The sequence below is a fragment of the Streptomyces sp. NPDC093064 genome (assembly GCF_044754605.1).
Lineage (GTDB): Bacteria > Actinomycetota > Actinomycetes > Streptomycetales > Streptomycetaceae > Streptomyces.
Genome location: NZ_JBIVPK010000045.1, coordinates 1 through 54,452, shown reverse-complemented (window position 1 = coordinate 54,452; position 54,452 = coordinate 1). Strand labels below are relative to the sequence as shown.

Annotated in this window: 55 protein-coding genes and 4 tRNA genes (1 of these 59 running past the window's edge); 11 read left to right on the top strand and 48 right to left on the bottom strand. The window is 69.0% G+C overall.

Annotated elements, in window-relative coordinates:
• From rpsH to rpsJ, 16 genes are all read right to left on the bottom strand, one after another.
• Positions 1 to 282 carry the 5' portion of a 30S ribosomal protein S8 gene (gene rpsH / locus ACIQFZ_RS34410; protein WP_365420042.1) on the bottom strand. The gene continues 117 nt to the left of window position 1, outside the view, so 282 of the gene's 399 nt are visible here — the first part of the coding sequence; its start codon is at positions 280 to 282; the stop codon falls past the left edge of the window.
• A 212-nt stretch (positions 283 to 494) separates the two neighbouring features.
• Positions 495 to 680 (bottom strand): type Z 30S ribosomal protein S14, encoded by a 186-nt coding sequence (locus tag ACIQFZ_RS34405; protein WP_003948630.1) that lies wholly within the window; start codon positions 678 to 680, stop codon positions 495 to 497.
• A gap of 5 nt (positions 681 to 685) precedes the next feature.
• On the bottom strand, positions 686 to 1,243 hold the full coding sequence (gene rplE / locus ACIQFZ_RS34400) for a 50S ribosomal protein L5 (protein WP_365420044.1): 558 nt from the start codon (positions 1,241 to 1,243) through the stop codon (positions 686 to 688).
• Positions 1,243 to 1,566, bottom strand: a complete 324-nt coding sequence (gene rplX, locus ACIQFZ_RS34395) for a 50S ribosomal protein L24 (RefSeq protein WP_030967306.1) — start codon at positions 1,564 to 1,566, stop codon at positions 1,243 to 1,245. The genes rplE and rplX overlap by 1 nt, the downstream gene beginning before the upstream one ends.
• 2 nt (positions 1,567 to 1,568) lie before the next feature.
• Entirely contained in the window at positions 1,569 to 1,937 is a 369-nt protein-coding gene (gene rplN / locus ACIQFZ_RS34390; protein ID WP_003998823.1) for a 50S ribosomal protein L14, read from the bottom strand.
• A 214-nt stretch (positions 1,938 to 2,151) separates the two neighbouring features.
• Positions 2,152 to 2,436 carry a 30S ribosomal protein S17 gene (gene rpsQ / locus ACIQFZ_RS34385; RefSeq protein ID WP_100569747.1) on the bottom strand — a complete coding sequence of 95 codons (285 nt, stop codon included), beginning with the start codon at positions 2,434 to 2,436 and terminating at the stop codon, positions 2,152 to 2,154.
• Positions 2,436 to 2,660, bottom strand: coding sequence for a 50S ribosomal protein L29 (rpmC, locus tag ACIQFZ_RS34380; RefSeq protein ID WP_018564811.1), 225 nt, complete (start codon positions 2,658 to 2,660; stop codon positions 2,436 to 2,438). Before rpmC ends, rpsQ begins: the two co-directional genes overlap by 1 nt.
• Positions 2,660 to 3,079 carry a 50S ribosomal protein L16 gene (rplP, locus tag ACIQFZ_RS34375; RefSeq protein ID WP_009190136.1) on the bottom strand — a complete coding sequence of 140 codons (420 nt, stop codon included), beginning with the start codon at positions 3,077 to 3,079 and terminating at the stop codon, positions 2,660 to 2,662. Before rplP ends, rpmC begins: the two co-directional genes overlap by 1 nt.
• 5 nt (positions 3,080 to 3,084) lie before the next feature.
• Positions 3,085 to 3,915, bottom strand: a complete 831-nt coding sequence (gene rpsC, locus ACIQFZ_RS34370) for a 30S ribosomal protein S3 (protein WP_100569745.1) — start codon at positions 3,913 to 3,915, stop codon at positions 3,085 to 3,087.
• Positions 3,915 to 4,262 carry a 50S ribosomal protein L22 gene (rplV, locus tag ACIQFZ_RS34365; RefSeq protein ID WP_030936396.1) on the bottom strand — a complete coding sequence of 116 codons (348 nt, stop codon included), beginning with the start codon at positions 4,260 to 4,262 and terminating at the stop codon, positions 3,915 to 3,917. The genes rpsC and rplV overlap by 1 nt, the downstream gene beginning before the upstream one ends.
• A 51-nt stretch (positions 4,263 to 4,313) precedes the next feature.
• Positions 4,314 to 4,595, bottom strand: coding sequence for a 30S ribosomal protein S19 (gene rpsS / locus ACIQFZ_RS34360; protein WP_358733872.1), 282 nt, complete (start codon positions 4,593 to 4,595; stop codon positions 4,314 to 4,316).
• A 12-nt stretch (positions 4,596 to 4,607) separates the two neighbouring features.
• Complete coding sequence (rplB, locus tag ACIQFZ_RS34355) at positions 4,608 to 5,444, bottom strand: 50S ribosomal protein L2 (protein WP_361422405.1); 837 nt, start codon at positions 5,442 to 5,444, stop codon at positions 4,608 to 4,610.
• 51 nt (positions 5,445 to 5,495) lie between these two features.
• On the bottom strand, positions 5,496 to 5,915 hold the full coding sequence (gene rplW, locus ACIQFZ_RS34350) for a 50S ribosomal protein L23 (protein ID WP_361422402.1): 420 nt from the start codon (positions 5,913 to 5,915) through the stop codon (positions 5,496 to 5,498).
• On the bottom strand, positions 5,915 to 6,571 hold the full coding sequence (rplD, locus tag ACIQFZ_RS34345; RefSeq protein WP_225077992.1) for a 50S ribosomal protein L4: 657 nt from the start codon (positions 6,569 to 6,571) through the stop codon (positions 5,915 to 5,917). Before rplD ends, rplW begins: the two co-directional genes overlap by 1 nt.
• An 8-nt stretch (positions 6,572 to 6,579) precedes the next feature.
• Positions 6,580 to 7,221 carry a 50S ribosomal protein L3 gene (rplC, locus tag ACIQFZ_RS34340; protein WP_365420053.1) on the bottom strand — a complete coding sequence of 214 codons (642 nt, stop codon included), beginning with the start codon at positions 7,219 to 7,221 and terminating at the stop codon, positions 6,580 to 6,582.
• A gap of 17 nt (positions 7,222 to 7,238) precedes the next feature.
• Positions 7,239 to 7,547, bottom strand: coding sequence for a 30S ribosomal protein S10 (gene rpsJ / locus ACIQFZ_RS34335; protein WP_003948644.1), 309 nt, complete (start codon positions 7,545 to 7,547; stop codon positions 7,239 to 7,241).
• Positions 7,548 to 8,020: 473 nt separating this feature from the next.
• On the opposite strand from rpsJ, the gene ACIQFZ_RS34330 reads away from it, so the two are divergent.
• Positions 8,021 to 8,428 (top strand): hypothetical protein, encoded by a 408-nt coding sequence (locus ACIQFZ_RS34330; RefSeq protein WP_402693052.1) that lies wholly within the window; start codon positions 8,021 to 8,023, stop codon positions 8,426 to 8,428.
• Between the two features lie 31 nt (positions 8,429 to 8,459).
• Here ACIQFZ_RS34330 and ACIQFZ_RS34325 read toward each other — a convergent pair whose 3' ends face one another.
• Together ACIQFZ_RS34325 and ACIQFZ_RS34320 are read right to left on the bottom strand one after the other, a co-directional pair.
• The gene (locus tag ACIQFZ_RS34325) at positions 8,460 to 8,669 is read right to left on the bottom strand and encodes a DUF397 domain-containing protein (RefSeq protein WP_384085765.1); all 210 of its coding nucleotides are present in this window, start codon (positions 8,667 to 8,669) and stop codon (positions 8,460 to 8,462) included.
• A complete protein-coding gene (locus ACIQFZ_RS34320) occupies positions 8,666 to 9,541 on the bottom strand; it encodes a helix-turn-helix domain-containing protein (protein ID WP_402693051.1) in 876 nt (291 codons plus the stop codon). Before ACIQFZ_RS34320 ends, ACIQFZ_RS34325 begins: the two co-directional genes overlap by 4 nt.
• 153 nt (positions 9,542 to 9,694) lie before the next feature.
• Here ACIQFZ_RS34320 and ACIQFZ_RS34315 point away from each other — a divergent pair, with 153 nt between their 5' ends.
• The gene (locus ACIQFZ_RS34315; RefSeq protein WP_402693050.1) at positions 9,695 to 10,081 is read left to right on the top strand and encodes an ATP-binding protein; all 387 of its coding nucleotides are present in this window, start codon (positions 9,695 to 9,697) and stop codon (positions 10,079 to 10,081) included.
• A 99-nt stretch (positions 10,082 to 10,180) separates the two neighbouring features.
• Here the strand turns inward: ACIQFZ_RS34315 and ACIQFZ_RS34310 are convergent, their stop codons facing one another.
• A complete protein-coding gene (locus ACIQFZ_RS34310; RefSeq protein WP_402693049.1) occupies positions 10,181 to 11,539 on the bottom strand; it encodes a pyridoxal phosphate-dependent decarboxylase family protein in 1,359 nt (452 codons plus the stop codon).
• 117 nt (positions 11,540 to 11,656) lie between these two features.
• A complete protein-coding gene (locus ACIQFZ_RS34305) occupies positions 11,657 to 12,430 on the bottom strand; it encodes a FadR/GntR family transcriptional regulator (RefSeq protein WP_402693048.1) in 774 nt (257 codons plus the stop codon).
• A 209-nt stretch (positions 12,431 to 12,639) separates the two neighbouring features.
• On the opposite strand from ACIQFZ_RS34305, the gene ACIQFZ_RS34300 reads away from it, so the two are divergent.
• Complete coding sequence (locus ACIQFZ_RS34300; protein WP_376606569.1) at positions 12,640 to 14,001, top strand: MFS transporter; 1,362 nt, start codon at positions 12,640 to 12,642, stop codon at positions 13,999 to 14,001.
• On the top strand, positions 14,001 to 15,356 hold the full coding sequence (locus tag ACIQFZ_RS34295) for a M20 family metallopeptidase (RefSeq protein WP_402693047.1): 1,356 nt from the start codon (positions 14,001 to 14,003) through the stop codon (positions 15,354 to 15,356). The genes ACIQFZ_RS34300 and ACIQFZ_RS34295 overlap by 1 nt, the downstream gene beginning before the upstream one ends.
• 99 nt (positions 15,357 to 15,455) lie before the next feature.
• On the opposite strand, the gene gdhA is transcribed toward ACIQFZ_RS34295, so the two are convergent.
• From gdhA to ACIQFZ_RS34280, 3 genes are all read right to left on the bottom strand, one after another.
• A complete protein-coding gene (gene gdhA, locus ACIQFZ_RS34290; protein WP_384085746.1) occupies positions 15,456 to 16,814 on the bottom strand; it encodes an NADP-specific glutamate dehydrogenase in 1,359 nt (452 codons plus the stop codon).
• Between the two features lie 230 nt (positions 16,815 to 17,044).
• The gene (locus tag ACIQFZ_RS34285) at positions 17,045 to 17,683 is read right to left on the bottom strand and encodes a PH domain-containing protein (protein WP_402693046.1); all 639 of its coding nucleotides are present in this window, start codon (positions 17,681 to 17,683) and stop codon (positions 17,045 to 17,047) included.
• A 144-nt stretch (positions 17,684 to 17,827) separates the two neighbouring features.
• Entirely contained in the window at positions 17,828 to 20,902 is a 3,075-nt protein-coding gene (locus tag ACIQFZ_RS34280; RefSeq protein ID WP_402693045.1) for a glycosyl hydrolase 115 family protein, read from the bottom strand.
• Between the two features lie 282 nt (positions 20,903 to 21,184).
• Between ACIQFZ_RS34280 and ACIQFZ_RS34275 the strand changes: the two genes are divergently transcribed.
• Both ACIQFZ_RS34275 and ACIQFZ_RS34270 read left to right on the top strand, forming a co-directional pair.
• Positions 21,185 to 22,147, top strand: coding sequence for a LysR substrate-binding domain-containing protein (locus ACIQFZ_RS34275; RefSeq protein ID WP_402693044.1), 963 nt, complete (start codon positions 21,185 to 21,187; stop codon positions 22,145 to 22,147).
• Positions 22,148 to 22,302: 155 nt separating this feature from the next.
• Positions 22,303 to 23,676 carry a carbohydrate-binding protein gene (locus tag ACIQFZ_RS34270; RefSeq protein ID WP_402693043.1) on the top strand — a complete coding sequence of 458 codons (1,374 nt, stop codon included), beginning with the start codon at positions 22,303 to 22,305 and terminating at the stop codon, positions 23,674 to 23,676.
• 111 nt (positions 23,677 to 23,787) lie between these two features.
• On the opposite strand, the gene tuf is transcribed toward ACIQFZ_RS34270, so the two are convergent.
• From tuf to ACIQFZ_RS34195, 15 genes are all read right to left on the bottom strand, one after another.
• Complete coding sequence (tuf, locus tag ACIQFZ_RS34265) at positions 23,788 to 24,981, bottom strand: elongation factor Tu (RefSeq protein WP_365776552.1); 1,194 nt, start codon at positions 24,979 to 24,981, stop codon at positions 23,788 to 23,790.
• A gap of 173 nt (positions 24,982 to 25,154) precedes the next feature.
• On the bottom strand, positions 25,155 to 27,281 hold the full coding sequence (gene fusA, locus ACIQFZ_RS34260) for an elongation factor G (RefSeq protein ID WP_365426335.1): 2,127 nt from the start codon (positions 27,279 to 27,281) through the stop codon (positions 25,155 to 25,157).
• Positions 27,282 to 27,320: 39 nt separating this feature from the next.
• Positions 27,321 to 27,791, bottom strand: coding sequence for a 30S ribosomal protein S7 (gene rpsG, locus ACIQFZ_RS34255; RefSeq protein WP_003992340.1), 471 nt, complete (start codon positions 27,789 to 27,791; stop codon positions 27,321 to 27,323).
• Between the two features lie 2 nt (positions 27,792 to 27,793).
• Positions 27,794 to 28,165 (bottom strand): 30S ribosomal protein S12, encoded by a 372-nt coding sequence (gene rpsL / locus ACIQFZ_RS34250; protein WP_003948652.1) that lies wholly within the window; start codon positions 28,163 to 28,165, stop codon positions 27,794 to 27,796.
• 334 nt (positions 28,166 to 28,499) lie between these two features.
• On the bottom strand, positions 28,500 to 29,036 hold the full coding sequence (locus ACIQFZ_RS34245; protein ID WP_365426338.1) for a DUF1707 and DUF4190 domain-containing protein: 537 nt from the start codon (positions 29,034 to 29,036) through the stop codon (positions 28,500 to 28,502).
• 136 nt (positions 29,037 to 29,172) lie between these two features.
• On the bottom strand, positions 29,173 to 33,072 hold the full coding sequence (locus tag ACIQFZ_RS34240) for a DNA-directed RNA polymerase subunit beta' (protein WP_361422374.1): 3,900 nt from the start codon (positions 33,070 to 33,072) through the stop codon (positions 29,173 to 29,175).
• A 96-nt stretch (positions 33,073 to 33,168) separates the two neighbouring features.
• Positions 33,169 to 36,654 carry a DNA-directed RNA polymerase subunit beta gene (rpoB, locus tag ACIQFZ_RS34235; protein WP_365431721.1) on the bottom strand — a complete coding sequence of 1,162 codons (3,486 nt, stop codon included), beginning with the start codon at positions 36,652 to 36,654 and terminating at the stop codon, positions 33,169 to 33,171.
• A 608-nt stretch (positions 36,655 to 37,262) separates the two neighbouring features.
• The gene (gene rplL / locus ACIQFZ_RS34230) at positions 37,263 to 37,649 is read right to left on the bottom strand and encodes a 50S ribosomal protein L7/L12 (protein ID WP_365431724.1); all 387 of its coding nucleotides are present in this window, start codon (positions 37,647 to 37,649) and stop codon (positions 37,263 to 37,265) included.
• Positions 37,650 to 37,766: 117 nt separating this feature from the next.
• On the bottom strand, positions 37,767 to 38,297 hold the full coding sequence (rplJ, locus tag ACIQFZ_RS34225; protein ID WP_365431727.1) for a 50S ribosomal protein L10: 531 nt from the start codon (positions 38,295 to 38,297) through the stop codon (positions 37,767 to 37,769).
• A gap of 294 nt (positions 38,298 to 38,591) precedes the next feature.
• The gene (locus tag ACIQFZ_RS34220) at positions 38,592 to 39,527 is read right to left on the bottom strand and encodes a hypothetical protein (protein WP_402693042.1); all 936 of its coding nucleotides are present in this window, start codon (positions 39,525 to 39,527) and stop codon (positions 38,592 to 38,594) included.
• 218 nt (positions 39,528 to 39,745) lie between these two features.
• Entirely contained in the window at positions 39,746 to 40,471 is a 726-nt protein-coding gene (gene rplA / locus ACIQFZ_RS34215) for a 50S ribosomal protein L1 (RefSeq protein WP_365431733.1), read from the bottom strand.
• 95 nt (positions 40,472 to 40,566) lie between these two features.
• Positions 40,567 to 41,001 (bottom strand): 50S ribosomal protein L11, encoded by a 435-nt coding sequence (gene rplK / locus ACIQFZ_RS34210; protein WP_043442978.1) that lies wholly within the window; start codon positions 40,999 to 41,001, stop codon positions 40,567 to 40,569.
• A 179-nt stretch (positions 41,002 to 41,180) separates the two neighbouring features.
• Positions 41,181 to 41,999 (bottom strand): transcription termination/antitermination protein NusG, encoded by an 819-nt coding sequence (gene nusG, locus ACIQFZ_RS34205; protein WP_365436727.1) that lies wholly within the window; start codon positions 41,997 to 41,999, stop codon positions 41,181 to 41,183.
• An 81-nt stretch (positions 42,000 to 42,080) separates the two neighbouring features.
• Positions 42,081 to 42,365, bottom strand: coding sequence for a preprotein translocase subunit SecE (gene secE, locus ACIQFZ_RS34200; protein ID WP_365436724.1), 285 nt, complete (start codon positions 42,363 to 42,365; stop codon positions 42,081 to 42,083).
• A gap of 107 nt (positions 42,366 to 42,472) precedes the next feature.
• Positions 42,473 to 42,545: transfer RNA gene (locus tag ACIQFZ_RS34195), tRNA-Trp, on the bottom strand.
• Between the two features lie 261 nt (positions 42,546 to 42,806).
• On the opposite strand from ACIQFZ_RS34195, the gene ACIQFZ_RS34190 reads away from it, so the two are divergent.
• Together ACIQFZ_RS34190 and ACIQFZ_RS34185 are read left to right on the top strand one after the other, a co-directional pair.
• A complete protein-coding gene (locus ACIQFZ_RS34190) occupies positions 42,807 to 44,033 on the top strand; it encodes a pyridoxal phosphate-dependent aminotransferase (protein ID WP_402693041.1) in 1,227 nt (408 codons plus the stop codon).
• Positions 44,034 to 44,167: 134 nt separating this feature from the next.
• Positions 44,168 to 45,199 carry an adenosine deaminase gene (locus tag ACIQFZ_RS34185; RefSeq protein WP_365431108.1) on the top strand — a complete coding sequence of 344 codons (1,032 nt, stop codon included), beginning with the start codon at positions 44,168 to 44,170 and terminating at the stop codon, positions 45,197 to 45,199.
• A gap of 25 nt (positions 45,200 to 45,224) precedes the next feature.
• On the opposite strand, the gene ACIQFZ_RS34180 is transcribed toward ACIQFZ_RS34185, so the two are convergent.
• The 7 genes from ACIQFZ_RS34180 to ACIQFZ_RS34150 all read right to left on the bottom strand — a co-directional run bounded on the left by ACIQFZ_RS34180 (position 45,225) and on the right by ACIQFZ_RS34150 (position 48,568).
• Positions 45,225 to 45,911 (bottom strand): DsbA family protein, encoded by a 687-nt coding sequence (locus ACIQFZ_RS34180; RefSeq protein WP_402693040.1) that lies wholly within the window; start codon positions 45,909 to 45,911, stop codon positions 45,225 to 45,227.
• A gap of 55 nt (positions 45,912 to 45,966) precedes the next feature.
• A complete protein-coding gene (locus tag ACIQFZ_RS34175; protein ID WP_402693039.1) occupies positions 45,967 to 47,022 on the bottom strand; it encodes a UDP-N-acetylmuramate dehydrogenase in 1,056 nt (351 codons plus the stop codon).
• Positions 47,023 to 47,088: 66 nt separating this feature from the next.
• Positions 47,089 to 47,517, bottom strand: a complete 429-nt coding sequence (locus tag ACIQFZ_RS34170) for a MaoC family dehydratase (protein ID WP_365431114.1) — start codon at positions 47,515 to 47,517, stop codon at positions 47,089 to 47,091.
• Between the two features lie 8 nt (positions 47,518 to 47,525).
• Positions 47,526 to 47,978, bottom strand: a complete 453-nt coding sequence (locus ACIQFZ_RS34165; protein WP_361427345.1) for a MaoC family dehydratase N-terminal domain-containing protein — start codon at positions 47,976 to 47,978, stop codon at positions 47,526 to 47,528.
• Positions 47,979 to 48,122: 144 nt separating this feature from the next.
• A complete protein-coding gene (rpmG, locus tag ACIQFZ_RS34160; RefSeq protein ID WP_003948671.1) occupies positions 48,123 to 48,287 on the bottom strand; it encodes a 50S ribosomal protein L33 in 165 nt (54 codons plus the stop codon).
• A gap of 89 nt (positions 48,288 to 48,376) precedes the next feature.
• Positions 48,377 to 48,449, bottom strand: a tRNA-Met gene (locus ACIQFZ_RS34155).
• A 46-nt stretch (positions 48,450 to 48,495) separates the two neighbouring features.
• Positions 48,496 to 48,568 (bottom strand) — tRNA-Thr (locus tag ACIQFZ_RS34150).
• Between the two features lie 230 nt (positions 48,569 to 48,798).
• On the opposite strand from ACIQFZ_RS34150, the gene ACIQFZ_RS34145 reads away from it, so the two are divergent.
• Positions 48,799 to 50,061 (top strand): amidohydrolase family protein, encoded by a 1,263-nt coding sequence (locus tag ACIQFZ_RS34145; protein ID WP_402693038.1) that lies wholly within the window; start codon positions 48,799 to 48,801, stop codon positions 50,059 to 50,061.
• A 121-nt stretch (positions 50,062 to 50,182) separates the two neighbouring features.
• Complete coding sequence (locus ACIQFZ_RS34140) at positions 50,183 to 50,839, top strand: SDR family oxidoreductase (protein ID WP_365431119.1); 657 nt, start codon at positions 50,183 to 50,185, stop codon at positions 50,837 to 50,839.
• A 34-nt stretch (positions 50,840 to 50,873) separates the two neighbouring features.
• On the opposite strand, the gene ACIQFZ_RS34135 is transcribed toward ACIQFZ_RS34140, so the two are convergent.
• Positions 50,874 to 51,086, bottom strand: a complete 213-nt coding sequence (locus tag ACIQFZ_RS34135; RefSeq protein WP_383059646.1) for a hypothetical protein — start codon at positions 51,084 to 51,086, stop codon at positions 50,874 to 50,876.
• A 279-nt stretch (positions 51,087 to 51,365) separates the two neighbouring features.
• Positions 51,366 to 52,262: an META domain-containing protein gene (locus ACIQFZ_RS34130; protein ID WP_383059645.1), complete on the bottom strand. Its 897-nt coding sequence runs from the start codon at positions 52,260 to 52,262 to the stop codon at positions 51,366 to 51,368.
• A 1,453-nt stretch (positions 52,263 to 53,715) separates the two neighbouring features.
• Here ACIQFZ_RS34130 and ACIQFZ_RS34125 point away from each other — a divergent pair.
• On the top strand, positions 53,716 to 54,003 hold the full coding sequence (locus tag ACIQFZ_RS34125; RefSeq protein ID WP_365437888.1) for a hypothetical protein: 288 nt from the start codon (positions 53,716 to 53,718) through the stop codon (positions 54,001 to 54,003).
• A gap of 358 nt (positions 54,004 to 54,361) precedes the next feature.
• Here the strand turns inward: ACIQFZ_RS34125 and ACIQFZ_RS34120 are convergent.
• Positions 54,362 to 54,438 (bottom strand) — tRNA-Met (locus tag ACIQFZ_RS34120).
• Positions 54,439 to 54,452 lie beyond the last annotated feature (14 nt).

The following is a 54,452-nucleotide window of genomic DNA, read 5'->3' as shown; positions in this document are numbered from 1 at the left end:
CAGGTTGGTGGACTTCGCGTACACCCGGAGACCGGGCTTGGAGATCCGCTTGATGCCCGCGATGGAGCGCTCACGGCTGGGGCCGAACTTCAGCTCCAGGACGAGGTTCTTGCCGACCTCGGCGTCCTCGACCTTCCAGCCCGTGATGAAGCCCTCCTGCTGGAGGATCTCCGCGATGTGCGACTTGATCTTCGAGTGCGGCATCGACACGCTGTCGTGGTATGCCGAGTTCGCGTTCCGCAGACGCGTGAGCATGTCTGCGATCGGATCAGTCATGGTCATGAATTGGCCTTCGGCCTCTCTCGCCGGGGTTTCCTGGTGCGCCATCCCTCTCCCCGATCCGAGACGGGACGGGTGCGGCGCGGTGGACCTACGGCGTAGTAAGTCGTAAGGGCACGGCAGGCGCCCAACCCCACAAGCCTAAGGCATGTGAGGTGGGCCTCCTGCCGACCCCAGTTGCTTACCGAGAGTCCTGGTTCAACCCAAGTGGGTTGTTACCAGGAGCTCTTGGTCACGCCCGGCAGCTCGCCACGGTGAGCCATCTCACGAAGGCACACGCGGCACAGGCCGAACTTGCGGTACACGGAGTGCGGACGGCCGCAGCGCTGGCAGCGGGTGTAGCCACGCACACCGAACTTGGGCTTGCGAGCAGCCTTGGCAATCAGAGCCTTCTTCGCCATCTCGCTCACGCCTCCTTGAACGGGAAGCCGAGGTGACGAAGGAGCGCGCGGCCCTCAGCGTCGTTGGTCGCCGTGGTGACCACGGTGATGTCCATGCCCCGGGTACGGTCGATCTTGTCCTGGTCGATCTCGTGGAACATGACCTGCTCCGTGAGACCGAAGGTGTAGTTGCCACGGCCGTCGAACTGCTTGGGGGACAGACCGCGGAAGTCGCGGATGCGCGGCAGCGCGAGCGACAGGGTGCGGTCCAGGAACTCCCACATGCGGTCGCCACGGAGCGTGACGTGAGCACCGATCGGCTGGCCCTCACGCAGCTTGAACTGCGCGATGGACTTGCGGGCCTTGGTGACGGCCGGCTTCTGACCGGTGATGGTGGTCAGGTCGCGGATCGCGCCATCGATCAGCTTCGAGTCACGGGCGGCGTCGCCGACACCCATGTTGACCACGATCTTGACGAGACCGGGGACCTGCATGACGTTCTCGTACTTGAACTCGTCACGCAGCTTGCCCGCGATCTCCTCGCGGTACTTCTGCTTCAGACGCGGAGTGGTGGTGGTAGCCATCAGATGTCCTCACCCGTCCGCTTGGCAACGCGGATCTTGTTGCCTTCGTCGTCGAAGCGGTAACCGACACGCGTGACGACCTTGTTGCCGTCCTTCTCAACGACCAGCTGGACGTTGGAGACGTGGACGGGCGCCTCGGTCGTGACGATGCCGCCGGCCTGCGAACCGCGAGCGGTCGGGCCGGCCTTGGTGTGCTTCTTGACCCGGTTGACACCCTCGACCAGGACCCGGTCCTCGCGGGGGTAGGCCGCGATGACCTTGCCCTGCTTGCCCTTGTCCTTACCGGTGATGACCTGGACCAGGTCGCCCTTCTTGATCTTCATGCTTACAGCACCTCCGGCGCGAGCGAGATGATCTTCATGAACTTCTTCTCGCGCAGCTCACGGCCGACCGGGCCGAAGATGCGGGTGCCGCGAGGGTCGCCGTCGTTCTTCAGAATGACGGCGGCGTTCTCGTCGAAGCGGATGTACGAGCCGTCCGGACGGCGGCGCTCCTTGACGGTGCGAACGATGACCGCCTTGACGACGTCACCCTTCTTCACGTTGCCACCGGGGATCGCGTCCTTGACGGTGGCGACGATGACGTCACCGATGCCCGCGTAGCGGCGACCGGAGCCACCGAGCACACGGATGCAAAGGATCTCCTTCGCACCAGTGTTGTCGGCGACACGCAGTCGCGACTCCTGCTGGATCACGTCTATCTCCTGATTGTCTGCCGGTTCCCGGCGAGCTCCGTAAGTGACTTACGGAGCTCGGCCGAGCCTGGCGGAACCGTCCTGCGGGTAGCTCCCGCAGGAAATTACTGGTGTCTCGGGAGGCGGGAACCCACGCCGGGGACTTCGCCGGGTCCGGGCCGTGGCCCGGGGCGGAGACCCCAGCGGGGGTCAGCGGGGGCGGTGCCCCCGCTTCTTACTTCGCCTTCTCGAGGATCTCGACGACGCGCCAGCGCTTCGTCGCGGACAGCGGCCGGGTCTCCATCAGGAGGACGCGGTCGCCGACACCCGCGGCGTTCTGCTCGTCGTGCGCCTTGAGCTTCTCGGTACGGCGGATGACCTTGCCGTACAGCGCGTGCTTGACACGGTCCTCGACGGCGACGACGACGGTCTTGTCCATCTTGTCGCTGACGACGAGACCCTCACGGGTCTTGCGGAAGCCGCGCGCCTCTGCGTTCTCAGTCACGTTCTTCTCGCTCATCAGGCGTTCTCCACCGTTTCGATGCCCAGCTCACGCTCGCGCATCAGGGTGTAGATCCGCGCGATGTCCTTGCGGACCGCCTTGAGACGGCCGTGGTTCTCGAGCTGCCCGGTCGCCGCCTGGAAACGGAGGTTGAACAGCTCTTCCTTGGCCTCGCGGAGCTTGCCCAGAAGCTCCTCGTTGCCCAGCTCGCGCAGCTCGGACGCCTTGGTACCGGCCGACATCACGCTTCACCTGCCTCGCGCTTGACGATCCGGCACTTCATCGGCAGCTTGTGGGCCGCGCGGGTCAGCGCCTCACGGGCGATCTTCTCATTGGGGTACGACAGCTCGAACATCACGCGTCCGGGCTTGACGTTCGCGATCCACCACTCCGGCGAACCCTTACCGGAACCCATGCGGGTCTCGGCGGGCTTCTTGGTGAGGGGACGGTCCGGGTAGATGTTGATCCAGACCTTGCCGCCACGCTTGATGTGGCGGGTCATCGCGATACGAGCCGCCTCGATCTGGCGGTTCGTCACGTAGGCCGGGGTCAGCGCCTGGATGCCGTACTCGCCGAACGCAACCTGCGTTCCACCCTTGGACATACCGTTGCGCTTCGGGTGGTGCTGCTTGCGGTGCTTGACCCTACGGGGGATCAGCATGTCGGTCAGGCCTCCGTTCCGGTGCTCTCAGCCGGAGCGGCAGCGGCCGGAGCGTCGGCCTTGGGGGCCTCGGCGGCCGGAGCCGACTGCTGCTGCGGCTTGCGACCGCGCCGCTCGCCACCGCGGCCACCACGGGCCGGGCGGTCGGCGCCACCACGGGCCGGGCGGTTGCCCGCACGGGCGGCGGCGTTCTCGGCGCGGACCTCGGCGATGTTCTTGACGTCGCCCTTGTAGATCCAGACCTTCACACCGATGCGGCCGAAGGTCGTCTTGGCCTCGAAGAAGCCGTAGTCCACGTTCGCGCGGAGCGTGTGCAGGGGCACACGGCCCTCGCGGTAGAACTCCGAGCGGGACATCTCGGCGCCGCCGAGGCGGCCACCGCACTGGATCTTGATGCCCTTGGCGCCGGCCTTCATCGCCGACTGCATGCTCTTGCGCATGGCACGGCGGAAGGAGACGCGGGAGGAGAGCTGCTCGGCAACGGCCTGGGCCACCAGCTGAGCGTCCGTCTCGGGGTTCTTGACCTCGAGGATGTTCAGCTGGACCTGCTTGCCCGTGAGCTTCTCGAGGTCGCCGCGGATGCGGTCGGCCTCGGCGCCACGGCGGCCGATGACGATGCCCGGACGCGCGGTGTGGATGTCCACGCGGACACGGTCACGGGTGCGCTCGATCTCGACCTTGGAGATGCCGGCGCGCTCCATGCCGGACGTCATCATCCGACGGATGGCGACGTCTTCCTTGACGTAGTCCTTGTACAGCTTGTCGGCGTACCAACGCGACTTGAAGTCGGTCGTGACACCGAGCCGGAACCCGTGCGGGTTTACCTTCTGGCCCATTACCGGGTTCCTTCCTTGCTGCTGACGACCACGGTGATGTGGCTGGTCCGCTTGCGGATCCGGTAGGCACGGCCCTGGGCACGCGGACGGAACCGCTTCAGGGTCGGACCCTCGTCGACGTATGCCTCGGCGATGTAGAGGCTGTCGACGTCGGTGTGGTCGTAGTTGTGCGCGGCGTTGGCGATGGCGCTGTCCAGCACCTTGCCGACCGGCACGCTCGCGGCCTGCGGGGCGAAACGCAGGACCGCCTGAGCCTCCGTGGCATCCATGCCACGGATGAGGTCCACCACACGGCGGGCCTTCATGGGCGTGACGCGGATGTACCGCGCCTGGGCCCTGGCTTCCATGGTTGTCCCTTCAGTGTTTGACACGTTCGTCATGGTCTTTCACCCCGCTGACTAGCGGCGCTTCGACTTCCGATCGTCCTTGACGTGACCCCGGAAGGTGCGCGTCGGCGAGAACTCGCCGAGCTTGTGGCCGACCATCGACTCGGTGACGAACACCGGAATGTGGGTCTTGCCGTTGTGCACCGCGATCGTGTGGCCGAGCATGGCCGGGACGATCATCGAGCGGCGGGACCAGGTCTTGATGACGTTCTTGGTGCCGGCTTCGTTCTGCGAGTCCACCTTCTTGCTCAGGTGGTCGTCGACGAAGGGCCCCTTCTTCAAGCTACGCGGCATCTCAACCCGTCCTTAGCGCTTCTTGTTCGTCTTGCGGCGGCGGACGATGTACTTGTTCGACGCCTTCTTGGGCGAACGAGTACGGCCTTCCTTCTTGCCCCACGGGGACACCGGGTGACGGCCACCGGAGGTCCGGCCCTCACCACCACCGTGCGGGTGGTCCACCGGGTTCATGACCACACCACGGACGGTCGGGCGGACGCCCAGCCACCGCTTGCGGCCTGCCTTGCCCCAGTTGATGTTGCTCTGCTCGGCGTTGCCGACCTCGCCGACCGTGGCGCGGCAGCGCTGGTCGACCAGGCGGATCTCACCGGAGGGCATGCGGAGGTGGGCCATCGAGCCCTCCTTCGCGAGCAGCTGCACGGAGGCGCCGGCGGAGCGGGCGAACTTGGCGCCGCCACCGGGACGGAGCTCGATCGCGTGGATCGTGGTACCGACCGGGATGTTGCGCAGCGCCAGGTTGTTGCCCGGCTTGATGTCGGCCCCGGGGCCGTTCTCGACGCGGTCGCCCTGCTGCAGGTTGCGCGGAGCGAGGATGTAGCGCTTCTCGCCGTCGGCGTAGTGCAGCAGCGCGATACGCGCGGTGCGGTTGGGGTCGTACTCGATGTGCGCGACCTTCGCCGGCACGCCGTCCTTGTCGTGACGACGGAAGTCGATCACGCGGAAGGCGCGCTTGTGTCCGCCACCCTGGTGGCGAACGGTCACACGACCGGAATTGTTACGGCCGCCCTTGCTGTGCAGGGGACGGACCAGCGACTTCTCCGGCGTGGACCGCGTGACCTCGACGAAGTCGGCGACGCTGGCGCCACGACGGCCAGGAGTCGTCGGCTTGTACTTGCGGATACCCATTGTCTCTCAGTCCTCGGAAGATTCCGATTATCTGGACGTTCCGGACCGCCGTCAGGCGGTCGGACCGCCGAAGATGTCGATACGGTCGCCCTCGGCAAGGGTCACGATCGCCCGCTTGGTGGCGGCACGCTGGCCGAAACCGGTCTTGGTCCGCTTGCGCTTGCCCTGGCGGTTGATCGTGTTGACCCCGGTGACCTTGACCTCGAAGACCGCCTGCACGGCCTGCTTGATCTGGGTCTTGTTGGCGCTCGTGTCGACGATGAACGTGTACTTGTTCTCGTCGAGGAGCGCGTAGCTCTTCTCCGAGACGACCGGCTTGATCAGGACGTCACGGGGGTCCGTGTACGACTTGCTCAGCGGGGTCTCGACGGTGTTCTTGCCCTCGGTGGCGTGGCGACGCGCCTTGGCGACGCGCGCGGCCTTGGCGGCCTTGGCGGCCTTCGAGGCGATAGCGGGGTGACGGATGGCCATCAGACCTCGCTCCCTTCGGTGTCGTTGGCCTGCGGGCCGGCGACGAAGGACTCGAAAGCGGCCTTGGTGAAGACCACGTCGTCCGAGACGAGAACGTCGTACGTGTTCAGCTGGCCCGGCTCCAGGATGTGGACCTGGGGCAGGTTGCGGGCGGACAGCCACGCGGCCTCGTCGGCGCGGTCGACGACCAGGAGCAGGTTCTTGCGCTCCGAGATCTTGCCGAACAGCGTCCGGGCGGCCTTGGTGGAGGCGGTCTCACCCTCGACCACGCCGGAGACGACGTGGATGCGGTTGTGGCGGGCCCGGTCGGTGAGGGCGTGGCGCAGGGCCGCGGCCTTCATCTTCTTCGGGGTCCGCTGGGAGTAGTCACGCGGCTGCGGGCCGTGGACGACGCCACCACCGGCGAACTGCGGCGCGCGGGTCGAACCCTGACGGGCGCGACCGGTGCCCTTCTGGCGGTACGGCTTCTTGCCACCGCCGCGGACCTCGCCACGGGTCTTGGTCTTGTGCGTGCCCTGACGGGCCGCGGCCAGCTGCGCGACGACGACCTGGTGGATCAGCGGGACGCTGACCTTCTCAACGCCGAAGATCTCCGCGGGGAGCTCGACGGTACCGGCCTTCTCGCCCGCCGGCGAAAGGATGTCAACAGTGCTCATCGGTTACCTCAGGCCCCCTTGGCCGCGGTGCGGACCAGGACGAGGCCGCCGTTCGGACCGGGAACCGCGCCCTTGATGAGCAGCAGACCCTTCTCCGCGTCAACGGCGTGGACGGTCAGGTTCTGGGTGGTGACCCGCTCGTTGCCCATGCGACCCGCCATGCGGAGGCCCTTGAACACACGGCCCGGGGTGGCGCAGCCACCGATGGAGCCAGGGGAGCGGTGCTTGCGCTGGGTGCCGTGCCCGGCGCCGAGGCCACGGAAGTTGTGGCGCTTCATGACACCGGCGAAGCCCTTGCCCTTGCTCTTGCCGGTGACGTCGACCTTCACGCCGGCCTCGAACACCTCAGCGGTGATCTGCTGGCCGAGGGTGTACTCGGCGGCGTCCGCGGTGCGGATCTCGACGAGGTGGCGACGGGGGGTGACGTCGGCCTTCGCGAAGTGGCCCTTGAGGGGCTTGTTCACCTTGCGCGGGTCGATCTCGCCGAAGGCGATCTGGACCGACTCGTAGCCGTCGACGTCGTTCGTACGAACCTGGGTGACGACGTTGGGGCCGGCCTTGACGACGGTCACCGGGACGACACGGTTGTTCTCGTCCCAGACCTGCGTCATGCCGAGCTTCTCGCCCAGGATGCCCTTGATCTGCTTCATCTCTCAGATCACCGGCCTCAGAGCTTGATCTCGATGTCGACACCGGCCGGGAGGTCGAGTCGCATCAGAGAGTCAACGGTCTTGGGGGTCGGGTCGAGGATGTCGATCAGGCGCTTGTGCGTGCGCATCTCGAAGTGCTCGCGCGAGTCCTTGTACTTGTGCGGCGACTTGATGACGCAGTACACGTTCTTCTCTGTGGGCAGCGGCACCGGGCCCGCGACCGACGCACCAGTACGGGTCACCGTCTCGACGATCTTCTTCGCCGAAGAGTCGATGACCTCGTGGTCGTAGGCCTTGAGCCGGATGCGGATCTTCTGTCCCGCCATGGCTACTTCGTAGTCCTGTCTCTTCTTACGCTCTGGAACCCGGTGTTCCCTTGACCTTCTCCGACCCACGCGGTCGGGCGTGTCGCGCTCCCGCTGACATGGATGCCCCTTGTTCGAACATCCCGTCGGGATTGACACGGTCCCTACCGGTACCGCAGTCGGGGGCGAAGGCCCACCGGGTGCCTGGTCGGCGCCGCACCCACGCTTCCCGGAAGATTCCCGTACGTCCGCCCCAGCGCTGCCGTGAGGCAGTTAGGGCGACGAGTACCGTGGGACTCGCTTCCGGTCCTCCCGGCGGGAGGCGCGCGACATCAACGCTCGACCGAGCAACTCGGACAGTCTGCCACAGTGGGCGGCACCCTGGCCAATCGAGCCGGGGATATTACCCCGCAGGTGACGCAGGTCAAACCAGGGGCCGCCCGGCCAGGGTCGGGCGGCGACGGAACACGCGCACACCAATACAGGGGGCCAGGGTGACGGCAGCCGACGGGGACGCGGAGACACCGAAGGGCGACGCGCACGGCAGGATGCTCCGGGACGCGGAGCGCATGGACAAGTGGTCGATCGGCTGGGTGCTGGTCGCAATGGTGATGTGGGGCGTCCTCGCAGTCCTGATGCTCTCCTCGTACGGCCCCGACGCCTCCTCCTGGGACTCCGCCGCCGAGCCGCGCTGCAAGGGGCCACTGCTCGCCCCCTTCCAGCGGGACAGCTCCGTCTGCCACAGCGAACTGCGCCAGTGGCCGGCCCTCCTCGGCTTCCTGGCCCTGGCGGTCATCCCGACGATCATCGCTGCGGCGGTCACCGTCCACACCAAGCTCCTGTCCCGCCTGGCCATGACGCTCGGCGAGACGGACGGCGAAAAGAACTACGAGACAGCCTGAGCCCGCGGGCGCGGGGCCCGCCGTTGCGGCGTCAGCTTTCCACGGTGTACGTCACGAAGTCCGACCAAGCGCCGGGCGTGACCGCGAGGCGGGGACCTTCGACGTTCTTGGAGTCGCGGACATGCACGGTGCCGGGGGTGATGGCAAGCTCAACGCAGGAGTTGCCGTCGTTGCCGCCGCTGTAGCTGCTCTTGAACCACGCCAGCTCGGAGGCGTCCCCGGCAGTGGTCTTGCGGATCATGTTTCTCCCAGCAGTTGCTCGATGAAGGCCAGCGACTCCCCTGGTGAGAGCGCCTGAGCCCGGATGGTGCCATACCGCAGCTCAAGGATGCGCAGATGTTTGGGGTCGGAGATCGGCCGACCGTTGAACGCGCCGTCGGAGCGGCCCACCGCCGTGCCGTCCGGGAACTTCAGCAGTTCGATTCGGCCGTCCAGGCCGGAGTGAGTGTCGCAGTTCATCGGCATCACCTGAAGCACGACGTTATGCAACCGCCCCACCTCCAGCAGACGTTCCAACTGCTGACGCCAAGCCATTGTGCCCCCGATGGGACGCCGCAGGACCCCCTCTTCCAGGACGAAGCTGAGCGCCGGAGCGGGTGAGCGTTCGAAGACCGACTGCCGGGCCAGACGAGCGGCTGCCATGCGTTCCACATCGTCCGGCGAGTACGGCGGCTGTGCCGCTCCGATCACGGCTCGTGCGTGCTCTGGCGTCTGCAACAACCCAGGGATGATGTGGCACTCATACAGGGCGATCTCGACCGCCTTGGCCTCCAGCTTGCCCAGCTCCCGAACCTTCCTCGGGTACCGGACCTTCTTCACGTCCTCCCACGTCGCCGAGATGAGCCCGCCGGCCCTCAACACCTCGTCGGCCGTGTTCAGGTAGTCCTGCCGAGGGATCCGCTTCCCGCCCTCGATCTTGTAGACCATGTCCTCGCCGTAGCCCACGGCCTTGCCGAACTCAGCCGCCCGCATCCCGACCGCTTCGCGTCGCAGCTTCAGCTGCCGCCCCACCGTAGTGATCACGGCCACACCCCACTCGTCGTCGGGGTCCACCTCCCACCCCGGCTCGTCCGCCTCTTCCCTGAGCCGTACCGCCTCGCCGTCCACCGACATCGCGCCCCTTCGTCGTACCGCGCCGCACCTCGGCGCCCTACCCGTAGGAACCGCGCGGACAGCCAAGACAGCACCGGACAATCTCCGGACAGTGACCGTACGCAACCGCTCCGTCACGCACCACGGTAGGCATATCCGGCCACTCTGAGTGACGTGAAGCAGGAAATCGCCGAGACCGAGACCACGGACGAACTGGCCTCCCAGCTCCCCGACTTCACCGTGTTGCCGTCTTCCACACCGCGAGGCGCCCGCCTCGCCCGCCTGCTCGCCGAGGCGCAACTGCGCCGTTGGAGGTTGCGGACGGAGACGGCGAGCCACATCGTGGCCGAGCCAGCGGCCAACGCCGCGACTCAAGGGCGCGTACCGGTCCGCGACTTCCGCCTGACGCTCTACGCGATCGGCGGCACCCTCCGGATCGAGGTCACCGGCACGCGCAGTGAACGGCTCCCCGAGGTCCAGATCACGTTGGAAGTCATCCGCTCGGCGAACGACTCCCTGCTGACAGCCCAGGAGCGACCGGGGGTGCAGGGCGGAACGTGACCGGCCACTGCCGCCGAGCATGTTCCCCTGCTCAGGCAGGTGGCTGTGTCTCCGACCGCCTCGGGCCGGGCCGGCAGTGGGCCCGGTCCGCCGTCGTCGTCAGTTGGCGGAGTCGGTCATGGTGGCGAGGATCTCGCGGACCGCGTCGAGGGTGATGTCGGGGTGGAGGAAGGCGAAGCGGGCCACCGTCTCGCCTTCCCAGACGGTGGGCGTCACGAAGGCGATCTGGCGTTCCAGCAGCTCCTTCGACCAGGCGTAGTAGTCGTCCTGGGTCCAGCCGGTGCGGCGGAACAGGACGACGGAGAGCTCGGGGTCGCGGATCAGTTCGAGGTCGTCGGCGGCCCGTATCAGGACGGCCGACTCCAGGGCGATGCGGCGGGTCGCGTCGACGGCGTCACGGTAGGCGTCGGTGCCGTTGACGGCCAGGGAGAACCACAGTGGCAGGCCGCGGGGGCGCCGGGTGAGGTGGTAGGCGTAGTCGCTGGGGTTCCACTCCTGCGGGGCGTCGGTGTGGATGCAGTCCAGGTAGGAGGCGTCCTGGGTGTGCACGGCGCGGGCCAGGGTGGGGTCTCGGTAGAGGAGGGCACCGCAGTCGAAGGGCGCGTACATCCACTTGTGCGGGTCGATGACCAGGGAGTCGGCGCGCTCGATGCCGGCGAACTTCTCGCGGAGCTCCTGGGAGAACAGCGCGCCGCCGCCGTAGGCCGCGTCGATGTGGAACCAGAGGCCGTACTCACGGGCGACCTCGCCGATGCCGGCGAGGTCGTCGATGATGCCGGCGTTGGTGGTGCCGGCCGTGGCGACGACGGCGATGACGTCCTCGGGGGCAGGGTCGGCGGCGAGAGCGGCGCGCACGGCCTCTCCGGTGAGGCGGTGACCGTCGACCGGGACGACCAGTGCCTCCACGCCGATGATGCGCAGGGTGTTGCCGATCGAGGAGTGTGCCTGGGAGCTGACCGCGATCCGGGGGCGGGCCACCGGGTCGCCGGCGGCGGTGCGGGCGGTGTCGCGGGCGACGACGAGGCCGGAGAGGTTGCCCGCCGAGCCGCCGCTCACGAAGCAGCCGCCCGCCTGGGCGGGCAGGCCGGCGAGGTCGGCGAGCAGCCGGAGCACCTGGTTCTCGGCGGCAATGGCGCCCGAGGCCTCCAGCCAGGACACGCCGTGCAGGGAGGAGGCCGAAAGCACCATGTCGAACAGGGCGGCGGCCTTGGTGGGGGCGCCGGGGATGAAGGAGAGGAAGCGCGGGCTGTCACAGGAGACCACGGTGGGCTCGATGTGCTCGGCGTACAGGCGCAGCACGTCGTCGGCGGCCACGGGGCCGCTGCCGATGGCCTCCTTGAGGGCGGTCTCGAGTTCCGCGGCATCGCCGAGTCTGCCCAGCGGCACCGGGTCGAGGGCCAGGCGGTGCTGGACGTGGTCGATGACCACCTTGGTGAGCGCTTTGTCATGGCTGTGCACGGTGCCTCCGAGGGAACGAAAACAGTAATGGATCCCATCGGACCCATTACCGAAGCTAAGCCCGCACCGCATTCCGGGTCAACACGCGCTCAGCCGTCCGCCCGGTCGGCCGTCCGGTCAGCCGTCGCCCTCTTCGTAGTGCGTCAGGAGGGCCAGGAACTGGTCGCGGGAGTCCGCCAGATGCTCGCGCATACGGGCCTCGGCCGCCTCGGCGTCGCCGGCCAGGATCGCCAGCGCGATGGCGCGGTGCTCGTCCCGGAAGACCTGGGCCAGGTCCTGGCCGCCCCGGTAGACCACGGACCAGTCCGAGTCCAGCCACAGCGAATTGGCCCGGACGAACATCTCCGTGCGGGCCCGCTCGACCGCCTCGCACAGCACCTCGTTGCCCCCGGCGGCGGCGATGGCCAGATGGAAGCGCGAGTCGACCCGGTGGTAGGCCCCGAGGTCGGCGACCTCCTCGTCGAGCATCCGCACCAGCGCGCGACGGTCGGCGGTGGAGCCGCGCAGCGCGGCGAACGAGGCCGCGGCCGGCTCGATCGCCTGCCGGTACTCCATGTAGTCACGGATGGTCGCGCGGAAGTCCGCGGCGACGGCCGCCCGCTCCTGGACGGCGCCGGACGACGAGGCGGGTCGCACTCTGGTGCCACCGGAGCGTCCGTGGGTGGTGACCACCAGACCCTCTTCGGCAAGCTGCCGCACGGCCTGGCGCACGGTGTTGCGCCCCACGCCGAGGGCGGTGGCGAGGTCGCGTTCGGTGGGCAGCCTGCTGCCGGGTTCGAAGCCGCCGAGCGCGATGCGCTTGCGCAGGATGTCGGTGACCACCTCCCAGGACGGAGGCCGCTGGGTCTGCTCGGCGAGCACCGGCTGCCCCGCCCGGGTCTCCTTGGCCATCGCGCCAACTCCGTCCTCGGGTAAATCCCCGTTCAAAGAAATGGAATCGACTCAGACCCTATTGACACCCCTCGGCGGCGACAATAGCGTCCCGGGCCATGGGTTCGGACGGACCCATTGGCGGGTGCACCCTCCCACCCAGCCGGGCGTCGCTCGTACCCCCTCCCCGCGTCGGACGGGCCGCCCCCTTCTCGCAAAGGAGCCGGTCCATGAGCACAGCCCTCCGCAGACCACCCGGGACCGACGGTCCCAGCAAGCGTCGCAGCCCGCTGCGGATCGCCACCGCCACCCTCATCGGCACCAGCGTGGAGTGGTACGACTTCGGCATCTACAGCACGGCGGCGGCCCTGGTCTTCCCCAAGCTGTTCTTCCCCGAGATGAACCACGCACTGGCCGTGCTCAGCTCGTTCGCCACCCTGGCCGTCGGCTCCCTGGGACGGCCGCTCGGCGCGATCCTCTTCGGCCACATCGGCGACCGCTACGGGCGCAAGAAGGCACTGATCGGCTCCCTGCTGCTGATGGGCGTCTCCACCTTCCTCATCGGTCTGCTCCCCGGCTACGCCTCCGCCGGCGCCCTCGCCCCCGCGCTGCTGCTGGTCGTCCGCATCCTGCAGTCGCTGGCGGTCGGCGGCGAGTGGGGCGGCGCCGTGCTGTACGCGGTCGAGAGCGCACCGCCCAGGCGCCGGGCCCTGTACGGCTCCTTCCCGCAGATCGGCGACGGTGTCGGCTTCTTCCTCGCCACCGGCGTCTTCGCGCTGGCCTCCCTGCCGGGCCATGACGCGCTCATCAGCTGGACGTGGCGAATCCCATTCCTCCTCTCCAGCCTGCTGGTGATCACCGGCCTGCTGATCCGCAGCCAGTTGGAGGAGTCCCCGGAGTTCGGCGAGGCGCAGAAGCGCGCCGATCAGGAGAAGGAGTCCGCCCGGCAGATCCCGCTGGTCGGCGTGATCCGCACCGCGTGGCGCCCCTGGCTCCTGGCCTCCGGAGCCTTCCTTGTCACCGTCGGCGGCTACTACGTCATCGTCACCTTCATGTCCGTCTACGCCCTCGACCATCTGCACTTCAGTGAGGCGCAGGTCTCCACCGCCGGGATCTTCTGCTCGCTCGTGGTGATCGTCTTCACGCCGGTCTCGGCGATGCTGGCGGACCGGTTCGGGGTCCGCCGGCTCACCTTGATCGGACTCCTCTCGCACCTGCTGGTGGCGTTCCCGATGTTCTGGCTCGCCGACATCGGCACCATCCCGGGCCTCTGGGCAGGCATGGGTCTGGCCATGCTGGCCAGCACCGTGGCCTACGCCACCATCGGCACCATGATCACCACGTGGTTCGCGCCCCGGATCCGCTACACCGGGCTCTCCCTCAGCTACCAGCTCGCCGGGCTGATCGGCGGCGGCACCACCCCGGCCCTCGCCCAGTGGCTGGCCGGCCCCTCCGGCACCGACTGGACGCCGGTGGCCCTGCTCTTCCTCGGCATGGCGGTGGTCAGCGTGGTCTGCGTCCTGCTGCACCGGGCGCCCGAGGAGTCCGAGGGCGCCGAGCTCACCGCCACACCCACCCTGATGGAGGCCTGATGTCAGCGACAGCCGTCGCCCCAGCGGCGAGTACCGCGGGCCGCGCGCACCTGGAGGAACTGGCCCGCAAGGCCGCTCGCGCGGCCGAGCAGGCCACCGCGTGGAAGTCCCCGCACACCGGTGCCGACGAGAAGCTGCACGCCCGGATCGACGCCGCCGTCGCCGAGGACCGGGAGTCCCTGCTCGCCCTGAGCCACGCCCTGCACCAGGACCCGGAGCCCGGCTTCGAGGAGCACCGCGCGGTGGCGCGCGTCGCCGAACTGCTGCGGTCGCACGGCATCGAGGTCGAGACCGGCGTGTACGGCCTGCCCACCGCGCTGCGCGCCACCGCGGGCACCGGGCAGGGGCCCACCGTGGCGGTGCTGGCGGAGTACGACGCCCTGCCGGGCATCGGGCACGCCTGCGGCCACAACGTCATCTGCGCGGCCGCCGTCGGCGCCTTCCTGGCGCTGGCCCGGGTGATACCCGCGCTCGGCGGCACGGTGGTGCTGCTGGGCACCCCCGCGGAGGAGAACGGCACCGGAAAGGAGACCATGGCCCGCGCCGGGGCGTTCGACGGCGTGGACGCCGCGGTCATGATCCACCCGTTCGCCGGCGGCGACCTGACGGACTCGCCCTACCTGGGCCTGCGGGAGGTCGTCGTGGAATACCGCGGCCTTGCCGCGCACGCCTCCGCCACACCGTTCATGGGCGTCAACGCGCTGGACGCGGTCGTCGCCGCGTACCAGGGAATCGCCGCGCTGCGGCAGCACATCCCGCCCACCGACCGGATCCACGGTGTGATCACGGACGGCGGGACACGTCCCAACGTGGTGCCCGACCGGACGGCCGCACACTTCTATCTGCGGGCCCGCACCGTCGAGGCGCTCGCGGAGCTCTCCGAGCGGGCCCAGCGGGTCTTCGAGGGCGCCGCCTCGATGACCGGGACCGAGGTCACCGTGCGCTGGGACGACTGCCCGCCCTGTATGCCGGTGCGCAGCAACGAGGCTCTGGCCACCCACTTCGCCCTGCACCTCACCGGGCGAGGCCGCACCGTCCTGCCCGGCAACGCCGCACCGGACACCGGATCCGGATCCACCGACCTCGGCAACGTCAGCGTACGGATCCCCGCCATCCACCCGATGCTGTCGGTGGCACCGGCCGGAACGGCCCTGCACACCGCGGACTTCGCCGCGTGCACGGCGGGCGCCGAGGCCGACCGCACGGTGCTGGACGGCGCCGCCGCCCTCGCCCGCACCGCCGCGGACTTCCTGTCCGACCCCGAACTGCGCGCCGAGGTGGCCCGCGATTTCACCGCGGCCGGCGGCGCACTCGACGTCGAACGGCTGCTGGACACACCCGGGACCACCCGCTGACCGTCGGGGCCGGATGAAACCGGCCCCGGCACACCCGCGGCGGCTCCGCGTCCACACCACCGCCCGCGATCGTCCGCCGGAGCACCCGGGGGAAGGCCGTCAGATGACGCCCTGGGCCAGCATCGCGTCGGCCACCCGCTCGAAGCCGGCGATGTTCGCGCCGGTCACGTAGTCGCCGGGGGCGCCGTAGCGTTCGGCGGTCTCGTGGCAGGTGGTGTGGATGTCGCTCATGATGAGCGCCAGCTCCCGCTCCACCTGGGTGGCCGTCCACGCCGTACGGGAGTGGTTCTGCGCCATCTCCAGGGCGCTGACCGCGACCCCGCCCGCGTTCGCCGCCTTGCCGGGGCCGAAGGCCACCCCGGCCTGCTGGAACAGGTGCACGGCCTCGGGCGTCGCCGGCATGTTCGCGCCCTCGGACACGGCCTTCACCCCGTTGCGGATGAGCGTCTCCGCGTCCTTCTCGTCCAGCTCGTTCTGCGTCGCCGAGGGCAGCGCGACATCGCCCGGGACCTCCCAGACCCGCCCGCCGGGCACGAACCGCGCGGAGGTGCCCCGCCGCTCGGCGTACTCGCTGATCCGGCCGCGCTCGACCTCCTTGATCTGCTTCAGCAGCTCCACGTCGACGCCCTTGTCGTCGACGACGTACCCGCTGGAGTCCGAGCAGGTCAGCGCGTTCGCACCGAGGGCGGTCAGCTTCTCGATGGTGTAGATCGCGACGTTCCCGGAACCGGAGACGACCGCGGTCTGCCCCTCCAGCTCCTCGCCGCGCTCGCGCAGCATCGCCTCGGCGAAGAGCACGTTGCCGTACCCGGTGGCCTCGGGCCGGATCAGCGAGCCGCCCCAGTTCGCGCCCTTGCCGGTGAGCACACCGGCCTCCCAGCGGTTGGTGATCCGCCGGTACTGGCCGAACAGATAGCCGATCTCACGAGTGCCGACGCCGATGTCACCGGCCGGCACGTCGGTGTGCTCGCCGATGTGCCGGTGCAGCTCCGTCATGAACGACTGGCAGAACCGCATGACCTCGGCGTCGCTCCGCCCGTGCGGGTCGAAGTCGCTTCCGCCCTTGCCGCCGCCGATGCCGAGCCCGGTCAGCGCGTTCTTGAAGATCTGCTCGAAGCCGAGGAACTTGATGACGCCCAGATCGACGGACGGGTGGAAGCGCAGACCGCCCTTGTACGGGCCCAGCGCGCTGTTGAACTCCACCCGGAAACCACGGTTGACGTGCACCCGGCAGTGGTCGTCCTGCCACGGCACCCGGAAGATGATCTGCCGCTCCGGCTCGCACAACCGCTCCACGAGCCCCGCCTCCGCGTACTCCGGCCGAGCCGCGATCACCGGCGCCAGTGTCTCCAGTACCTCGTGAGCGGCCTGGTGGAACTCGGGCTGGGCCGGATTGCGGCGCTCGATCTCGGCGAGCAGGGAGGCGAGCTGGGTCTTGGTGTCGGGTCGGGTCGTCACAGGGTCCCCTTCTGGCACGGCTACTACCGGCGTCGAAGCCGGTGATGAACGCTCGGCGCCGTTGCCGCGCGCAGAAACTCGGCCGACCCGGGAATGGGCATCCGGGAAACGGCCGACCCTTCAGTGTTACCTCTGGATCGATGCACTGGCCAGTGACCCGGCACCTTTAGTCCACGATGTGAGATCAAGATTCCGAAAAATCGGCTGGTACGACCGTTCCCGGGGGACGCCTACGCCAGGGGCCAGTGGGGCAAGAACTCGACTGCGAGGTACAGGACGACGCCCAGCAGGATGATCCACGGGGCGAGTCCGGTGCCGGTCAGCCCCCGCTCGACCCGGGCCGTGGGGCGCAGATCGCCGTGGAGGGCCATGGCACTCAGCGTGTCGGCGGCCCGGCTGCCCCGGTCGGAGCGGGCGACACGGCTCATCCAGGGCGGCGCGAAGAACCCGGCCATGGGCTCCGGGGTACGGCCGAAGAACTCCAACTGCCCGTCGCGCCGCATCTCCACACGCGTGATCGTCGACCACGGCAGGAGCCGCGTGGACCACAGCCGGCGGATGTACACGCCGTCCCGGTCCGCGGTGACGCGCCACAGCGCGAACCAGCAGCACGGAAAGCCGACGACCAGCGAAGTCCACAGCGCGTAGAGCAGGGCACCCAGCTGCGGATGCGCCAGACTCGCCTCGGCCGGATGCTCGGTCAGCGCGACGAACACGGCGCAGATGACCGCACCCGTCACCCTCCCGCGCCACCCGGCACGCCACACCAGCGGCACCTCCGGCGCCGTCATCACCCCGGCGAGCTCCTCGACCCGGTCCCGGCGCTCCTTGCGCGCCTGCCGCCCCCGCTCCGCCCGGCCCGCTCTCATCCCCACCCCAGCCCCCGCCGTCGTGTACCACGGCGAGCTTACCGACAGGTCGGTGCTCCCCCTCGGCCCCGGCCGGTGCCGGGGCGGATGCCCCCGCACTGGCCGGGTGGGCCGTCGCACCGCGGATCGGGGCGACGGACCGCCCTACACCCGCAGGCTCTCCAGCGGCCCCAAATAGGTCGCCGGCAGGCCGCCCGTGTCGATCAGCAGGCGTTGCAGGACCATCGTCGGGTCGACCGTCCAGAACTTCAGGCGATGCGTTCCGGCGCGGGTGATCGTGTGCCTGGTCGCGGTGCGGTTCACGTTGTCGGAGGTGTTGCGGGCCCACGCCGTGTTCATCGTGCCGTCGTCCGCGCCCGTGGCCGCGTTGATGTCCACCGTCTGCGGTGCGGCGTCGTCGAAGGAGATGCCGTAGCGCAGGCCGCCGGTCGGGAGGGCCGGGTTCCTCGGCGACACCTCCGCCCACACCGTCACCTCGCCCGCGGAGAGGAGGGTCACCTCGTACTCCAGGCGCGGAGAGTTCGGGGCGCCGGGGGTGCGGCGCGGGGCCGTCACCGGCCAGGGGGTCATGCCCGAGGTGGTGCGGCCGACTCCGTCCAGGCGGCGCCACTCCCCCACCACGCGGTCGTGGTGCTCCGCGTCGATCGCCACGTAGCCGCCCGCCTCCACGAAGCCCCGCACCAGACGGGGCGAGGTGTTCTCCGCCGCGCAGGCGACCGTCACCGCCGTGCCCGCGCCCGAGATCGTCAGCTTCGCCTCCGCCCGGCCGCTCGGCACCCGGCGCCAGTCCACCCGGACCTCGACCCGCACCTGCTGCTCCACCCGGCCCCGGGCACGGTCCACCAGCAGCCACGGGGCCGAGGACTCGATCCGGTACTCGAAGGGCGTGCGGCCGCGGTTGAAGAGCTCCACGTACTGCTGCGGGCGGGTCTGGTACGGGCTGAAGGAGGGCAGCCGGGCCGCGGTCGCCGCCCCTCCCGGCCACCAGCTCCCCGCGTCCTCCGCGCCGTCCACCGAGACGCCCAGTCCGGCGGCGCGCGGCACCTCGATCCGCCGGACCGCGGGGAAGAGGACGTCAGGGATCGCCACGTTGTCGATCTCCGGCTGCTGCCAGCCCGCGTTGGGGCCGTAGCGTTCCACGTCCCCGTAGTCGATGTGCGGCTGGGTCTGGAAGCCGTTCCACTTGCCGCCGGCCACCTCGTGGTTGAGGCGGTCGGCGAGGGCGAAGTCCCGCTCCAGGCCCGCTTCCGCCTGCGCCGCCAGGTCGTTGGTCGCCGCCCGGCCCTGCCTGGCGTAGAGGAGGTTCGTGAACTCGGCCTGCCGCAGGCCGTAGAGGTTCGCGGTCGCCTCCACCTCGTAGCCGACCAGTTCGAACCAGGCGTCCCGGCTTCGCGCGGGCAGCTTGCGCGCGACGCGGTCGGCCTTGCGGGCCAGGGCCTTCCACTCGTCGGTGACCCGCTCCAGCTCACGGTGGGCGAAGTAGTACGGGGTCTGCTCGTCGTCGTAGACGACCTCGCCGTCCCGGAGGGTGATCCGGCGGTTGAGCAGCTCGGGCTTGCGGCGGGCCTGGAGGCGGCCGTACTCCGCCAGGACCTCCGCGATCGGCCCGGAGTCCGCCTCGCCGAAGTTCTGGGCGGCGTAGCGGCGTTCCCACTCCCCCAGCCGCTCCTGCGGCCAGCTGTACGGGTTCCAGGCGTAGTCGAGGAAGAACTCCGTCGGCAGCTCGTTGCCCTTCAGGTCGCCGACGTTGGTGACCCACAGGCCGTGGTTGCCGTAGGCGTGGGCCTGGTGGAGCTGGTCCCAGAGGTTGGTGAGGTTCGCCGTGTCGACCCACTTGTAGTTGCGGCCGGCGCCGACGTAGTCGAAGTGGTAGTAGAGGCCGTATCCGCCGGCGCGGGCGCCCTCCGCGGGGTCGGGGTGCTTGCGGATGTTGCCCCAGTTGTCGTCGGTGAGGACGACCGTGACGTCGTCCGGGGCGCGCAGGCCGCGGTCCCAGTAGCGCTGCACCTCCTTGTAGAGGGTCCACACCTGCGGGGTCTCGGCGGCCGGCCTGCCGGTGACCTCCTCGATGATGCGGCGCTGCTCGGCGATGATCTCCTGCATCAGTTCGATGCCGTCGCCGTCGGGCAGGCTGGTGTCGCCGTTGCCCCGCATGCCGAGGGTCACCACGCCCTCGAAGCCCTGGTCCACCATGCGCTGGATGCCGGCCCGCCAGTAGGCCTTGATCGCCTCGGCGTTGCGGCGGTACGACCACTCGCCGTTGCCGCCGTAGGGGTCGGTGCCCCCGCCCGCGTGGCGGTTCCACTCCTCGATGCCGCGCATCATGGGCGCCTCGTGGGAGGTGCCCATGACGATGCCGTACTCCGACGCCCGCTTGTGGTTCTCCGGGTCGTCCTCCGCGAAGGCGCGCCCCCACACTGCCGGCCAGAGGTAGTTGCCCTTCAGGCGGAGCAGCAGCTCGAAGACCTTGGCGTAGAAGTCGGCGTTGAAGCCGCCGGGCTGCCCGGGGGCCTTGCCCGGACCGAAGTACGCGGGCGCCCAGGTGCCCAGAGCCGGGTTCTCGTCGTTGATGAAGACGCCGCGGTACTTCACCGCCGGGGTGCCCTGCGTGTGGCGGCCCGGCAGGATCCAGACGCGGTTGCGGCGCACCGGGGGCACGTCGTCCCACCAGTACCAGGGCGAGACCCCGATGCCGTACGAGACGTCGTACGCCCCGAAGATCGTGCCGCGCGGGTCGCTGCCCGCGATGACGAGCGCGCGGTCGACGCCGGGCATCGGATGGTCGACCACCGCCTGGAGCGAGGTCTCCCAGCGGCCGCGCACCGCGGTGACGTCCAGCTTCCCCGACTTCACCAGGCCGTCGATCAGCGGGCTGCGGCCGATCGTCCCCACCAGCACGGCGTTGCGGGCGATGGTGTGGCCGGGCCGTACGCCCGTGACCCGCTGGATGTCGTCGCGCAGGTCTCCCGCCGCCCGGACGACTCCGGGGTGGTCGTCGGCGCTGACCACGATCGGGGCGCCCACCAGGGAGAACGAGCCCGGCCTCGGCTCACGGGGTGCGAAGGAGACGTATGCCCCCGGATCCGTCACCCGCGGACCGCCGCCCTCACCCCCGGCCGCCCACGCGGAACCCGACGTGCCCAGAGCACCCGACGACAGCACCGGCACCGCGGCGAGGCTCGCGCCCAGGACGGCTCTTCGGCTGACGTGCGCAGACATGGCACACCCCTCACACACCTGAATTTGGTCAGTGGCATGACAAATGCTGGAGGAGTGGTCTGCGGGGAACCAGGGGTCGTACGCGCCGAATAGTTTCGTAACAGCCCCCCTCCACCGGGCACCCCGCGCCCGGCGTCGCGCACTGCCCGGCACCCCCGGCTCCCGCCCCTCGCCCCCGGTGCCCGGCACCCAGCAGGCGGCAGGCGCCCTCACGGGCGCGCCCGCGCCCGTGGTACGGACCAACCTCTTGCCCCACCGCCCCGGGCACCGCAAGCTCCCTGCATGGAGCTGGAGTTGCGGCATCTGAAGACGATCCGGACCATCGCCGAGGCAGGAAGCCTCACCAGGGCGGCGACGGTGCTCGGACTCGCGCAGCCCGCGCTGAGCGCACAGCTCAGGCGCATCGAACGGGCCCTGGGTGGCCAGCTGTTCGAGCGCGGACGGCACGGGGTGCGGGCGACCGCGCTGGGCGAGCTGGTACTGGACCGGGCCCGGCTCGTACTGCCCGCGGTGAACGAACTCCAGCAGGAGTCGGCCCGGTTCGCGCGGGCCCGGCGGGCCGCGCAGTGGCTGCGGCTGGGCGCCACGCACGGGCCGCTACTGGGGGCCCTGGTGGACCTGCTGGCCGACGCCGCGCCCGACGCGCAGCTGACCACCCACGCCTCCTGGTCCGAGCGGGAGCTCGCCACCCTGCTCGCCGACGGCCGGCTGGACTTCGCCGTCGCAGGGACGTGCGGCACGGCCGCGCCGCCGGGCGCGGAGAGCCTCGTCTGGCGGGAGATCGCCGTCGATCCCGTGTTCGTGATGCTCCCGGAAGGGCATCCGCTCGCCCACGGACGCGAGGTGGAGCTGGCCGGGCTCGCCGACGAGGAGTGGGCCTGCGTGCCCGGCGACGGCTGCTTCGCCGACTGCTTCACGGCGGCCTGCGCCCGCGCCGGTTTCGCTCCGCGCCGGATGTACGAGACGGACACGGCCTCCTGTGTGGACCTGGTGCAGGTGGGCCGTGCAGTGGGGCTGTGCCGGGCCGCCTTCCCCACCACCCCCGGCATCACGACCAAGCCGCTGGCCGACACACCCCTGGTCTGGCGGCACCTGCTGGGCTGGCACCCGGCGACCCAGCGGCCGGACACCGCGGCGACCGTGCTGGCCCAGGCCCGCACCGCGCACGCGGGCGCGGCGGCACGCAGCCACAGCTACGCAGACTGGCTCACCACCGCCGGCGGGCGGCCGGACGGGACGACCTGACCGACCGCCCCGGCACTTCCCGGCCGGGCTCCCGGGGCGGACTCCCGGGGCGGTCGTTCCATAACGCCGGGCAGGGGGGTCAACCGACGTCTTACGGCGTGGAGTTGATCCTTCCTACGGTTTCGGCACCTCCCACCGAGACCGAGGAGACCCCCATGCTCCAGCGACACACCAGAGCCGTGTGCGCCGCCATGGCGGCGACCGGCGCCCTGCTCCTGACCGGCCTGAGCGGCACGGCGAGCGCCGGGACGGCCGCGTCCTCCGCCCCGCCACCGCACGGGCCGACGGCCGCACAGACCCTGCGCACCGCCGACACCTCCGCCGCCGTCCTGCACGCCATGCGGCGCGACCTGGGCCTGGACCGGGCGCAGGCCGAGCGGCGGCTGGCGAACGAGGCCCCGGCGGGCGCCTCGGCCGGGCGGCTGCGCGGCGCCCTGGGCGCCGACTACGCGGGCGCCTGGCTGCGCGGCGCCGAGTCGGACACGCTGACCGCGGCGACCACCGACGCCGCCGACGTCCCGGCGATCGAGGCCGGGGGCGCCCGGGCCGTCGTCGTGGACCGCTCGCTGGCCGCGCTGGACGCCGCCAAGACCCGCCTGGACCGGGCCGCCCTGCACACGTCCACGCTCGACGCGCCCGTCTGGTACGTCGACGTACCCACCAACACCGTGGCGGTGGAGGCCATGCGGCCCGCCGCCGCGCGGCACCTGCTGGCCGCCGCGGGCGTCTACGGCGACCTCGTACGGGTGCGGAAGACGGCCGAGCGCCCCCGCCCGGTGTACGACCTGCGGGGCCGCGAGGCGTACTACATCAACGGCAGCAGCCGCTGCTCGATCGGCTTCCCCATCACCCGCGGCACCCAGCAGGGCTTCGCCACCGCCGGGCACTGCGGCCGGGCCGGCAGCAGCACCAACGGGTCCAACCAGGTGGCCCAGGGCACCTTCCAGGTGTCGGTCTTCCCCGGCAACGACATGGCCTGGGTGGCCACCAACTCCAACTGGACGGCGGCCCCCTACGTCAACCAGGGCGGCCAGAACGTCCAGGTGACGGGGTCCACGGTGGCGACCGTGGGCTCCTCGGTGTGCCGCTCCGGTTCGACGACCGGCTGGCACTGCGGCACCGTCCAGCAGCTCAACACCAGCGTGACCTACCAGGAGGGCACCGTCTCCGGGGTCACCCGGACCTCGGTGTGCGCGGAGCCCGGCGACTCGGGCGGCTCCTTCATCTCCGGCAGCCAGGCGCAGGGCGTCACCTCGGGCGGCACGGGCAACTGCTCGACCGGCGGCACGACGTACTTCCAGCCGGTCAACCCGATCCTGAGCTCCTACGGGCTCACGCTGAGGACGACCACCGGCGGCCCCGGCGAACCGGGCCCGGGCAACCCCGGCGGCACCTGGTCGGCCGGCACCGTCTACCAGGCCGGCGCCACGGTGACCTACGGCGGCGCCACCTATCGCTGCCTCCAGGGCCACCAGGCGCAGCCGGGCTGGGAGCCCCCGAACGCACCAGCACTGTGGCAACGCCTGTGACCCCCTGACCGGGGGAACGCGAAAGGGCCCGTACGACAGGAGTCGTACGGGCCCTTGTGGTGCTCGCGATGGAGCTACCAGGTCGGGGGACCCTTCAGCAAGCCGGTGAGCTTACTTCAGGATCTTGGTGACCTGGCCGGCGCCCACGGTGCGGCCACCCTCACGGATGGCGAACTTCAGGCCCTCTTCCATGGCGATGGGCTGGATGAGCTCCACCTTCATCTCGGTGTTGTCACCCGGCATGACCATCTCGGTGCCCTCGGGGAGGGTCACCACGCCGGTCACGTCCGTCGTGCGGAAGTAGAACTGCGGACGGTAGTTGTTGAAGAACGGCGTGTGGCGGCCACCCTCGTCCTTCGACAGGATGTAGGCCTGGGCCTCGAAGTCAGTGTGCGGGGTGACCGAACCCGGCTTGATGATGACCTGGCCGCGCTCGACGTCCTCACGCTTGATGCCACGGAGCAGCAGACCGACGTTCTCACCGGCCTGACCCTCGTCGAGCAGCTTGCGGAACATCTCGATGCCGGTGACCGTGGTGGTGGTCTTCTCCGTCTTGATGCCGATGATGTCGACGGTCTCGTTGACCTTGAGGACACCACGCTCGATGCGGCCGGTGACGACCGTACCGCGACCAGTGATGGTGAAGACGTCCTCGATCGGCATCAGGAACGGCTTGTCGACGTCGCGCTCCGGCTCCGGGATGGCGGTGTCGACGGCGGCCATGAGGTCCAGGACGGACTGGACCCACTTCTCGTCGCCCTCGAGCGCCTTCAGAGCGGAGACACGGACGACCGGGAGGTCGTCACCCGGGAACTCGTACTCGGAGAGGAGCTCGCGGACCTCGAGCTCGACGAGCTCCATGATCTCTTCGTCGTCCACCATGTCGGACTTGTTCAGAGCCACGACGATGTACGGCACGCCGACCTGGCGGGCCAGGAGCACGTGCTCCTTGGTCTGCGGCATCGGGCCGTCGGTCGCGGCGACCACCAGGATCGCGCCGTCCATCTGGGCGGCACCGGTGATCATGTTCTTGATGTAGTCCGCGTGACCGGGGCAGTCGACGTGGGCGTAGTGACGCGCCTCGGTCTGGTACTCGACGTGCGAGATGGAGATCGTGATACCACGCTGGCGCTCTTCGGGCGCCTTGTCGATGTTGTCGAACGGGGTGGCCTCGTTCAGCTCCGGGTACGCGTCGTGCAGCACCTTGGTAATGGCGGCCGTGAGGGTCGTCTTACCGTGGTCGATGTGACCGATGGTGCCGATGTTGACGTGCGGCTTAGTCCGCTCGAACTTCGCCTTCGCCACTGGGTTCCTCCTGTGGAGTGGTTCTGTACGCCTTACTCATCGGCGCCAGGTGATCTTTGCTGGATGGCCCGGATCTCCGGGGCATTCCTCCGGCCGTGCGGCTGATCGCCGCGAATCCGTGGAATGCCCCGAGAGGCTCCGGAGTCAAGACTAAAGGCTGGAACTCGGGTGAGTTACTCGCCCTTGGCCTTCGCGATGATCTCCTCGGCGACGTTCCGCGGAACCTCGGCGTAGGAGTCGAACTGCATCGAGTAGCTTGCGCGACCCGACGTCTTGCTGCGGAGGTCGCCGACGTAGCCGAACATCTCCGAGAGGGGCACGAGGCCCTTCACGACACGGGCACCCGCCCGCTCCTCCATGGCCTGGATCTGGCCACGGCGGGAGTTGATGTCGCCGATGACCTCGCCCATGTAGTCCTCGGGCGTGGTGACCTCAACGGCCATCATCGGCTCGAGCAGCACAGGACCGGCCTTGCGCGCGGCCTCCTTGAAGGCCTGCGAACCGGCGATCTTGAACGCGAGCTCGGAGGAGTCGACCTCGTGGTAGCCACCGTCGAGAAGCGTGACGCGGACGCCCGTCATCTCGTAGCCGGCGAGGATGCCGAACTGCATGGCCTCCTGCGCACCGGCGTCCACCGAAGGGATGTACTCCTTCGGAACGCGGCCACCGGTGACCTTGTTCACGAACTCGTACGAGGTGTCGCCACCCTCGAGCGGCTCGATCGCGATCTGCACCTTGGCGAACTGACCGGTACCACCGGTCTGCTTCTTGTGGGTGTAGTCCACGCGCTCGACGGCCTTGCGGATCGTCTCGCGGTACGCGACCTGCGGCTTGCCGACGTTGGCCTCGACCTTGAACTCACGGCGCATGCGGTCGACCAGCACCTCGAGGTGCAGCTCGCCCATACCGCCGATGATGGTCTGGCCGGTCTCCTCGTCCGAGTGGACCTGGAAGGACGGGTCCTCCTCGGCCAGGCGCTGGATCGCGACGCCCAGCTTCTCCTGGTCACCCTTCGACTTGGGCTCGATGGCGACCTGGATGACCGGCGCCGGGAAGTCCATGGACTCCAGGATGACCGGGGCCTTGTCGTCGCTCAGCGTCTCACCGGTGGTGGTCTGCTTCAGACCCATGACGGCGACGATGTCGCCGGCGCCCACCGACGGGATCTCCTCACGCTTGTTGGCGTGCATGCGGTAGATCTTGCCGATGCGCTCCTTCTTGCCCTTGACGGAGTTCAGCACGGCGGTGCCGGACTCCAGGCGGCCCGAGTAGACCCGGACGAAGGTGAGCTTGCCCAGGTGCGGGTCGCTCATGATCTTGAACGCGAGCGCGGCCAGCGGCTCGTCCTCGGACGGCTTGCGCTTGATGACCTCTTCCGCGTTGCCCACGGCGTGGCCCTCGATGGCCTCGACGTCGAGCGGCGTGGGGAGGTAGCGCACGACCGCGTCGAGCAGGGGCTGAACGCCCTTGTTCTTGAACGCGGTGCCACAGAACACCGGGGTGATCGTGGTCTCGGAGGCCTTGCCGGACGCGATGGTGATACGACGGATCGCGGTGTGCAGCTGCTCCTCGGTGGGCTCGTTGCCCTCCAGGTACAGCTCCATGATCTCTTCGTCGTTCTCCGCGACGGCCTCGACCAGCTTGCCGTGCCACTCCTCGGCGGCCTCGGTGTGCGTGGCCGGGATGTCGACGACGTCGTACATCTCGCCCTTGGCGGCCTCGGCGGACCACACGAGCGCCTTCATGCGGACCAGGTCCACAACGCCCTTGAAGTCGGCCTCGGCACCGATCGGCAGCTGCATGACCAGCGGCTGCGCGCCCAGGCGGTCCTTGATCATGTCCACGCAGCGGTGGAACTCCGCACCGGTGCGGTCGAGCTTGTTCACGAAGCAGATGCGCGGAACGCCGTAGCGGTCCGCCTGACGCCACACCGTCTCGGACTGGGGCTCGACACCGGCGACGCCATCGAACACCGTCACGGCACCATCGAGCACGCGCAGGGAGCGCTCCACCTCGACGGTGAAGTCGACGTGACCCGGCGTGTCGATGATGTTGATCGTGTGGTCGATGTTGTCCAGCGGCCAGTGACAGGTGGTGGCAGCAGAGGTGATCGTGATGCCACGCTCCTGCTCCTGCTCCATCCAGTCCATCGTGGCGGAACCCTCGTGGGTCTCACCGATCTTGTAGGACACACCGGTGTAGAACAGGATCCGCTCGGTGGTGGTCGTCTTGCCCGCGTCGATGTGGGCCATGATCCCGATGTTGCGGACATGGGCCAGGTCAAGTGAAGTGGTAGCCATAAGGCTTCAGTCTTCTCTCGGTTCTCGATGGGGTAGCGACTACCAGCGGTAGTGCGCGAAGGCCTTGTTGGACTCGGCCATCTTGTGCGTGTCCTCGCGCTTCTTCACAGCGGCACCGAGGCCGTTGGAGGCGTCGAGGAGCTCGTTGAGCAGACGCTCGGTCATGGTCTTCTCGCGACGGGCGCGGGAGTAACCGACCAGCCAGCGCAGCGCCAGGGTGTTGGCGCGACCGGGCTTGACCTCGATCGGCACCTGGTAGGTGGCGCCACCGACACGGCGGGACTTGACCTCGAGGGTCGGCTTGATGTTCTCGAGAGCGCGCTTCAGCGTGATGATCGGGTCGTTACCGGTCTTCTCGCGCAGACCCTCCATGGCGCCGTAGACGATGCGCTCGGCGGTGGAGCGCTTGCCGTTCAGCAGCACCTTGTTGATCAGGGAGGTCACCAGAGGAGAGCCGTAGACCGGGTCGATGATGACCGGGCGCTTCGGGGCGGGGCCCTTACGAGGCATTCTTACTTCTCCTTCTTGGCGCCGTAACGGCTGCGAGCCTGCTTGCGGTTCTTGACACCCTGGGTGTCGAGCGAACCGCGGATGATCTTGTAGCGAACACCCGGCAGGTCCTTCACACGGCCGCCGCGCACGAGCACGATCGAGTGCTCCTGCAGGTTGTGTCCCTCACCCGGAATGTAAGCAGTGACCTCGATACCGCTGGTCAGACGCACACGCGCGACCTTACGGAGGGCCGAGTTCGGCTTCTTCGGGGTGGTCGTGAACACACGCGTGCAGACGCCACGGCGCTGGGGCGAACCCTCGAGTGCGGGCGTCTTGTTCTTTTCGACCTTGTCCTGCCGGCCCTTGCGGACCAGCTGCTGGATCGTAGGCACTACTTCTCCGGTTTCTGTGTGCCGATGGGTACAGCTAACCTGGAACATCGCCGACCCACGCGGTCGGGTGTGTCGAATCCCGCAGACTCCCACCGCAAGGCAGAAAGAGGCGCAGATCACGGTGGCCGTTCAGCGGCTCCCGGTGCGGTTTCAAGGCACGCACGAAAGCCAGGGCACACCCCAGGCACAAGGTCTGAGCGTACCTACCTCATTCGCTGCGGTCAAAACAAATGCGCCCCGCCCGCCGCGTCCCCCGGGGCTTGTCAAGCCCCGGCCCCGCGGGCGATCTTCGAATCCACGGAACGTGATCTTCGGACACCGGAATCCGCCCACGTCATCCCGACCCCGCGATCCCGGCCACGACGAGCACGGTCAGGAACACCGCCCAGCCCGCGACGGACAGCCAGCCCAGGACCAGCCCGGCCAGCGCGAGGCCGTCACCGCCCTCCCCGTTGCGGCGCATCTCCGCGCGGGCGGTGTGTCCCAGGACCACCGCGGGCAGGCCCGTCAGACCGCCCGTCATCAGCGTCAGCACACCGCAGACCAGGGAGCCGACCGCCTTGCCGTTGGTGGGCGGCGGGACCGCCGCCGGCAGGAACGTGGGCGGCACGAACGGAGCCGCCGCCGAGGTGAGCGGCACCGGACCCTGCGGCAGGTCCGCCACCAGCAGCGCCAGCTCCCCGACCGTACGCGCCTGGTACGCCCGTGCGACGCGCTGGTCGAGTTCCCGCTCGTCCAGGCGGCCCTCGCTGAAGCCCGCTCTGAGCACGTCCACGGCCCGCTCGCGGTCGGCGTGGGACGCGAGCATCGAAGGGCTGCCCTGGCCCTGCCACGGCTGCGGGACCCCCTGTCCCCGCTGCCAGGGCTGCATGGGCTGCCACGACGGGTGTGACGGTTGATACGACACTGGGACCTCCCCCGGACCGCGTGTGTCTCTCCATGATGCGCCAAGGGCGGCCATCCCGTTGTGGGATGGCCGCCCTTCAGCGCGTCAAGCAGTCGCTCGCCTACTGGTTGTACGGACCGTAGTCGTAGTCCTCCAGCGGAACGGCCTGGCCGGAGCCGGAGCCGAACGGCGAGTAGTCGATGTCGTCGTAGCCCACGGCCGAGTACATCGCGGCCTTGGCCTCCTCGGTCGGCTCGACCCGGATGTTGCGGTAGCGGGACAGGCCCGTACCGGCCGGGATGAGCTTACCGATGATGACGTTCTCCTTGAGGCCGATCAGGGAGTCGGACTTGGCGTTGATCGCCGCGTCCGTCAGGACCCTGGTCGTCTCCTGGAAGGACGCCGCCGACAGCCAGGACTCGGTCGCCAGCGAGGCCTTGGTGATACCCATGAGCTGCGGACGACCGGAGGCCGGGTGACCGCCCTCCTGGACCACACGACGGTTCTCGTGCTCGAACTTCGAGCGCTCGACCAGCTCGCCGGGCAGCAGCTCGGCGTCGCCGGACTCGATGATCGTCACGCGGCGCAGCATCTGCCGGATGATGATCTCGATGTGCTTGTCGTGGATCGACACACCCTGCGAGTTGTAGACCTTCTGGACCTCGCCGACCAGGTGGACCTGGACGGCCCGCTGACCCAGGATGCGCAGCACGTCGTGCGGGTTGGTGGCACCCACGGTGAGCTTCTGGCCCACCTCGACGTGGTCGCCCTCGCCGACCAGCAGACGGGCACGCTTCGAGATCGGGAACGCCGTCTCGTCGCTGCCGTCGTCCGGGGTGATGACGATCTTCTTGGTCTTCTCGGTCTCCTCGATCCGGACGCGTCCGGCCGCCTCGGAGATCGGGGCGACACCCTTCGGGGTACGGGCCTCGAAGAGCTCGACGACACGCGGCAGACCCTGGGTGATGTCGTCACCGGCCACACCACCGGTGTGGAAGGTACGCATCGTCAGCTGGGTACCGGGCTCACCGATGGACTGGGCGGCGATGATGCCGACCGCCTCACCGATGTCGACCAGCTTGCCGGTGGCGAGCGAACGGCCGTAGCACATGGCGCAGGTGCCGACGGCGGACTCACAGGTCAGGACCGAGCGGGTCTTGACCTCCGAGACGCCACGGGCCACCAGTTCCTCGATGAGGACATCACCGAGGTCGGTGCCGGCCGGGGCCAGGACCTGGCCGTCGACCACGATGTCCTCGGCGAGGCAGCGCGCGTACACGGACGTCTCGACGTTGTCCGCCTTGCGCAGCACGCCGTCCGCACCGCGCTCCGCGATGTGCAGCTTGAGGCCGCGTTCGGTGCCGCAGTCCTCCTCGCGGATGATGACGTCCTGGGAGACGTCGACCAGACGACGGGTGAGGTAACCGGAGTCGGCGGTACGCAGGGCGGTGTCGGCCAGACCCTTACGGGCACCGTGCGTGGAGATGAAGTACTCCAGCACGGACAGACCCTCACGGAACGACGCCTTGATGGGCCGCGGGATGGTCTCGTTCTTGGCGTTCGACACCAGACCGCGCATACCGGCGATCTGACGCATCTGCATCATGTTTCCTCGGGCGCCCGAGGAAACCATCATGAAGATCGGGTTGGTCTTCGGGAAGTTGTCGTTCATCGCCTCGGCGACCTCGTTGGTCGCCTTGGTCCAGATCGCGATGAGCTCCTGGGTCCGCTCGTCCTTCGTGATCAGACCGCGCTCGTACTGCTTCTGGACCTTCTCGTCCTGCGCCTCGTAGCCGCGGACGATCTCCTTCTTCGCCTCGGGGACGACGACGTCGGAGATGGCGACGGTGACACCGGAGCGGGTGGCCCAGTAGAAGCCGGACGACTTCAGGTTGTCGAGCGTGGCCGCCACGATGACCTTCGGGTAGCGCTCGGCGAGGTCGTTGACGATCTCGGAGAGCTGCTTCTTGCCCACCTCGAAGTCGACGAACGGGTAGTCCTCGGGCAGCAGCTCGTTGAAGAGCGCGCGGCCCAGGGTCGTCTTCAGGCGGAAGGAGTCACCCTGCTGCCACTCCGGCTCGCCCTCCTCGCGGGCCGGCGGGGTCCAGCCGCGCGGCGGAATGGTGCCCACCGGGAAGCGGACGTCCACCCGCGACTGGAGCGAGAGCTCGCCGGCGTCGAACGCCATGATCGCCTCGGCGACCGACGCGAAGGAGCGGTCCTCGCCCTTGGCCGCGCGGCCCTCGGCGTCGGTGGTGAGGAAGTACAGACCGAGGACCATGTCCTGGGTCGGCATCGTCACCGGACGGCCGTCGGCCGGCTTGAGGATGTTGTTCGAGGACAGCATCAGGATGCGGGCCTCGGCCTGCGCCTCCGCGGACAGCGGCAGGTGCACGGCCATCTGGTCACCGTCGAAGTCCGCGTTGAACGCGGTGCACACGAGCGGGTGAATCTGAATGGCCTTGCCCTCGACCAGCTGCGGCTCGAAGGCCTGGATGCCGAGGCGGTGCAGCGTGGGCGCACGGTTCAGCAGAACCGGGTGCTCCGCGATGACCTCTTCCAGCACGTCGTACACGACCGTGCGGCCGCGCTCGACCATGCGCTTGGCCGACTTGATGTTCTGTGCGTGGTTCAGGTCGACCAGGCGCTTCATCACGAACGGCTTGAAGAGCTCCAGCGCCATCGCCTTCGGCAGACCGCACTGGTGCAGCTTCAGCTGCGGACCGACGACGATCACGGAACGGGCCGAGTAGTCGACGCGCTTGCCGAGCAGGTTCTGACGGAAGCGGCCCTGCTTGCCCTTGAGCATGTCGGAGAGCGACTTCAGCGGACGGTTGCCGGGACCCGTGACCGGGCGGCCGCGGCGGCCGTTGTCGAAGAGCGCGTCGACGGCCTCCTGGAGCATGCGCTTCTCGTTGTTCACGATGATCTCGGGCGCGCCGAGGTCGAGAAGCCGCTTCAGGCGGTTGTTGCGGTTGATGACACGGCGGTACAGGTCGTTCAGGTCGGAGGTCGCGAAGCGGCCACCGTCCAGCTGCACCATCGGACGCAGGTCCGGCGGGATGACCGGCACGCAGTCCAGGACCATGCCCTTGGGGCTGTTGGACGTCTGCAGGAACGCGGAGACGACCTTCAGGCGCTTGAGGGCGCGGGTCTTCTTCTGGCCCTTGCCGGTGCGGATGATCTCGCGGAGCTTCTCGGCCTCCTCCTCGAGGTCGAAGGACTCCAGGCGCTTCTGCAGCGCCGCGGCACCCATCGAGCCGTCGAAGTACGTGCCGAACCGGTCGCGCAGCTCGCGGTAGAGCAGCTCGTCGCCCTCGAGGTCCTGGACCTTGAGGTTCTTGAACCGGGTCCACACCTCGTCGAGGCGGTCGATCTCGCGCTGCGCGCGGTCGCGCAGCTGCTTCATCTCACGCTCGGCACCCTCGCGCACCTTGCGGCGCACGTCGGCCTTGGCGCCCTCGGCCTCCAGCTCGGCGAGGTCCGCCTCGAGCTTCTTGGCGCGGGCCTCCAGGTCGGCGTCGCGGCGCTGCTCGATCTGCTGGCGCTCGACGGAGACGTGGGCCTCCAGCGACGGCAGGTCGCGGGTGCGGCGCTCGTCGTCGACGTACGTGATCATGTACGCCGCGAAGTAGATGACCTTCTCCAGGTCCTTCGGGGCCAGGTCGAGCAGGTAGCCCAGACGCGACGGAACACCCTTGAAGTACCAGATGTGGGTGACGGGCGCGGCCAGTTCGATGTGGCCCATCCGCTCACGGCGCACCTTGGCACGAGTGACCTCGACGCCGCAGCGCTCGCAGATGATGCCCTTGAAGCGGACACGCTTGTACTTGCCGCAGTAGCACTCCCAGTCCCGGGTGGGACCGAAGATCTTCTCGCAGAAGAGCCCGTCCTTTTCCGGCTTGAGGGTGCGGTAGTTGATGGTCTCGGGCTTCTTGACCTCGCCGTGGCTCCACTGACGGATGTCGTCAGCGGTGGCCAGGCCGATCCGGAGCTCGTCGAAGAAGTTGACGTCGAGCACTATGCGTCAATCCCTCTCAGGGTTGTAAGTCTGTGGTCTGAAACGGGGGCCTGGGGGTCGGCGGGTCTCCTGGTCAGGAGACCCGCCGGACTCCCGTCAGACCTCTTCGACGCTGCTCGGCTCGCGCCGGGACAGGTCGATGCCGAGCTCCTCCGCAGCGCGGAAGACATCCTCGTCGGTGTCGCGCATCTCGATGGACATACCGTCGCTGGACAGCACCTCCACGTTCAGGCACAGGGACTGCATCTCCTTGATGAGCACCTTGAAGGACTCGGGGATGCCGGGCTCGGGGATGTTCTCGCCCTTGACGATGGCCTCGTAGACCTTCACGCGGCCGGTGACGTCGTCGGACTTGATGGTCAGCAGCTCCTGGAGGGCGTAGGCGGCGCCGTAGGCCTCGAGGGCCCACACCTCCATCTCGCCGAAGCGCTGGCCACCGAACTGGGCCTTACCACCCAGCGGCTGCTGGGTGATCATCGAGTACGGACCGGTCGAACGGGCGTGCAGCTTGTCGTCGACCAGGTGGTGCAGCTTCAGGATGTACATGTAGCCGACCGAGATCGGCTCCGGGAACGGCTCACCGCTGCGGCCGTCGAACAGCTGCGCCTTGCCGGACGGGAGGACCATGCGGTCGCCGTCGCGGTTCGGGATGGTGTGCTGGAGCAGACCCGCCAGCTCGTCCTCACGGGCACCGTCGAAGACCGGGGTGGCCACGTTGGTGCCGGGGGCGACCTGGTCGGCGCCGATGGCCTGGAGGCGCTCCGCCCACTCGTCCGCGAGGCCGGAGACGTCCCAGCCGCGGCTGGCGAGCCAGCCGAGGTGGATCTCCAGGACCTGTCCCGGGTTCATTCGGGACGGCACACCCAGCGGGTTGAGGATGATGTCGACCGGGGTGCCGTCCTCCAGGAACGGCATGTCCTCGATCGGCAGGATCTTGGAGATGACGCCCTTGTTGCCGTGGCGGCCGGCGAGCTTGTCACCGTCGGTGATCTTGCGCTTCTGCGCGACGTAGACGCGGACCAGCTGGTTCACGCCCGGCGGCAGCTCGTCGCCCTCCTCGCGGTCGAAGAGGCGCACGCCGATGACCTTGCCGGTCTCGCCGTGCGGCACCTTCAGCGAGGTGTCACGGACCTCACGGGCCTTCTCACCGAAGATCGCGCGCAGCAGGCGCTCCTCGGGGGTCAGCTCGGTCTCGCCCTTCGGGGTCACCTTGCCGACGAGGATGTCGCCGGCGATGACCTCGGCGCCGATGCGGATGATGCCGCGCTCGTCGAGGTCGGCGAGGACCTCCTCGGAGACGTTCGGGATGTCCCGGGTGATCTCCTCGGGGCCGAGCTTGGTGTCACGGGCGTCGACCTCGTGCTCCTCGATGTGGATCGAGGAGAGGACGTCGTCCTGGACGAGGCGCTGCGACAGGATGATCGCGTCCTCGTAGTTGTGGCCCTCCCACGGCATGAACGCGACCAGCAGGTTCTTGCCGAGCGCCATCTCGCCGTTCTGGGTGGCCGGACCGTCGGCGAGGACCTGGCCCTCGACGACGCGGTCGCCCTCGTTGACGATGACCTTCTGGTTGACCGAGGTGCCCTGGTTGGAGCGGGCGAACTTGGCCAGGCGGTACGTGATGTACGTGCCGTCGTCGTTGGTCGTGGTGATGTAGTCGGCGGAGATCTCCTGGACCACACCGGCCTTCTCGGCCTTGACGACGTCGCCGGCGTCGACGGCGGAGCGGTACTCCATGCCGGTGCCGACGAGCGGGGACTCCGACTTGATGAGCGGAACGGCCTGGCGCATCATGTTCGCGCCCATGAGGGCACGGTTGGCGTCGTCGTGCTCGAGGAACGGGATCATGGCGGTCGCGACCGACACCATCTGGCGCGGCGAGACGTCCATGTAGTCGACGTCCTCGGGGCTGACGTAGTCGACCTCGCCGCCACGGCGGCGGACCAGCACACGGGCCTCGGCGAAGCGCAGGTCGTCCGCCAGGGTGGCGTTGGCCTGCGCGATGACGAAGCGGTCCTCCTCGTCGGCGGTCAGGTAGTCGACCTCGTCGGTGACCTGGCCGTCGCTGACCTTGCGGTACGGGGTCTCGACGAACCCGAACGCGTTGACCCGGCCGTAGGAGGCGAGCGAGCCGATCAGGCCGATGTTCGGGCCTTCCGGCGTCTCGATCGGGCACATGCGGCCGTAGTGCGAGGGGTGCACGTCACGGACCTCGAAGCCGGCCCGCTCACGGGAGAGACCACCCGGGCCAAGGGCCGACAGGCGGCGCTTGTGGGTGAGACCCGACAGCGGGTTGTTCTGGTCCATGAACTGCGACAGCTGGCTGGTGCCGAAGAACTCCTTGATGGAGGCGACGACCGGCCGGATGTTGATCAGGGTCTGCGGCGTGATCGCCTCGACGTCCTGCGTGGTCATACGCTCGCGGACGACGCGCTCCATACGGGCCAGACCGGTGCGGACCTGGTTCTGGATGAGCTCGCCCACGCTGCGCAGACGGCGGTTGCCGAAGTGATCGATGTCGTCGGTCTCGACGACGATCGTCTGACCGCTGTCGCCGACCGTCTCGATCTCGCCCGCGTGCAGCTTCACCAGGTACTTGATCGTCGAGATGACGTCCTCGACGGTCAGGACGCCGGCGTCCAGCGGAGCGTCCGCACCCAGCTTCTTGTTGACCTTGTAGCGGCCGACCTTGGCCAGGTCGTAGCGCTTGGGGTTGAAGTACAGGTTCTCGAGCAGCGTCTGCGCGGCCTCACGCGTGGGGGGCTCGCCCGGGCGCAGCTTGCGGTAGATGTCCAGCAGCGCGTCGTCCTGGCCCTGGGTGTGGTCCTTCTCCAGGGTGGCGCGCATCGACTCGTAGTCGCCGAACTCCTCGAGGATCTGCTCGTTGGTCCAGCCGAGCGCCTTCAGCAGGACGGTGACCGACTGCTTGCGCTTGCGGTCGATGCGGACACCGACCATGTCGCGCTTGTCGATCTCCATCTCCAGCCAGGCACCCCGGGAGGGGATGATCTTGGCGGAGAAGATGTCCTTGTCGGACGTCTTGTCGATGGAGGAGTCGAAGTAGACACCGGGGGAACGGACCAGCTGGGACACCACGACACGCTCGGTGCCGTTGATGACGAAGGTGCCCTTGTTCGTCATGAGCGGGAAGTCGCCCATGAAGACGGTCTGGGACTTGATCTCGCCGGTCTCGTTGTTGGTGAACTCGGCCGTGACGAAGAGCGGGGCGGCGTACGTGAAGTCGCGCTCCTTGCACTCGTCGATGCTGTTCTTCGGCGGCTCGAAGCGGTGGTCGCGGAACGTCAGCGACATCGACCCGGAGAAGTCCTCGATCGGGGAGATCTCCTCGAAGATCTCCTCGAGGCCGGACTTGGTGGGGACGTCCTGACCGGACTCCAGAGCGTCCTCGACGCGAGCCTTCCACGCGTTGTTGCCGAGCAGCCAGTCGAAGCTCTCGGTTTGCAGCGCGAGAAGGTTCGGAACCTCGAGGGGCTCCTTGATCTTTGCAAAGGAGATGCGCAGCGGGGCGGTGCTGGCGCCGTTGTTCGTATTCGCGGTCGAGGCGTTGCGCGAGGCGGCCAAGAGGGGGTCCTTCCGAGGGCTCGGACTCACTACGCGCGTACCGGCCCCCCGCCGCCGCTTGAGGACAGGTCGTCCTGATCGGGCCGAAAGGCCAGGTCCAGGATGATCTGGTCGTCGTTGCTGAGGCGAGGGCATGCCCCTGGTGACGGGCAGGGGACAGCTAACAGGCAGCGCAAAGGGTCAGTGTAGCCACATGGCACACTGATGTCCAGTGCGGGTTTTTTGAGACCCTCGTAGTTGTCAACGTCTGCGGCCTACCTGCCCTCAACGCACCCTGATACTGCCCTCTTCGTCGCCGATCCATGCCTCGGATTCGGATCCTTGTTGGCGACGCGTCCTGAGAATTGCGCGCTCCGTGCGGTTCGTCAAGGCCTCCCATGGCCAAACCGGATGCTGCCATCGTCACTTGCAGCCCGCTGCCGGGAGCTCTGGAGGCACGACGAAGATCACCATACCCGTCCCTGCCGCGGGCGCAAGGCAGCCGGCACCGGCCCCCTCGAACGCCGAAGAGCGACCACCCGGATGGATGATCGCTCTTCGGTGCGTTCGCGTTACAGCCCTACGGGGCTGTGTTCAGCGCGCGGGAGTCCTTCGCGGACCCGTGGAGGTTACTTGACCTCGACGGAGGCGCCGGCGCCCTCGAGGGCCTCCTTGGCCTTGTCCGCGGCCTCCTTGTTGACCTTCTCGAGGACGGGCTTCGGCGCACCGTCGACCAGGTCCTTGGCCTCCTTCAGGCCCAGGGAGGTCAGCTCGCGCACGACCTTGATGACCTGGATCTTCTTCTCGCCGGCGCCGGAGAGGATGACGTCGAACTCGTCCTTCTCCTCGACGACCTCGGCGGCAGCGCCACCGGCGGCACCGGCGACCATGACCGGGGCGGCCGCGGCGGCGGTGACGTCGAACTTCTCCTCGAAGGCCTTCACGAACTCGGAGAGCTCGATGAGGGTCATCTCCTCGAACTGCGCGAGCAGGTCTTCCTGGCTGAGCTTCGCCATGATGGCGGTCCTTCCACTCAAATCGGCAGGTGCCGGATGTACGGGGTGAGGCGGGCGTACGTCGGCCCGCTGCGACCCTTGCCGCGTCAGGCGGCGCGGATCAGAAAGCGAGCCGAGTTACTCGGCACCGCCCTGCTCGTCCTGCTTGGCGCGCAGCGCGTCCACGGTGCGGACGAGCTTCGACGGCAGCGCCTGGAAGACGGAGGCAGCCTGGGACTGCTTCCCCTTGAAGGCACCGGCCAGCTTGGAGAGCAGAACCTCGCGGGACTCGAGGTCCGCAAGCTTCTTGATCTCGTCGGCGGACAGCGCCTTACCCTCAAGGACACCGCCCTTGATGACGAGATTCGGGTTGTCCTTGGCGAAGTCACGGAGACCCTTCGCCGACTCCACCGGGTCACCGGTGACGAAGGCGACGGCCGTCGGACCAGCGAAGAGCTGGTCGTCCAGCGTGATCCCGGCCTCGTTGGCCGCAATCTTGGTCAGCGTGTTCTTCACCACGGCGTACTGGGCGTTCTCACCGAGCGACCGGCGCAGCGTCTTGAGCTGCGCCACGGTGAGACCGCGGTACTCGGTCAGCACGGCGGCGTTGGAGCTGCGGAACTTGTCCGTCAGCTCCGCAACCGCGGCAGCCTTGTCGGGCCTCGCCATAGAGCCTCGGCCTCCTTCCGGGTGATTCGGACCGCGCGGACCCGAAGGAGGACTGGGGAAAACGAAACGCCCCGGCGCAGGCGCTCGGGGCGGACTCGACCGGGTGCACACACGGGGATCGACGTGTGCTCCGGGAGTTCTTCCACAGTCACCTGCGCGGGTCGTCCGCAGTTCAGCGGATCCTTCGGCCACCGCGCTCTCGTACGAGCGCGCGGCAACGACCAGCGGTCTTTGGCTTCTGTGGGAGCGTACGGGAAGGGGTTACCGCAAAGCAAATCGCCTCGGGAGCGCGGCTCAGGAGCCGATGCCGGTGCCGCCCGCGGTGGCGCCCTGGGACTTCATCAGGTCCTTGAAGTCCATGGTGTCGCCGACCGGGGGCACCTGGACGGAGGTCTTCACGCCGTAGTCGCTGTAGTAGGCGGTGTTGGTCATGGTGCCGGTCGCCATGTCCGCCTTCTCGACCTTCTTGACCAGCAGGTTCCGGTCGTTGACCCAGATGTCGATGGACTCCGTGGTGACGCCCGCCTCGCTGAGTTGCTTCTTCAGCTCGTCCATCTGGCGCTTGGGCAGGTTCGAGGTCTTGCCGGCGAAGTCGGCGACGTTCACCGTGCCCGCGTAGTGCGTGGTGTGCTCGCCGCGCACCGTCGCCTCGCCGACCTTCCTGACGTCGCCGGAGGCCAGCAGCAGCTTCACCGACTGGTTCGGCGTGGCGTTCTTCAGCTGCTCCTTCATGTACTCGCCGGAGCCGCCTGCGAGGGCCCCGAGGTCCTCGTAGCGGTACGCGATCCAGTGCTTGCCGCCCGTCTGCCGCGCATAGGCGTCGCCCATGTGGGCGTAGTAGGCGTCGGGCAGGTACCGCGCCTCCATCGTCGTGGCCCCGATCCGGCGCATCGTCTCGGCGACCGTGCCGCCGGTGTAGGTGAGCTTGAGCGTGCCGGTCAGGCCGTCGGCCCAGTCGAGGGTGCCGTCGCCCTTCATCGACATCAGCGTGCCGATGCTGGTCGTCATCGACACTCTGGCGGAGTCGGCCTCGGCGGTGGAGGTGTCGGCGGAGCGCAGGGCCGCGACGGGGCTCACGTGCGCGAGCCCCCTGCCGGCCGCGCCGTCGCCCTTGCCAGAGCCGCCGGAGGAACCGGAGGAGCCGCCGGAGGAACTGCAGGCGGCCACTGCGGTCAGCGAGGTCACCGCCACGACGGAGAGCGTGATACGGCGCGCGGTCGTGCTCTTCATTCGTCCCACCCCTATGCGGTTGCTGTGATCTTCACGCTAACGCAGCCCTGTGACAGGCGTATGGGAGTCGCACAGACGTCGCGCACGGACGTACGGAAGACGTCGTACAGGAGCCCCACGGAAAAGGGACGAGCCCCGCATCCGAAAAGGTTGCGGGACTCGTCCTTCCGCTGTGCGAGCCGTGGGGCTCAGACCGGCGCAGACCGGCCCGGACCGGCTCAGACCGCGGCCGGGTCCTCCTCGACGAGGAGGTTGCGGGTGCGGTTCGGGTCGAGCGGAATGCCGGGGCCCATCGTGGTGGTGATGGCGGCCTTCTTGATGTAGCGACCCTTGGCGGCGGACGGCTTCAGACGGAGGATCTCCTCCAGCGCCGCGCCGTAGTTCTCCACCAGCTTGCTGTCGTCGAACGACGTCTTGCCGATGATGAAGTGCAGGTTCGAGTGCTTGTCGACGCGGAACTCGATCTTGCCGCCCTTGATCTCGGTGACGGCCTTGGCCACGTCGGGGGTGACGGTGCCGGTCTTCGGGTTCGGCATCAGACCACGCGGGCCGAGGACGCGGCCGAGGCGGCCGACCTTGCCCATGAGGTCCGGGGTGGCGACGACGGAGTCGAAGTCCAGACGGCCCTTCGACACCTCGTCGATCAGCTCGTCCGCGCCGACGATGTCGGCGCCGGCGGCACGTGCGGCCTCGGCACGGTCACCGGTCGCGAAGACCAGGACCCGGGCGGTCTTACCGGTGCCGTGCGGAAGGTTCACGGTGCCACGGACCATCTGGTCGGCCTTGCGCGGGTCGACACCCAGACGGAAGGCGACCTCGACGGTGCCGTCGAACTTGGTCGTGGAGGTCTCCTTGGCGAGACGGACGGCCTCGAGCGGGGCGTACTGCTTCTCCCGGTCGATCTTGGCGTCCGCAGCGCGGAGAGCCTTGCTGCGCTTGCTCACAACTGCTCCTGTGTGTTCTGAAAGGAGTCGTGGTACGGGCCGAGCGGGCCCTGCCACGTGCGGCCATCAGCCGCATGATGCTACGAAGGTGGGGTTCAGCCCTCGACCGTGACGCCCATGGAACGCGCGGTGCCGGCGATGATCTTCGCGGCGGCGTCCAGGTCGTTGGCGTTGAGGTCGGGCAGCTTGGTCTGGGCGATCTCGCGGACCTGCGCCTGGGTGATCTTGGCGACCTTGGTCTTGTGCGGCTCGCCGGAGCCCTTCTCCACGCCCGCGGCCTTGAGGATCATCTTGGCGGCCGGCGGGGTCTTGGTGATGAAGGTGAAGGAACGGTCCTCGTAGACCGTGATCTCCACCGGGATGACCCAACCGCGCTGCGACTCGGTCGCGGCGTTGTAGGCCTTGCAGAACTCCATGATGTTGACGCCGTGCTGACCCAGCGCCGGGCCGACCGGCGGAGCCGGGTTGGCGGCGCCGGCCTGGATCTGGAGCTTGATGAGCCCCGTGACCTTCTTCTTCTTGGGAGGCATTGCTCTCCGGGTCCTTTCGATTCGGGTCCTGCCGGCGCTCGGGTACCACCCGGACGCAGGCATACCGCACAACGATAACGGGTATGGCTGCGCGGCTGAAAACCGGGCAGGTCAGGCGATCGCTCGAGCGATCGCCTGACCTGCGCGGAAGCGGTACGTCCAGAAAGAACCGCGGTGAACTAGTTCTTCTGGATCTGGTCGAAGCTCAGCTCGACCGGGGTCTCGCGGCCGAAGATCTCGACGAGGCCCTTGACCTTCTTGGAGTCCGGGTTGATCTCGTTGATCGTGGCCTGGAGCGTGGCGAACGGGCCGTCGGTGACGGTGACCGAGTCGCCGACCTCGAAGTCCAGCACCTGGACCTCGACCTTGCGCTGCGGGGCCGGCTTGCCCTCGGCCTCGGCGGCCTCGCGGGCGGCCTTCTCCTCAGCCTCGGGGGCGAGCATCTTCACGATCTCGTCCAGGGACAGCGGGTACGGGTCGTAGGCGTTGCCCACGAACCCGGTGACGCCCGGGGTGTTGCGGACGACGCCCCAGGACTCGTTCGTCAGGTCCATGCGGACGAGAACGTAGCCGGGCAGCTTGTTCTGCCGGACGGTCTTGCGCTCGCCGTTCTTGATCTGGACGATCTCTTCCTCGGGCACCTCGGCCTGGTAGATGAAGTCCTCGACGTTCAGCGAGACGGCACGCTGCTCCAGGTTCGCCTTCACGCGCTTCTCGTAGCCGGCGTAGGTGTGGATGACGTACCACTCGCCGGGCAGCGTGCGCAGTTCCTCGCGGAGCTTGGTGACCGGGTCGACCTCGGCCTCCGGCTCCTCCTCCTCGGCCTCACCCCCCGGCGCCTCGTCCACGACGTGGACGGCGGCCTCCTCGGCCGGCTCGCCCGCGGCGGCCTCGGCAGCCTCGGCCTCGTCGACCTCGTCCGCACCCTCGACGATGGCGAGCTCGTCATCCACGGACTCGGTCGGCTCGATGGCGTCGTTCAGGTTCGGGTCAGACACGGTGGCTGCTTCTTCCTGGATACATAGGGGTGGAACATGCGAAAAGGGGCGCCGGTAACCGCGGCGCCCTTCGCTCTTGGCTCAGCCGAAGACGTACTTGGCCGCGTGGCTGAGCCCATAGTCAATCACGGTCACCAGGCCGATCATGATGACGACGAAGACAATCACCACGGTGGTGTACGTCGTCAGCTGATTGCGGGTCGGCCAGACGACCTTGCGGAGTTCCGCGATGATCTGACGGTAGAAGACAGCGAGGCGCTTGAGCGGGCCCTTCTTGCCACGCTTGCCACCCTTGCGGGCCTTCTTGGATTCCGTCACCTCGTCCTGGGCATCAGGCGTGTCGAGGGAGCCCACGGCGTCCGTCATTCGTCCTCACCTGATTCCGGGTCGTGGCCGTGCCGCGCCCGGTCGAGCCGCACGGCGGTGCAAAGCTGTACGTACATGCGCACACATCCTGGCGATGGTGTGTGTAGCAGGGCCGGAGGGACTCGAACCCCCAACCGCTGGTTTTGGAGACCAGTGCTCTACCAATTGAGCTACGACCCTTTGTGTGCCCCCCAACGTACCGCATACGACCGGGTGCTCGGTGTGCACCAGGTGCGACAGCGGTTGCTGAAGGCCAACGAGGTGAGAGTGTACGTGTTCCGGCGCCGGTCGTCGAACAGAAAGTGCCCAACCGGCTCCGGTTGCTGGAAGATCGCCTGGCAGGAGACGGGATCCGGACGCATGTCCGGAGGTTCGACCGGCCTTGTTCATCCTGTGAAACCCGCGTGCCCCGGGCGTTTCCGGTCTGAAACGATGGACGGTATGAGCGCTGCAACCCCTCCCACCGAGCGCCGGGTCTCCGCCCGCATCGGCGCGATCTCCGAGTCCGCCACCCTCGCCGTGGACGCCAAGGCCAAGGCCCTCAAGGCCGCCGGGCGTCCCGTGATCGGCTTCGGCGCCGGCGAGCCGGACTTCCCGACCCCGGACTACATCGTCGAGGCCGCCGTCGAGGCCTGCCGGAACCCCAAGTACCACCGCTACACGCCGGCCGGCGGCCTGCCCGAGCTGAAGGCCGCGATCGCCGCGAAGACGCTGCGCGACTCCGGCTGGGAGCCGGACGTCTCGCAGATCCTGGTCACCAACGGCGGCAAGCAGGCCATCTACGAGGCGTTCGCCGCGATCCTCGACCCGGGTGACGAGGTCATCGTGCCGGCGCCGTACTGGACGACGTACCCGGAGTCGATCCGCCTGGCCGGCGGTGTCCCGGTCGAGGTCGTCGCGGACGAGACCACCGGCTACCGCGTGTCGGTCGAGCAGCTGGAGGCCGCCCGCACGGAGAAGACCAAGGTCGTCCTCTTCGTCTCCCCGTCCAACCCGACCGGCGCGGTCTACTCCGAGGCCGAGACCGAGGCGATCGGCCGCTGGGCCCTCGAGCACGGCCTGTGGGTGCTGACCGACGAGATCTACGAGCACCTGGTCTACGGCGACGCCGTCTCGGTGTCCCTGCCGGCGCTCCTGCCCGAGCTGCGCGACAAGTGCGTCGTCGTCAACGGCGTGGCGAAGACGTACGCCATGACCGGCTGGCGCGTGGGTTGGGTCATCGGCCCGAAGGACGTGGTCAAGGCCGCGACCAACCTCCAGTCGCACGCCACGTCGAACGTGTCGAATGTCTCCCAGGTCGCGGCCCTCGCCGCCGTCTCCGGCGACCTGGAGGCGGTCGCGAAGATGCGCGAGGCCTTCGACCGGCGTCGGAAGACCATCGTGCGAATGCTCAACGAGATCGACGGCGTGCTCTGCCCGGAGCCGGAGGGCGCCTTCTACGCCTACCCGTCGGTGAAGGCGCTGATCGGCAAGGAGATCCGCGGCAAGCGCCCGCAGAACTCGGTGGACCTGGCCGCGCTGATCCTGGAGGAGACCGAGGTCGCGGTCGTCCCGGGCGAGGCCTTCGGCACGCCGGGCTACCTGCGCCTGTCCTACGCCCTCGGTGACGAGGACCTGGTGGAGGGCGTCAGCCGGATCCAGAAGCTGCTGGCGGAGGCGCGGGACTGAGTTCCGCTTCCGCTTGCGGGCGCTCGCGGACCACTCACGTGAGTAGTCCGCGAGCGCCCCTTCGTTTGTGCGAGCAAGACCACGAATGGGGAAACGACTACCGGGGCACGGGGAACGTGCGGCACCATCCAGGAATGGAGCGTGTACGTGATCTCTCTGAGCTGCCGAAAGCCCATCTGCACCTGCACTTCACCGGGTCGATGCGGCCCACCACCCTGCTGGAACTGGCCGACAAGCACGGCGTACGGCTGCCCGACGCGCTGACGGCGGCCCTGGTCAGCGGGGAGCCGCCGCGGCTGCGTGCGACGGACGAGCGGGGCTGGTTCCGCTTCCAGCGGCTGTACGACGCGGCGCGCTCCTGCCTGCGGGAGCCGGAGGACATCCGGCGGCTGGTGCGGGAGGCCGCCGAGGAGGACGTCAGGGACGGCTCGGGCTGGCTGGAGATCCAGGTCGACCCGACCTCGTACGCACCACGCCTGGGCGGGCTGATCCCGGCGCTGGAGATCATCCTGAACGCGGTGGAGACGGCGTCGCGCGAGACGGGCCTCGGGATGCGGGTCCTGGTCGCCGCGAACCGTATGAAGCACCCCCTGGACGCCCGCACCCTGGCCCGCCTCGCCGTGCGCTACCGGGACCGCGGCGTGGTCGGCTTCGGCCTGTCGAACGACGAACGCCGGGGCATGGCCCGGGACTTCGACCGGGCCTTCGCGATCGCCCGGGACGGCGGCCTGTTCGCGGCCCCGCACGGCGGCGAGCTGACCGGCCCCGCCTCGGTCCGCGACTGTCTGGACGACCTCCGGGCCCACCGGGTGGGGCACGGGGTGCGCGCGGCCGAGGACCCGCGGCTGCTGAGCCGTCTGGCCGACCGGGGCGTGACCTGCGAGGTGTGCCCGGCCTCGAACGTGGCCCTCGGCGTGTACGACAAGCCCGAGGACGTCCCCCTGCGCCGGCTGTACGAGGCGGGCGTCCCGATGGCCCTGGGCGCCGACGACCCGCTGCTCTTCGGCTCCCGGCTGGCGGCGCAGTACGAGATCGCCCGCCGCCACCACTCCTTCACGGACGCCGAACTGGCGGAACTGGCCCGCCAGTCGATCCGCGCGTCTGCGGCCCCCGAAGACGTGCGCGCGAAGCTGCTGTCGGGGGTCGACGACTGGCTGGCGAACTGATCGACGGGCGCGGAGGGCTCGCCAGTCAGGACCGGGCGAGGGCGCCGATCACCATGGGCAGCGTCTCCTTGTCGAAGATGCCGCCGGCCAGGGACCCGCTGACGGTCCTGCCGTCCACCTTCATGGTGGGCGTGCCGGTCACCCCCGACGTGTCGAAGGCCTTCTCGGAGGCGGTCACGAAGTCGCGGTGCTTCATGCCTTTGACCGCAGCGTCGAACTCCTCGCCGCGCAGGCCCGGCACCTTGGAGGCCATGTCCAGCAGGAATGCGTCGGTGTAGCCGTCGACCTTCTCCTCGGGCTGGTGCGCGAAGAGCACCTCGTGGTACTCGGCGAACCTGCCCGCGTCCAGGGCGGCACGCAGGGCGTTGGCGGCCTTCTTGGAGCCCTCGCCGCCGAGCCTGTCGTCGAGGAACGAGGCCAGCGTGTACTCGGTCCTCACCTCGCCGGACAGGATCAGCTCGCGCAGGCCCTCGCCGCCGCCCTGGGTCTCGAACTCCGCACAGACCGGGCAGCGCAGGTCCTCGTACAGGTGGACGACGGTCCGCGCGCCGGGGGATCCCACGCGAACGGTGGTGCCGTCCGGCGCGAGCGTCTCGTCGATCTCCCCCGCGCTTGTGTACGACGCCACCGCTTCCGGCTCCCCGCCTCCGGTCGGTGCGGCGCCCTTGCCGCATCCCGTGACGAGCACGCCCGCCAGGACGGCGGCGGCCACAGCCGCTATTGCACGTCGTTCCCGCATGGTCTTCCCCTCCCCACCTGCCCTGTGGCTACAGGCTCACGCCGACCGTCACCGGCTCGTTGACCAGGGTGATACCGAAGGCCTCGCGGACCCCGGCCACCACCTCGCGGGCCAGCGCGAGCAGGTCCTCCGTGGTCGCGGAGCCGCGGTTGGTGAGGGCGAGGGTGTGCTTGGTGGAGATGCGGGCCGGTCCGGTGCCGTAGCCCTTGGTGAAGCCCGCCTTGTCGATCAGCCAGGCCGCGGAGGTCTTGGTGTGCCCCTGCCCCGCCGGATAGGCGGGGGGCTCGACGCCGTCGCCGAGCCGCTCCCGCACACGCGTGCGGAACACGGCGAAGTCGGCGTTCGTGAGGATCGGGTTGGTGAAGAAGGAGCCGGCGGACCAGGTGTCGTGGTCCTCGGGGTCCAGCACCATGCCCTTCCCGGCCCGCAGCTTCAGCACGGTCTCGCGGGCGGTGGCGAGCGGTACCCGGTCGCCCGCCTCCACACCGAGGACGCGGGCGGTCTCGGCGTACTTGACCGGCGCCGACAGCCCGTCCGCGTCCTCCAGCCCGAAGCGGACGCGCAGGACGACGTACCGCTCGGGGTCGGCCTTGAAGCGGCTGTGCCGGTAGGAGAACACGCACTCTTCGTTGGCCAGGGTCACCGTGCAGCCCGCCCGGCGGTCGTAGGCGACGACCTCGGTGATCGTCGAGGACACCTCCTGGCCGTACGCGCCCACGTTCTGGATCGGGGTGGCGCCCGCGGAGCCGGGGATGCCGGACAGGCACTCGACGCCGGCGAGCCCGGCCTCGACGGTGCGCGCGACCGCGTCCGTCCACACCTCTCCGGCGGCCAGTTCCAGCGTCGTACCGCTGAGTTCGAAGCCGCGGGTGGCGATGCGCAGTGCGGTGCCGTCGAAGCCCTTGTCGCCGATGACCAGGTTGGAGCCGCCGCCGATGACCAGCAGCGGTGTGCCGTGGGCGTCGGCCTCGCGGACGGCGTCGATCACCTCGGCGTCGGTGGTCGCGGTGATCAGCCGGGTCGCGGGGCCGCCCAGCCGGAAGGTGGTCAGCGGGGCGAGGGGCGCGTCGTGGAGTTCCTGCACGCGCCCAAGACTACGAGACCCCGCTGACGGTCCCGCACCTCGGCGAGTGCGGGACCGCGGTGGCCGTCAGGCCAGGCGTACGACGGCCCGGGACATCCCGAGGACCTTCTGCCCGTTGCTCATGGCGGTCAGGTCGACCCGCACGGTGTTGTCGTCGAGCTTGGCCGCGACCTTGCCGGAGACCTCGATCAGGGCCCCCTCGTCGTCGTTCGGGACGACGACGGGCTTGGTGAAGCGGACGCCGTACTCGACGACGGCGCCGGGGTCGCCCGTCCAGTCGGTGACCACGCGGATCGCCTCGGCCATGGTGAACATGCCGTGCGCGATCACGTCCGGAAGCCCGACCTCCTTGGCGAACTTCTCGTTCCAGTGGATGGGGTTGAAGTCCCCGGAGGCGCCCGCGTACTGGACGAGGGTGGCCCGGGTCACAGGGAAGGTCTGCGCCGTCAGCTCGGTGCCGACCTCGACGTCGTCATAGGCGATCTTCGCCGTCATCGGTTTCCTCACGCCTCCTCGGCCGCGCGGGCCACGAGCTTGGTCCAGGCGGTCACGACGTGCTCGCCCACCTCGTCGTGCACCTCGCCGCGGATGTCCAGGACGTCGTTGCCGGCCAGGGACTTGATCGACTCGATGGTGGAGGTGACGGTGAGCCGGTCGCCGGCGCGCACGGGCCGGGTGTAGGCGAACTTCTGGTCGCCGTGCACCACGCGGCTGTAGTCCAGGCCGAGCTGCGGGTCCTGGACGACCTGTCCGGCGGCCTTGAAGGTGATCGCGAAGACGAAGGTCGGCGGGGCGATCACATCGGGGTGGCCGAGTTCCTTGGCGGCTTCCGGGTCCGTGTACGCCGGGTTGGCGTCGCCCACTGCCTCCGCGAACTCGCGGATCTTCTCCCGGCCCACCTCGTAGGGGTCGGTGGGCGGGTAGGACCGCCCCACGAAGGACTGGTCGAGCGCCATGGCTCGGCACCTCCTGGTGTCGCTGGGGTTTTACGTAGCCCGGCGTGCGGCCCGGCTTTCACCGGGCTCCCGCTGGGCTTTCGCACATGAAACAACATGAGGCCGCCCCCGTGGTGCGGGGGCGGCCTCATGTCTGAGTTTTGATCAGCGCGTCTCGCGGTGCGCAGTGTGCGCGTTGCAACGCGGGCAGTGCTTCTTCATCTCGAGCCGGTCGGGGTTGTTCCGCCGGTTCTTCTTGGTGATGTAGTTCCGCTCCTTGCACTCCACGCAGGCCAGCGTGATCTTCGGGCGGACGTCGGTGGCAGCCACGTGAGTGCTCCTTGACGAACGGGTAGGCTATTTCAACGCAAGAAAGAGTAGCCGATCGAAGGACCGACCCCGCAATCGGCTACTGTGAGTAGCGGTGACCGGACTTGAACCGGTGACACAGCGATTATGAGCCGCTTGCTCTACCGACTGAGCTACACCGCTGCGATGCGATCGGGCCCCGCCTTGCGGCGGGTACCTCTCACACCAGAGCCCCAAAACGGAATCGAACCGTTGACCTTCTCCTTACCATGGAGACGCTCTGCCGACTGAGCTATTGGGGCGAGCGAGGAAGACATTACACGCTCTGCGGCCGTTCACCCAAATCCGTTTCCCGGCACCGTCCCCGGTCCCGCGGCCACACCGGTACGACTATTGCGCTCCTCCCTCGTCCGGCCCGGCGGCCACCCTAGGCTCGACTCACTCTGCGTGATCTTGCGTGGCCCGCGCGGCCTCCCGGTCCGCGCCCCGAACGTGTCCCGAACCCTTTGTCGCTCTGCGTACCTGGAGTGCGATGCCCCCCGGACAGTCGCCACCCTCCTCGTCCTCCTCGCCTGGCTCGTCCGGACGGACGGACCCGGACGGGCTGCTGCTGTGCGGGGCCCGGCTGACGGACGGGCGGACCGTGGACGTACGGCTGGCCGGTGAGCGCATCGAGGCGGTCGGCACCGCCGGCAGCCTCGGCGCGGGCGGCCCGCTGGGCGGCGCGCCGCGCGTCGACCTCAGCGGCTACCTGCTCCTGCCGGCCCCGGCCGAGCCCCACGCCCACGCCGACACGGCCCTGACCGGCGACAGCGGCGGACCGGTGTCGTACGAGCCGGAGGACGTCCAGCGCCGCACCACCGAGGCCGCGCTGCTGCAACTGGGCCACGGCGCGACGACCGTGCGCGCACACGTACGCGTGGGCGACGTCCAGGGGCTCGGCGTCCTGACGGCGGTCCTGCGGGCCCGGCGGTCGCTGCGCGGGCTCACCGAACTGACGACGGTGGCGGTGCCGCGCGTGCTGACCGGGGCGGCCGGCGCGGACGGCCTGGCGATACTGCGGGACTCGCTCAAGATGGGCGCCTGCGTCGTGGGCGGCTGCCCCGACGTGGACCCCGACCCGACGGGCTACGTCGAGGCGGTCCTCGAGGTCGCCTCCGAACACGGCTGCCCCGTCGACCTGCACACCGACGGCGCCGACCCGGCCCGCCTGGCGCGCATCGCGGCCATGGCGGGCGGGCTGCGCCCGGGAGTGACGCTGGGCCCGTGCGGCGGCCTGGCCCGGCTGCCCGCCGGGGCGGCCGAGCGGGCCGCGGACCAGCTGGCCGCGGCCGGGGTGAGGGTGGTGTGCCTCCCGCAGGGCTGCTGCGGCGGCGCCGAGGGACACGGGACGGCGCCGGTGCGGCTGCTGCGGGCGGCCGGGGTCCGGGTGGCCGCGGGCAGCGGCGCCCTGCGGGACGTGTCGAACCCGGTGGGGCGCGGCGACCCGCTGGAGGCCGCGTACCTGCTGGCCTCACGGCACGGGCTGCGCCCCGAGGAGGCCTACGACGCGGTGAGCGCGTCCGCCCGCACGGTGCTCGGTCTGCCCGAGGTACGGGTGGAGGCGGGTTTCCCCGCCGAGCTGCTCGCGGTGCGCGGCGACCGGCTCGCGGGGGCGCTGTCGCTCGCGTACAGCCGGATCGTGGTGCACCGGGGGCGCGTGGTGGCACGCACCAGCGCGGTGCGGGAGTTCTGCGACTCCGCCGTCACGGTGGAGCTGGGGCTGCCGCGGCAGGGGCGGGGGGAGTTGTCCTGACGGTCCGTGCGGCAGGGCGGCGGCACCGCCGCCGGGGGCGTGCGGGACACGGCGCAGCGCGCGCCGGGGCATGGCCGAAGTCGTGCGGCGGATACGGCCGTCCGGGCGTACGGTCGGAAGCATGCGCATTGTCATCGCTGGTGGTCATGGTCAGATCGCGCTGCGGCTGGAGCGGCTGCTCGCCGCGCGCGGGGACGAGGTGGCGGGCATCGTCCGCCGTGCCGAGCAGAGCGAGGACCTGCGGGCTGCCGGCGCCGAACCGGTCGTGCTCGACCTGGAGTCGGCGTCCGTCGAGGAGGTCGCGCAGCTGCTAAGGGGCGCCGACGCGGCGGTGTTCGCGGCGGGCGCGGGCCCGGGCAGCGGCGCGGCGCGCAAGGACACGGTGGACAAGGGCGCGGCGGTGCTGTTCGCGGACGCGGCGGTACACGCGGGCGTGCGCCGCCATCTGGTCGTGTCCTCGATGGGCGCGGACGCGGCGCACAAGGGCGACGAGGTCTTCGACGTCTATCTGCGCGCCAAGGGCGAGGCGGACGACCACGTCCGCCGTCAGGAGGGCCTGGACTGGACGATCCTGCGCCCCGGCTCGCTGACCAACGACGCCGGCACCGGCCAGGTGCGCCTGGAGGCCCACACCGGCCGCGGCATGATCCCGCGCGACGACGTGGCCGCCGTACTGGCCGAACTGGTGGAGACCCCGGCCACGGCCGGCCTGACCCTGGAACTCGTCAGCGGCTCGGCACCGGTGTCGGTCGCGGTGAAGTCGGTGGCGGGCAACTGAGCACGTCCGAGCATCTTCCGGCACCGGCGACCGCTCAGAACAAAGACATCTGCCCGGGACACTCCGGAACGGCGTAGCCGTCCAACGCCGGCTGCGCGGCGCCGAGTTGCGCCATCCGGCGCGATCCGGCGCAGGAGGTCAGCCCGCCGCTCGCCCGCGTCCCGGGCGGATCGTGCCGCGCGAACCGCCCGGCGACCACGGCGATCTCCCGACGGCACACGGGGCAGAGTCTGCGACGCGAGGACATGGCCCCAGTGTGCACGGCACCACCGACACCGACCCCGCGCCCACACGCAAAACCCCCTCCGACCTGCCGTATAGGCTGATCAGAGGGGGTCCTTCCCAGAGTGGCGGCGCCAGGATTCGAACCTGGGAAGGCTGAGCCGGCAGATTTACAGACCGCGCGGCAGGCAGCGCATGACCAGGGTCTTCGGCCGCAAAAAGCCCTGGTTTCCCCACGGATGCCCCAGAGGCGCACAGGGGTCGGGTGCGGGCCGCCGGTTGGCGAGCCGGGCCTCCTGTGAATCTAGGCCCCTGGGCGCGGCGGTGTGCCGGTCAGCCGGACGAATTGGTAGCCGAAGTAGTTGAGGCCGTGGGTCTCGTCCACGAACTTGACGCCGGAACCGGACATGACCGAGAACGTGCGCGGGTCCTGGTGGAGCAGGTCGTCCTCCTCGGACATGATCTTCCGCGAGCAGGTCCGGTGCGTGGTCCGGGTGAGCGGGTACAGCGTGACGTGCTCGCCTGCGAAGGCGGCCCGGCCCTTGAAGGCGTTACAGCCTCCCTTTCCGGTGACCGTGCCATCCGGGTGGAAGACGAAGTAGACCTCTTTGCCGGCCGTCATCGCGATGGTGGCGTCGGCGGCGATCAGATACTGGAGTTGCCACGGTGCCCCGTAGAGCCCCTGAGGCCACAGCATTTGCAGCGCGACATAGTCGCCTCGCTGGTTCTTCAGGGTCATCGAGACGTCGTCGACCCGCTTGGCCACCGCCAGGGGGCCGCCGATGAAGATCTTCCGCATCCGCTGCTCGAAGGTGTGTTCCTTCGCCGGGCACGCGTCGTCCGGCGTCGCCCCCGACGTGTCCGCACCGACGGTGAGTGTCGTTGCGGTGACCGTGGCCGACGCCTTGAAGGGCGTGCATCCATAGTCGCCCACGGCCGTGTTGTCGTAGCCGAACTCCACCCACGCGCCGGCGTTCGGCGGTGCGTCGATGTTGCGCCCGTCGACGGTGACCCAGTCGACCCGCCAGCGTGCGCCCAGGAGCAGCCCGCCGTAACCGCCCGGCCCCTTCGGCGCGGTCCACGGCGTGGAACGGTCCGGGGCCTTCCCCCCGCTCCCCGCCCGGGGCGAACCGCACGCGGTAACGGTGAGCAGAGCGACGAGCAGTGCGCCGAGGAGGGCGCCGGTCCGGTACATGCGCATGACGATTCAGACCTCCGACCAGCCTTCGGGGTTGTCCCGTCCGGGCCGCAGAAGTTGCCGCGACCACCCCTCCCAGTCGTTCATGCGACGGTAGGCCGGACATACGTGCCTGCAGGCCACATCACCTTGGGAGAACTCCGCCTCCTCGGGCGAGAGGCGGTACGGCGTCCAGGTCAGCGCCGCGGCGTGCGGCTCCGCCGCGCCCGCTCGTGACCGTGTCCCGGTCTGGCCCTCGCGACCTCGACCTGCGTCTCCGCTGATGCGAGCGCTGACACCCGGGCGGGCCGAAAGCTCGGCAGCCTTACAGCGGGCTAGCTCCGCACAGTCTGATCAGCTCTTTCCCTCTCTGCCGAGCCTTCCGGGGGATACATGGGGGAAGCGGCGCATCGTTAGGATGACGCCGCTCGGGGCTCTGCCTTCACTAGGCCCGGGTGCGGGCCCTCCAGACCGATTCAGTCACCGTCACGCTCGGCGGATCACCAGTCTCCACCTGGTGCTGCCGCCCTGGGGGCCTCAGCGTGACGGCCGAATCACCGCGTGCGCACCCAAGAGCACAATCTTCGAACCGGGAACGCGAGGGGGATGATCCGCTCATGCGCATACGCCGAGAGGTCCGCTGTGTCCTGTGGGGGCTGTGGCTTGCGTGTCTGGTGTTCTCCATCCGGTTCTTCGCGGAGGTGATCACGCTGTTCCTGCAGGCCGAATCCTGGTGAAGCGGCCGGAGCGCGAGCGCCCGACTAGGCCCGTGACCTGCTCAGCGGCAACTTCGCATCCACCCCCGCCTACGACAACAGCCGTCTTTGAGCTGGGCGACGGGTCCTTCTTCGTCATTGGCACGGTGCCTGCCGCCGGGCAGGCGCCGGCTGCCGAGCAGCGGCGCGCGATGGGCGCCTCCATCGGCGCCAACGAGCGGATGGTGATCCCGCCACGCGACTGCATGCTGCACGCCGTGAAGCAGCGGGGTTCCGGGTCCAAAAGCAGCGGCGGCAGGCGGGGGCATACGCTTCAAGAAGGGGCGTACATGCAGGAAGAGGCGTGCGTGGAGGCGTAGTGGCACACGGGCCCCAGAACTCCGGTGACCGCTTGTGCACCCTCAACACGCCCGCAGGAGGTACGCCATGGATCATGAACCCTTGCCCTCCCCAGACCATGCTGAGGTGCGCATCATCGCAGCAACGCCAGAGGTCGCCCGTCGCGTCGCACAAGTACTGCGTTGGTGCTTCTCCTCGACCGAACAACGCAGCTACCCAGCCGGCCGCGGAGGGGCGACCCGTCTCCACCTCACCATTGACACCGCTCATACCGCGCAGTCCGCACAGTCCTGGCTGACCTCGAGCGCATCATCCTTCGCGGAACACGATCCCAGCGACGAGGTGTGACCGGACGGTGAGAACACGAAGCCGCCACCCCATCATCGCCCGCACCGTCGGCCAAAAGCCCTGGAGCGACAGCCATGACGACACTCCGTGAACGCAAGGCCTACCGCAAAGCGGTTCTCCGATCTCTGTACGGGGCCGTCGAATGCAATCGCCCCGACGTCAGTGGAGCGACACTCCGCGACGAGCTCCACGTACCCGACGAAGATCTCACCGCGGCCTGCGCCTTCCTCGTCGGCGAAGGACTGATCACCGTCGAATGGACATCGCACAACACCCCCGCCACCGTCTCGCTGACTCACGACGGCATCCGCATCATGGAGGAGGAAGAAGAGTCAGAATCGACTACTCAGGGTGACCGATAAAGGGATCGTCCTCGAATGTTTGGCTGCCGCTGGCCATCCACCCTCGTCCAGATCAGGCTTCGCAGTGGTCGGTGGTTGGTTGCACAGGCCTTCGCCGGCGCTAATGTCCGCTCAGTGCGCCGGGCCCCCACTTCGGGTTGGGGCCGTACTCGTTAGCCTCCGGCTTGCCCTCGATGGCGTAGAAGACGATCAGGACGATCGCGCCGAACGGGATGAAGGTGAGCAGGAATTCAATGTGCCCAGCCCTTCACGCGGAGCGGGGTGCTGCTTGCGTAGGAGGGCCGACGCTGGAGGCCCCGTTGGGCAAACCGAAGCCGCAGGCGCATGCGAAAGGGCCCGGAGACCGGGCCCTTCCATGTGGTAGCGGGGACAGGATTTGAACCTGCGACCTCTGGGTTATGAGCCCAGCGAGCTACCGAGCTGCTCCACCCCGCGTCGGCACCAGCAAC

Coding starts and splice junctions, on each gene's coding strand:
- ACIQFZ_RS34135 (WP_383059646.1), bottom strand. CDS start 51,086: ATGTCCTCGCGTCGCAGACTCTGCCCCGTGTGCCGTCGGGAGATCGCC.
- ACIQFZ_RS34275 (WP_402693044.1), top strand. CDS start 21,185: ATGGAGCTGGAGTTGCGGCATCTGAAGACGATCCGGACCATCGCCGAG.
- fusA (WP_365426335.1), bottom strand. CDS start 27,281: ATGGCTACCACTTCACTTGACCTGGCCCATGTCCGCAACATCGGGATC.
- rplE (WP_365420044.1), bottom strand. CDS start 1,243: ATGGCTACCACCACCACTCCGCGTCTGAAGCAGAAGTACCGCGAGGAG.
- ACIQFZ_RS34165 (WP_361427345.1), bottom strand. CDS start 47,978: ATGGCGCTCGACCAGTCCTTCGTGGGGCGGTCCTACCCGCCCACCGAC.
- rplW (WP_361422402.1), bottom strand. CDS start 5,915: ATGGCCATCCGTCACCCCGCTATCGCCTCGAAGGCCGCCAAGGCCGCC.
- ACIQFZ_RS34405 (WP_003948630.1), bottom strand. CDS start 680: ATGGCGAAGAAGGCTCTGATTGCCAAGGCTGCTCGCAAGCCCAAGTTC.
- ACIQFZ_RS34325 (WP_384085765.1), bottom strand. CDS start 8,669: ATGATCCGCAAGACCACTGCCGGGGACGCCTCCGAGCTGGCGTGGTTC.
- rpmC (WP_018564811.1), bottom strand. CDS start 2,660: ATGTCGGCCGGTACCAAGGCGTCCGAGCTGCGCGAGCTGGGCAACGAG.
- ACIQFZ_RS34145 (WP_402693038.1), top strand. CDS start 48,799: ATGCCCCCCGGACAGTCGCCACCCTCCTCGTCCTCCTCGCCTGGCTCG.
- ACIQFZ_RS34140 (WP_365431119.1), top strand. CDS start 50,183: ATGCGCATTGTCATCGCTGGTGGTCATGGTCAGATCGCGCTGCGGCTG.
- ACIQFZ_RS34220 (WP_402693042.1), bottom strand. CDS start 39,527: ATGAAGAGCACGACCGCGCGCCGTATCACGCTCTCCGTCGTGGCGGTG.
- ACIQFZ_RS34130 (WP_383059645.1), bottom strand. CDS start 52,262: ATGCGCATGTACCGGACCGGCGCCCTCCTCGGCGCACTGCTCGTCGCT.
- rplK (WP_043442978.1), bottom strand. CDS start 41,001: ATGCCTCCCAAGAAGAAGAAGGTCACGGGGCTCATCAAGCTCCAGATC.
- ACIQFZ_RS34245 (WP_365426338.1), bottom strand. CDS start 29,036: ATGCAGCCCTGGCAGCGGGGACAGGGGGTCCCGCAGCCGTGGCAGGGC.
- ACIQFZ_RS34300 (WP_376606569.1), top strand. CDS start 12,640: ATGAGCACAGCCCTCCGCAGACCACCCGGGACCGACGGTCCCAGCAAG.
- rplL (WP_365431724.1), bottom strand. CDS start 37,649: ATGGCGAAGCTCAGCCAGGAAGACCTGCTCGCGCAGTTCGAGGAGATG.
- rpsG (WP_003992340.1), bottom strand. CDS start 27,791: ATGCCTCGTAAGGGCCCCGCCCCGAAGCGCCCGGTCATCATCGACCCG.
- ACIQFZ_RS34125 (WP_365437888.1), top strand. CDS start 53,716: ATGACGACACTCCGTGAACGCAAGGCCTACCGCAAAGCGGTTCTCCGA.
- rplJ (WP_365431727.1), bottom strand. CDS start 38,297: ATGGCGAGGCCCGACAAGGCTGCCGCGGTTGCGGAGCTGACGGACAAG.
- ACIQFZ_RS34280 (WP_402693045.1), bottom strand. CDS start 20,902: ATGTCTGCGCACGTCAGCCGAAGAGCCGTCCTGGGCGCGAGCCTCGCC.
- ACIQFZ_RS34285 (WP_402693046.1), bottom strand. CDS start 17,683: ATGAGAGCGGGCCGGGCGGAGCGGGGGCGGCAGGCGCGCAAGGAGCGC.
- rplP (WP_009190136.1), bottom strand. CDS start 3,079: ATGCTGATCCCCCGTAGGGTCAAGCACCGCAAGCAGCACCACCCGAAG.
- rplX (WP_030967306.1), bottom strand. CDS start 1,566: ATGAAGATCAAGAAGGGCGACCTGGTCCAGGTCATCACCGGTAAGGAC.
- ACIQFZ_RS34190 (WP_402693041.1), top strand. CDS start 42,807: ATGAGCGCTGCAACCCCTCCCACCGAGCGCCGGGTCTCCGCCCGCATC.
- ACIQFZ_RS34170 (WP_365431114.1), bottom strand. CDS start 47,517: ATGACGGCGAAGATCGCCTATGACGACGTCGAGGTCGGCACCGAGCTG.
- secE (WP_365436724.1), bottom strand. CDS start 42,365: ATGACGGACGCCGTGGGCTCCCTCGACACGCCTGATGCCCAGGACGAG.
- rplB (WP_361422405.1), bottom strand. CDS start 5,444: ATGGGTATCCGCAAGTACAAGCCGACGACTCCTGGCCGTCGTGGCGCC.
- ACIQFZ_RS34295 (WP_402693047.1), top strand. CDS start 14,001: ATGTCAGCGACAGCCGTCGCCCCAGCGGCGAGTACCGCGGGCCGCGCG.
- ACIQFZ_RS34305 (WP_402693048.1), bottom strand. CDS start 12,430: ATGGCCAAGGAGACCCGGGCGGGGCAGCCGGTGCTCGCCGAGCAGACC.
- rpsQ (WP_100569747.1), bottom strand. CDS start 2,436: ATGAGCGAGAAGAACGTGACTGAGAACGCAGAGGCGCGCGGCTTCCGC.
- ACIQFZ_RS34270 (WP_402693043.1), top strand. CDS start 22,303: ATGCTCCAGCGACACACCAGAGCCGTGTGCGCCGCCATGGCGGCGACC.
- rplC (WP_365420053.1), bottom strand. CDS start 7,221: ATGAAGCAGATCAAGGGCATCCTGGGCGAGAAGCTCGGCATGACGCAG.
- rpsS (WP_358733872.1), bottom strand. CDS start 4,595: ATGCCGCGTAGCTTGAAGAAGGGGCCCTTCGTCGACGACCACCTGAGC.
- rplV (WP_030936396.1), bottom strand. CDS start 4,262: ATGGAAGCCAGGGCCCAGGCGCGGTACATCCGCGTCACGCCCATGAAG.
- rpsC (WP_100569745.1), bottom strand. CDS start 3,915: ATGGGCCAGAAGGTAAACCCGCACGGGTTCCGGCTCGGTGTCACGACC.
- rpsJ (WP_003948644.1), bottom strand. CDS start 7,547: ATGGCGGGACAGAAGATCCGCATCCGGCTCAAGGCCTACGACCACGAG.
- rplD (WP_225077992.1), bottom strand. CDS start 6,571: ATGAGCACTGTTGACATCCTTTCGCCGGCGGGCGAGAAGGCCGGTACC.
- ACIQFZ_RS34320 (WP_402693051.1), bottom strand. CDS start 9,541: ATGTCGGTGGACGGCGAGGCGGTACGGCTCAGGGAAGAGGCGGACGAG.
- ACIQFZ_RS34185 (WP_365431108.1), top strand. CDS start 44,168: ATGGAGCGTGTACGTGATCTCTCTGAGCTGCCGAAAGCCCATCTGCAC.